Raw genomic sequence first — 42,807 nt, 5'->3', positions numbered from 1 at the left:
CTCCCGCGGTGGCGTGCAGCGCGCGCGTCAGCTGGCCCGGCAGTTCCGTTCCTATCTTCGCGGCAAGGCCACTGAGGCGGTGGCTGACCCAGAGCATCCGCGCTGGCTCGGTTGTCTGCTGGCCTTCGCCTACCCGGACCGCATCGCCCGTCAGCGCCGCGCCGGCGGGGCCGAGTACCGCCTGGCCAATGGCCGCGCGGCGCTGTTTGCCGAGGCCGATGCGCTGATGAAGCACGAGTGGCTGGTGATCGCCGATCTGGGCAGTCGTCAGGGCCAGCGCGAGGAGCGCATCTATCTGGCCGCCGATCTGGAGCCTGCGCTGTTCGACGGGCCGCTGGCCGAGCAGGTCCGTGAACTGGATGTGCTCGACTGGGACGAACGCGAGGGCGTGCTGCGCGCCGAGCGCCAGCGCAAGGTCGGCGAACTGGTGCTCGATAGCCGCGCCTTGCCGCAGCTGGACGAGGCCGCACGCGGCCGCGCGTTGCTCGCTCTGGTCAGGCGCAAGGGCCTGGAACTGCTGGCGTGGACGCCGGAGCTGCGCCAGTGGCAGGCCCGCATCGCGCTGTTGCGGCGGCTCGATCTGGAGCAGAAGGGCGAGAGCGAGTGGCCGGATCTCTCCGATGCGGCGCTGCGTGATTCACTGGAGGAGTGGTTGCTGCCGTTTCTGGGCAAGGTCAGCCGGCTCAGTCACTTTGCCAGTCTCGATCTGCCGGCCATGCTCGCGGCCCTGTTGCCCTGGCCGCTGCCACAACGCCTCGATGAGCTGGCGCCGAAGGCCCTCAACGTGCCGTCCGGCTCGCGCATTGCCATCGATTACAGCGAACAGCCGCCGGTGCTGGCGGTGCGCCTGCAGGAACTGTTCGGTCTGGCCGAGACGCCGCGTATTGCCGGTGGCCGGCAGAGCGTGCTGCTGCACCTGCTGTCGCCGGCGCGCCGGCCGGTGCAGGTGACTCAGGATCTGGCCAGCTTCTGGGCCAATACCTATACCGAGGTGAAGAAGGACCTCAAGGGCCGCTACCCCAAACACTACTGGCCGGATGACCCACTGATCGCCGAGCCCACGGCACGGGCCAAGCCGCGCAAGTAGCGCCTTTCTCAGTCCGGCGCGTGGCGGCGCTGGATCTGGCGGATGCGCTCGCGGGTTTCCTCGTTGGCGCCGGGGCCGGCGCTCAGGCCGATGTCGGCCAGCTCCAGCGGATTGCCCTGCTGATCCTGAAAACTCAGCGGTGCCAGCGGTGTGCGGGTATGGCGGTTGACCAGCACCACGGGCGGCCCCTCGGCCTGCGGGTACCAGCGGTCACCCCATTGCAGCAGGCTGACGATGATGGCCTGAACCTCGCGCCCCTTGGCGGTCAGGTGGTAGTCGACGCTGCTGCCCTGACTACGCTTCTCCAGAATGTCGTGCTCCATCAGCAGCTTCAGGCGTTTGGACAGAATGCTCTTGGACATGCCCAGGTGGCGCTGAAAGTCGTCGAACTTGCGGGTGCCCCATAGCGCTTCGCGAATGATCAGCACATTCCACCAGTCGCCCAGCACATCCAGAGCCCGGGCAATCGAGCAATTGCGGTCCTCAAAACTCACTCTTTCCATGCGGCGCTCCTGACGATCGGTCAATGGCACGACTTTAACAGGGGTTGACAGGTTCTATTACAGAACCTATCGTCAATTTCAGGTTTTATAATGAAACCAGTAGTCGTCAACGTCAAATCCGAGGAGCGATCAACATGAGCCCAATTCTGCCCATTAGTCTGGCGGCCGTTATCGCCGCCAGCGTCGTGCTTCCCGCTCAGGCGGCTCAGCCAGACTGCCTGACCAACGAGATCGAGTCAGAACTGATCGACAGCCGCCTGGCCCTGGGAGCCGGTCTCTGCCATCTCGATGCCATGACGTCCAGCCCGGATCAGGCGCTGGCGCATGCCCAGTACGCCTACAGCTGGTTTGTCCGCGCCGAGCAGGAACAGGCCGGTAGCGCGGCTGAGCCGTTGCAGCTCGTCCGTCAGCGCCTGCAGGCCCTTGAGCGTCAGGGGCGTGCCCCTGCACTGACAGCCCAGAACAGTCACTGAACCCCCCGCGCCGGCCGGTCTGTTGCTGATCGGGCCGTCGGCCGCGAGTCATACCCCCTGTCAAGAAAGGAAAAACCATGAGTCGCGAACAAAACATGTCCTGTATCGAGGTTGGCGAGCCGCAGCACTGGATGAACTACCGGTTTGCCCATCCCTTGCTGCCGCGCCCGGCCAAGGGCAAGCACTTTCTCAAGGATGAGCTGGGGCTGAGCGGGATGGAAATCTCCATCAATTCGCTGCCTGCCGGGATCGCGATGCCGTTCTGGCACAGCCATCGCCTCAACGAGGAGGTGTATGTCTTCCTCAGTGGCGAGGGAGAGTTCTGTGTAGATGAACGCATTGTTCCGGTGGGGCCGGGTTCCGTGGTGCGGGTTGCTCCCGAGGGTCAGCGCTGCTGGCGCAACACCGGCAAGGAGCCGTTGAACTATCTGGTGATCCAGGCCCGGGCCGGGAGTATGGACGGTGCCACCATCGAGGATGGGGTGCCGACGCCGGGCAATCCCTGGATGTGACGGGAGCTCAGAGACTGAGGTCTTCGCCGGCCGCGCGCAGGGTCTCGTAGGCGCGGTCGAGATCATCGCGCAACTGCCGGCTGTTGGGTGCGGCCCTGGAAATGATCAGCTTGATCGGCAGCCGGTGCAGGGTGATGAACGGCAGTGGCGGCTGGTTGCGGGTCTGCAGTTCGCGCTCCACCGGGCTCTGGTAGTCGATGAGGAACTCGCCGCGGCGCAGTTCCAGCATGGCCAGGGCCGAGGCGTGGCTGCTGGTCTGGGTCGGTTTGATGCCCAGCTGCGGATCTTTCAGCCAGTCGGATACGGGCGGGCGGTAGGTATAGCCCGTCAGCAGGATGACCCGTTTGTCGCGCAGGTCTTCGGGCAGTGCGGGGGCCGGCGTGTCGCTGCGGTGGTAGAGATTGAGATTGACCTCGGCGACCTGATAGCGGCTTTCCAGGGTCAGCCCCTTGAGCTGCGGCACGCCCGGTGCACCCGGCCACAGATGCATGCTGCCATCGGCCAGGCCTGCGTAGAGGCGGGCACTCGGTGCGGTACGGAAGTCAGCAGGGTAGCCAGCCTGCTTGAGCAGGCGCTGGGTCAGACGGATGATGCTGCCATCCGGCAGGCCTTCGGCATTGGTGAAGCTGTAGGGCGGAAACTCAAGATAGCGCACAGCTACGGTTTCGCGTTGCGGCACCCCGGCCAGGCTTAGTGAGCTGACCAGCAGCAGGCACAGGGCGGCCATGCTCGGCAGGCGCCGGGGCAGGCGCGGGCTGTGCAGCACGGCGTGGGCAAAGGCAGGGTTTGGCGGCATCGTTTCCCGGCGGCTTATGGCCGTCTTGTTTTCGGGCTGTTTTTCAGGTGCTTGTTTCGAGCATGGGCAATGCTCCCGCCGCTGTCCAGTCGCGAGCCTGAACTATGCTTGGGCCATGCCCGGCGCCTGCGCGTCGGCAGTAAGTCGAGGGCGATGCGATGGACGAGCCGGTAATTGCACAAAAAGCACCCTATGCCGTGGCGGTAGAAGCCGGGCAGGATTATTTCTGGTGTCGCTGCGGGCGCAGTGCCAAGCAGCCGTTCTGCGATGGTGCGCACAAGGGCAGCGGGCTGACGCCGCTGAAATTCCACGCTGAGCAGAGCAAAACCCTGTATTTCTGTGGCTGCAAACACAGTCAGACGCCGCCGCTGTGCGATGGCAGTCACCAGCAGTTGTGAGTTGAGTCCGGGGGGAGTCATGCCGCACAAGGTTTTTCACAGCAAGGTATTCGATCGCAAGGTGGTACTGGTTACCGGCGGTTGCGCGGGGATTGGCCGTGCTCTGGTGATGCGTTTTGCCCAGGCCGGAGCGCGTCTGGTGATACTTGATCTGCAACAGAGCGAGCTGGATTTTCTGGTGCAGCACCTGCGCGATCAGTTCAATGCCGAGGCGCTGGGGCTGGCCTGCGACGTAGCCGATGCCGCGGCGGTCAATCAGGCGGTGGCGCTGGCCAGTGAACGTTTCGGCGGCATCGACGTGCTGATCAACAATGCCGGCATCACCCATCGCAGTACTTTTTCCGAGACCGATCTGGCGGTGTTCCAGCGGGTCATGGCGGTCAACTATTTCGGTGCCCTGCATTGCACCCTGGCGGCCTTCGACAGCCTGGTCAACCGTCATGGTCAGGTGATCGTGCTGAGCTCCCTGTCGGGCTTTGCTCCGCTGCTGTACCGCAGCGCCTACAACGCCAGCAAGCATGCGCTGCATGGCTTGTTCGAGACCCTGCGCTACGAGCTCAAGGGCTCGGGGGTGAATGTGATGCTGGTCTGTCCCGGCTTCACCGCCACCGACCTGCGCAAGAACGCGCTGGTCGGCGACGCGGCCGCAGCACGGCCGCCGCTGGCCATGGGCCGGGTGGCTTCGGCACAGGATGTGGCCGAGGAAATCTACCTGGCGGCGATCAAGCGCAAGCGTCTTCTGGTGCTGTCCAACGTAAACTGGCGGGCCCGCCTGCTGGCGCGTTACTTCCCCCGCCTGTTCGAGCGGGCGCTGCTGCCGCGGATGTCCGGGCTCAAGCCGGAGCGCAACAGAACCTGAACAGCCTGCTAGTGGTCGCGTGGCTCAAGTTGCGGGCGTTGTTCCAGCAGCATGAAGTAACGGAACACCACCACGCTGACGAATAGTTGCAGCAGGCCGCTCAGGCTGCCGCTGATTACATCGGCGGCCGGCTCGGCGCTGAAGCGCTCGGCCAGCCAGGCACCCAGCAGCCACAGCGGAATCAGCGCGCTGAAGATGCAGCCGGCCAGCGGCAGAAACTGCCCGCGAACCAGGCGGATGCTGCCGCGCATGGCGTCCAACGGCGACTGGCCGCGCAGCACCAGCAGGTACTCGGCAAAGGCCAGCAGGACGATGAGGATCATCCCCGGCAGCAGCATCAGGCTCATCCCCAGCATGATCAGTACGGAACTCAGTGCCGTGAGCAGGGCGAAGCCCGGCCACAGCTGCAGGGCGCGCCCGAACAGCTCCGCGGCGGTTACCTCGCGACCCTGACTGCGGGCCTCGAGAAAGAGGATCAGCATGCTGGTGTAGAGCGGGTAGAACAGCACCCCGAAGAGCAATTGCAGAGCGCCTTCGGGCCAGTGGCCGAACTGGTCGCGCAAGGCCAGCTCGCTGAGGCGTTCAAGCAGCAGCAGCGGCAGGCAGAGCTGAGCGATACGCAGGAAATTGTGGCTGTAGAAATAGGCCGCTTCGCGCAGCACTCGCAGGGCATTCATGGGCAGGCCATCAGCAATGGGCATGCTGTAACTCTAACAGGCCGTTGAAAAACTATCTGCGTTGCCCGCGCTGCGTTAAAAACAGGCTCAAAATGCTCATTTACCACTCGTAAACTGCGCTTTTTCGCCTGTTTTTGCCTTGCGCTGGCGGCCTCGCCAACGTTTTTCAACGGCCTGTTGGCGTCGCGTCGATCGGCTCCATGCGGGGACGGTCAACAAAGCCTGCATGGCCGGCGCATCCGGCGCATAATCGCCGCCTCCCTGACGCGATCCGGACATCAAACGCCCCGTGAAGACCATTGCCCTGTTCGCCGATGTGCAGAACCTCTACTACACCGTCCGCCAGGCCCATGGTTGCCACTTCAACTACAGCGCCCTGTGGCAGGAAGTGGCGGCGCGCGGGCAGATCGTCGAGGCCTATGCCTATGCCATCGATCGTGGCGATGCCAAGCAGCAGGGCTTTCAGCAGATCCTGCGCAACCTCGGTTTCACCGTGAAGCTCAAGCCCTATATCCAGCGCAGCGACGGCTCGGCCAAGGGCGACTGGGATGTCGGCATTACCCTGGATGTGATCGAAGTGGCGGCGCGGGTCGACGAGATTGTCCTGGCTTCCGGCGATGGCGATTTCGATCAGTTGTTGGAGCGGGCCCGGCTGCGCTTCGGCACCCGCTCACTGGTCTACGGCGTCCCTGGCCTTACTGCTCAGGCGCTGCTGCGCGCGGCCGATGACTACCGGCCCATTGAAGGCACACTGCTGTTGCGTTGAACTGCAGCAGACCCAACGACCGGCTCAGGGTTTGAGGTACCAGCCCCAGGGCTCGTCGCTCAGGTACTCGGTAACCTGCTTGACCTCCAGGTAGTTCTCCAGCCCCCAGCGCCCGAGTTCGCGACCGATACCACTTTGCTTCATGCCGCCCCAGGGGGCCTGGGTGAAGGTCGGTTGCGAGCAGTTGATCCAGAGAATGCCGGCCCGTAGCTGATTGGCCACGCGGGCAGCCCGCTGCGGATCTTTGGACATGACCGCAGCCGCCAGACCGAAGGGACTGTCGTTGGCCAGTCGCACGGCCTCCTCCTCGCGCTTGAAACGGCGCACGCAGAGCACCGGGCCGAAGATTTCCTCGCGCCACAGGCGGCTGTCCAGTGGTGGGTCGAGGAAGATGGTCGGCTCCAGAAAGTAGCCCTGCGGCAGGTCGCGCGGACGATGGCCGCCGGTCAGCAGTTGCGCGTGCTGGCGGCCCTCGCGGATGAAGTCCAATACCTTGGCATGCTGCCCGGCACTGACCAGCGGGCCGAGTAACACTCCGGGCTGCAGGCCGTTGCCGATGGTGATGCGGCGGGCTTCGCTGACCAGTCGCTCGAGCAGGGTGTCGGCCAGACTGTCCTCCACCAGCAGGCGTGAAGTGGCGCTGCACACCTGTCCCTGGTTCCAGAATATGCCGAACAGGATCCACTCCACGGCAGCGTCGATATCGCTGTCGGCGAATACGATGAAGGGCGACTTTCCGCCCAGCTCCAGGCTGACGTTCTTGATGTCCTGAGCGGCTGCCGACATGATCCGGCTGCCGGTAGGTACACTGCCGGTGAATGCCAGTTTGTCCACCTGCGGGTGCTGCGCGAGGGGCGCGCCAGCCTCGCTGCCCAGTCCGCTGAGTACGTTCAGCACACCCGGCGGTAGTCCGATCTGCTCGGCGCAGGCGGCCAGCTCCAGAGCGCTCAGCGGAGTCAGTTCGGACGGTTTGAGCACGCAGGTGGCGCCGGCCGCCAATGCCGGAGCGACTTTCCAGGCAGCCATCAGCAGGGGGTAGTTCCACGGAATGATCTGTCCGGCCACGCCCACCGGTTCGTGACGGATGCGGCAGCGAAAGCGCGGGTCGGGCAGTTCCAGCGGGCTGTCCTGACGGGGATCCAGTTCTCGCGCCAGTCCGGCGTAGTAGCGGAAACAGCCGATGGCGTCGGCCACATCCCACTGCGCTTCGGGCAGCGGCTTGCCGTTGTCGCGTACCTCCAGCACGGCCAGCTCATCCTGGCGCTGTTCCAGCGCATCAGCCAGCCGCTCCAGCCACACGGCGCGCTCGGCGCCGCTGCTGTGTCCCCAGTCGCCGTCGAAGGCGCGACGCGCTGCACGCACGGCATGGTCGACATCTTCTTCGGTGGCTGCCGCAACCCGGGTGAAACGCTGTCCGTTGCTGGGGTCGATCACGTCGAGGTAATTGCCCAGATCCGGGCTGACCCACTGACCATTGATGTAAAGCTGATCACGCATGGGGCTTATCTCCTTGCGGAAGGCGGCGGTTTTCCAGGGCACGAGCGGTGAACAGCATGGCCATCGAGGCGACCAGAATCACCGTGGAGATGGCATTGATCTCGGGGGTGATGCCCCGTCGGATCGAGGAGAAGATGTAGATCGGCAAGGTGGTTTCCGATCCGGCGACGAAGAACGCCACGATGAAATCGTCAAAACTGAAGGTGAACGCCAGCAGAAAGCCCGCGAGGATGGCCGGGGCGATCTGCGGCAGCACTACTCGGCGGAAGGTCTCCAGTGGCGGAGCGTAAAGGTCGGCGGAGGCCTCCAGCAGTCGGGTGTCGAGGGCTTCGACGCGGGTGCGGACGATCACCATCACCAGTGCCATGGTGAACAGCGAGTGTGCCGCCACCACGCTGAAGAAACCCATGCGCAGCTTGGGCAGCTCGCCGGGCAGCATCGCCAGCAGGGGGTTGATCAGACCGAACAAACTGATGAAGGCGATCAGCGTAGCAATGCCGATGACAATGCCCGGGACGATGATCGCGCAGTAGGTCAGTGCATCGAACAGCAGGCGCAGGCGCGGCCCGACCCGTTGCAGGCCGAACACGGCCATAGTGCCGAACAGGGTGGCCAGCAGGGCCGAGCACAATGCGATCAGCGCACTGTTGCCCAGTGCTTCCAGCAGAAAGCGATTCGCCACCACGCGCTCGAACCACTGCACCGAGCAGCACTGAAAGCTCAGCGCACTGCGCCCGGCGTTGAAACTGAACAGGATGATCAAAGCAATCGGTGCATACAGAAACAGATAGAGGAAACTCGCATAGCCGCGCAGCCACATCACAGCACCCCCTGTTTCAACGCGTTACCGTAGCGCCGTACCAAGCGCAGATAGAGCGCGATGATGGCCAGCATCATCGCTACCAGGGTCATGGCCACGGCACTGCCGAACGGCCAGTTCTGCGACTGCAGGAACAGGTCCACCAGTGCATTGCCTACGAAGAACACCTTGCCGCCGCCCAGCAGCGCCGGGATCAGGAACTCGCCCATGAGCAGGATGAACACCAGCATGCAGCCGGTGATGATGCCGGGGGCCGAGAGCGGCAGGGTGATTCGTCTCAGGGTCTCGAAGGTACTGGCGCCGAGGTCGGAGGATGCCTCCAGCAGGCGCTTGTCGAGTTTTTCCAGGCTGACGTAGATGGGGAACACCATCAGTGGCAGGTAGCCGTAGACGATGCCGATCAGGACCGCGCCAGGGGTATTGAGCAGGCGGATATTGTCCAGCCCGAGGCTGGCCAGCAGCGCGGGCAGGCCCTTGCCGCCAAGGATATAGATCCAGGCGTAGGTGCGGATCAGAAAGCTGGTCCAGAACGGCACGATCACCAGCGTCAGCAGCAGCGAGCGGTTGCGCTGTGTGCGCACCGCCAGGAAATAGGCCAGTGGGTAGGCGGCGAGCAGGCAGGCGAGGGTGCCCAGCGGGGCCAGCCACAGGGTGTTGGCGAAGGCCTGCCAGCGTGCGCCGAGGTTGGCGTAGTTGGCCAGCGTCAGGGCGGCACTGTAGCCACCACTGTGGCCACGCTCGCCCAGGCTGAATACCAGAATCACCAGTAGAGGCATCAGCAGGAGCAGGCAGAACCACAGCGTTGAGGGCAGGAGGAGGAGCAGGGTCACCCGCCGGCTCAGACTGACAGGTGTCGTGGCGCGAGCAGCGCAGTGCGGCGGCGCAGAGGGGGCGTCGGCTTGGAGTGCAAGCTGCATGGGGGGAACCTTGTCCGGCATCGGTGGAAGGCCGGCGGCATACGCCGCCGGCGTGGGCTCAGGCGGCTTTGAAGCGTGCCATCAGCTCGGCACGCTCGGGGCTTGTGAGGGTGGCGGCGGCGCCAAACTCGAGGCTGCTGAGCAGCTCGGCGGCCGGGTACATGATCGGGTCTTCGAGCACGCTCTTGGGCAGCAGGGCATCGACGCGCTTGTCGCCGCTGGGGTAGCCATGGGCTTCCACCTCGCGCTTGTTTACCTGAGGGTCGAGCAGGAAGTTGATAAAGGCGTAGGCCGCGTCGCGGTGTTCGGCATCCTTGGGAATGGCGAAGAAATCACTCCACAGTTCGCCGCCTTCTCGGCCCAGCGCGAACTGCAGATTCGGCAGGTCACGGTGCAGTTGCGAGCCGTCGCCGGTCCAGCACATGGACATCCAGGCATCGCCGCTGCGCATCGGCGGCTGGTAGTCGGAGCTGATGGCGAACAGATGCGGCTTGACCTCCAGCAGCAGTTTTTCGGCGTCAGCCAGTTCCTTGGGATCCAGCGAATTGAAGCTGTAACCGAAGTACTTGAGCGCGTTACCGATGGCAGTGAGCTGATAGTCGTGGACCATCACGCGGCCGCTGGCTTCACCCTTGGCCAGGTCCCAGAAGGCTTTCCAGCTGTCCGGACGGGACTTGATCTGTTCGCTGTCGTAGACGAAGCCGGTGGTGCCCCAGTTCTTCGGAACGGCATACAGTTTGCCGTCGACGATGCCCTGCGCCATGAAGCGCTTCTCGTAGCTGTCGAGGTTGAAGTTGGGCAGGCGGGCCAGGTCCAGCGGCTCGATCAGACCGAGTTTGACGTAGGTGCTGATGGTGTAGTTGGTCGGGACGAACACATCCCAGCCACTGCCGCCGGCCTGCAGCTTGGCCAGCATTTCTTCGTTGGATCCGAACACGTTCATCTGCACCTGGGCGCCGGTGGCGTCGGCGAAGGCCGTGAAGTTGTTCGGGTTGTGGTAGTTCGGCCAAGTGGCCAGGACCACGCGGTCGCCGATGGCGCCTTTCTCTCCGGCGTAGGCGCGGCTGCTCATCAGCAGTCCCGGCACTTGCGAGGCCAGCACGGCGCTGGCCAGGCCGAGGCCGGTTTTGCCGAGAAAGTCGCGGCGGGTGATGGAACCGTTCTGCCAGCTGCGCAGGTGGTTGAGGAAGGTCTTGCGGTCCATGAGCTGCTCCTGCTTCGGGGGTGTCGGGTTCAGGCGCCGAGCGCCAGGCTGTGTACTGGGTCCCAGGCCACGCGCACGGCGCAGCCATGGCCAAAGGCTCCGCCTTCTGTCTGCGGAACGCGGGCGCAGATCACGCCAAGCGCCTGGGTCTGTACGCGGTATTCGATCTGGTGGCCGAGGAAAATGCGGTCAACAACCTGGCCGGTCAGGCAGAAGGGGCGTTCGGCCTGGCAGTTTGCGGCGCTGATGCTCACTTGCTCTGGTCGCACCGCGATGCTGGCGGCGCAGCCTGGGTTCAGTTCACCGGCATGCTGGCCGCAGCGCGCGGCCAGTTCCAGACCGGCCTCGGTGCGCAGGACGATCTGCGTGCCGTCACGGCGGTCGATATGGCCGTCGATCAGGTTGGCTTCACCAATGAAATCGGCGATGAAACGGTTGGCCGGCTGTTCGTAAAGTTCCTGCGGGCTGGCGTTCTGCAGGATGCGGCCGTTCTGCATCACGCTGATGCTGTCGCTCATTGACAGCGCCTCTTCCTGATCGTGGGTCACCAGCACGAAGGTGATGCCAACCTCGCGCTGCAGGCGCAGCAGCTCGGACTGCATCTCCTTGCGCAGCTTGCGGTCGAGGGCTGACAGCGGCTCGTCGAGCAGCAGCACAGTGGGCTGGTTGACCAGGGCGCGCGCCAGGGCGACACGCTGTTGCTGGCCGCCGGAAAGTTCGTGCGGCTTGCGCTGGCCGAAGCCGGACAGGCGCACCATCTCCAGCGCCTGCTCGGCCATCCGGCGTTCCTGAGCGCGCTCCGGACGTGGCTGACGGTAGCGCAGGCCATAGGCGACGTTGTCCAGCACGCTCAGGTGCGGAAACAGCGCATAGCTCTGGAACACCATGTTCACCGGCCGCTGATGGGCCGGTACGCCCGCCATGTCCCGGCCGCCCACCAGCACGCTGCCACGGGTGGGCTGCTCGAAGCCGGCGATCATCCGCAGGCTGGTGGTCTTGCCACAGCCGGAACCGCCGAGAAAACTGTGAAAGGAGCCCCGGCGCACGCTGAAGCTGACGCCGTCGACCGCGCAGACCGATCCATAGTGTTTGCTGACATCACGGAATTCGATGTCGTGGAGAATCTCGCTCACCGGGGCCTCGCCTGAGTCGTATAGGGACAAGGCGACGCTAACAACCCCCCTCCCGGGGCGTATATATCCCTTCGGGGATAGGCCTCAGGCGCGGGCTTGCTGCAGGTCCGGGAGGTCTGTGGTGCCGGCGCGTCCGGCCAGTTCCTGAACGAACAGACCCAGCAACTCGGCCTGACTGCCGATGTCCAGGCGGGCGTAGAGATTCTTGCGGTGGATCTTCACGGTGCCCGGGCTGATGCCCAGTTGCTCGGCCACCGAGGCGCTCGAGTGACCGCGCAACAGCAGCCGGGCGATTTCCTGCTCGCGTGGCGTGAGCACGCCGGCGCCGAACTCCTCGAAGGCTGCCCGCAGAGGCTGATCCCGGTCACTGGCCGGGCGCGGCTGGCGGCTGCGTTGCTGTTGCCAGGCTTCGAACACCACCTGCTCCACCGCCGGGGCGGCGGCATCCAGCCACTGCAACTCGTCACGGCTGAAGGCCGGGCTGCTCTGTCGGCGCATCAACGAGAGTACGGCGGTAGCGCCGTCGGGCAGGGCAATGAAAAAGGCGATTTCTTCGGTCAGGCCGGTGCGCTGGTAGTAATTGAGGAAGTATTCGCCCAGGTAGAAATGGTCCGGCGCCAGTTGCCGCAGACGGTAGAGACCGGGCGCTGTCCCCGGGTGCAGGCCAGGTAAATGGGGTCGAGCAGATAGGGGCCGGCCTGGTAATCGTCCACATAGATGGCGCGCCGCTCAGGTGAAAAGGTGTCGAACAGCGCCAGGGGGCGGTGGTCGCCTTCGTAGGCGAACAGCACGAAGTGATCCACGGGGCAGAGCGACTCCAGCCACTGGCAGAGTCCGCGCAGGCGGGGGCGGCCGTTGGGAATGGCGAACAGTTGGCTCAGGGCCATGGTCCAGCCTTTCAGTTCCTTGGCGCGCATGTGCGGCTCTCCGATCATTGTGTGCGAGATACTGAACGGTAAAGCAGGGTCCATGCCAAGAGGTGACAGCGCTCTGGCACGGGAGTGCTCGTAGAACGACTGCCTCGCACTGGTGCACGACTGTCACCGATATCCCCAGTGGGAGGCATAACGGAACAGTTTTGGCGCCTGACTGTTCCTGTTCAGGCCTACGACGTCAGTGCAGACTGATCCACCGTGCCGAGTAACCGTCATGACCTCCCGTGCTTCGACCTGGCTGCTTCTGGGTGCCTTTGCCGCCCTGTATCTGATCTGGGGCTCGACCTACCTGGTGATCCGCATCGGCGTCGAATCCTGGCCGCCGCTGCTGATGGCCGGTCTGCGCTTCGTCATTCCTGCACTGCTGTTGCTGCCGTTGCTGCGGCTGCGCGGTGCGCCCTGGCCGACCCGCCGGCAGTGGCTGTACACCGGTGTGCTGGGCGTGTTGCTGCTGAGCATCGGTAACGGCGCGGTGACCGTGGCTGAAGATCTGGGCGTGGCCTCCGGGGTGGCGGCGCTGGCGATTGCCACGGTGCCGCTGTTCACCCTGCTGTTTGGCCTGCTCTGGGGGCAGCGTCCGCGTGCGCTGGAGTGGACCGGGATTGCTCTGGGTCTGCTCGGCATTGCCCTGCTCAATCTGGGTGACAACCTGCAGGCCAGCCCGCTGGGCGCCGCGCTGCTGCTGTCGGCCGCAGCCAGCTGGGCGTTCGGTTCGATGTGGAGCAAGCAGCTCGACCTGCCCCAGGGCTTCATGCTGGTGGCCTGTCAGATGCTCGGCGGCGGCGTGGTGCTGCTGGCCGCCAGCGCGCTGACTGGCGAGCGTCTGGAGCAGGCGCCGAGTCTGGCCGGCTGGGGTGCGTTGCTGTACCTGATCGTGTTCGGCTCGCTGATCGCCTTCAGCGCCTACCTCTATCTGCTCAAGACCGTGCGCCCGGCGGCGGCCACCAGCTATGCCTACGTCAACCCGGTGGTGGCGGTGCTGCTGGGTATCGTCTTTGCCGGCGAACAGATCAATGCGGCCGAATGGCTGGCCATGGCGGTGATTCTCGCCGCCGTGTTGCTCATCGGTCTGCCGCAGTGGCGGGCGCAAAAGCGGGCGGCAGAGTAAACTAGCGGGTCTTTGAGCCTGACCCGGTATTGCCCCATGTCCTTTGCTGCCCTTGGCCTGATCGAGCCGCTGCTCGTCACCCTCAACGCCCTTGATTACCAGACGCCGACGCCGGTGCAGAAAGAGGCGATTCCGGCGGTGCTCAAGGGTCGTGACCTGCTCGCCGCGGCGCAGACCGGCACCGGCAAGACCGCCGGTTTTGCCTTGCCGCTGCTGCAAAAACTGACTATGGAAGGCGCTCAGGTAGCGAGCAACTCGGTACGGGCGCTGGTGCTGGTGCCGACCCGCGAGCTGGCCGAGCAGGTGCAGCAGAGTCTGCTGGCCTATGGGCAGAACCTGCCGCTGCGCTGCTACGCGGTGTACGGCGGGGTGAGCATCAACCCGCAGATGATGAAACTGCGCAAGGGCATCGACATCCTGGTGGCCACGCCCGGTCGTCTGCTGGACCTGTACCGGCAGAACGCCGTGCGTTTCGAACAGCTGCAGGCGCTGGTGCTGGATGAGGCCGACCGCATGCTCGACCTGGGCTTTGCCCGCGAGCTGGACGAGCTGTTCTGCGCCCTGCCGAAAAAGCGCCAGACCCTGTTGTTTTCCGCCACCTTCTCCGACGCTATCCGCGCCATGGCCAAGGAGCTGCTGCGCAACCCGCTGTCGATCGAGGTTAGCCCGCGCAATGCCGCGGCCAAGAGCGTCAAGCAGTGGCTGATTCCGGCGGACAAGAAGCGCAAGGCCGAGCTGTTCCTGCACCTGCTGGGGCAGCAGCGCTGGGGGCAGGTGCTGGTGTTCGCCAAGACGCGCAAGGGGGTTGATGCGCTGGTCGAGGAGCTGCTGGCGCAGGGCGTCAGCGCCGATGCGATTCACGGCGACAAGCCGCAACCCAGCCGTCTGCGCGCGCTGGAGCGGTTCAAGGCCGGTGAGGTGCAGATTCTGGTGGCCACCGATGTCGCCGCCCGCGGTCTGGATATCCACGACCTGCCGCAGGTGGTCAACTTCGACCTGCCCATCGTGGCCGAGGACTATGTGCACCGCATCGGCCGTACCGGGCGTGCGGGGGCGACCGGTGAGGCGATCTCGCTGGTATGTGCCGACGAGGTGGATCAGCTTGCCGCCATCGAGACCCTGATCGGTCAGGTGCTGCAGCGCCGGGACGAGCCGGACTTCATCCCCGATCACCGAGTGCCGCTGACGGCTCCGGGGGGCGCCATTCTGAAAAAGCCGAAGAAGCCCAAGCAGAAGCTGGTTCCCGGCAGCGGTGCGTCGGCGGGTGGCAAGGGCAATATTCACCTGGGCCGCTGGTTCGAGGGCGATGACGATAAGCCCAAGGTCAAGGCGGTGCGGCAGGTGCCCAAGCTGGGCGGTGGTGGGGCCAAGGCGGGGAGTAAGCTCGGTGGCAAACCGGCGGGGAAAAAGCCGCGCTGAGGTTTTTAGGCAAAATGCCTGCTCTGGCAGAAGTTTTTGTTCGCTGGAACCCAGAGCGGGAGGCTGCTCACTGCCGAAGTAGCCGGACAGCATGGGTTTCGCCCTGCTGGGCGAGTTCCTTTTGGCATGGCCCCAAAAGGAACCAAAAGGTCTAGCCCCGTCATCCGGCCCTGCGCTGCGCTCCGGGTGCCTTCGTTCCGTCATTGCTCCGAGGGGCCTCGGCGAAGGGCCATCCCTGGCCCATCGCCGCTTGCGCCGCTCCCTGCGGCTTACCCCTCTACACAACGACTGCTCTCAGCCGGACGAAAGGGGCACCTAGTGCTGCCTGAGAGTCCGAATCAGGCAGTTCAAAGCCATGTCTTCGCCGCGAGGTTACAAGCGCGCCAAACGCCCCTTGCCAGAAGGGCGAACGGAATCGTTGCGCAGAGGGATGAGCGGCCCGGATGGCCGCGAAAGGCGTAAAGGTCCATGGATGGGCCTTGTACGCCGACCCTCGGAGCAATGATGGAGGGAGCGAACCCCGGCGCAGCCGGGGCCGTATGGAGGGGCAAGCGTTTTGCCTTCTTTTGCCGCGACTGGCAAAAGAAGGTCGCCCGGGTGGGCGAAACCCATGCTGTCCGACCACTTCGGCAATAGGCTGAACGTATTGGTTGTTTTGTTGTGTCATTGAAACAAAACGGGCGCCCCAAGGCGCCCGTTTTGTATACAGCTCCGGTATTCAGCCCGGCTGCTGAGTCCGCAGCTTCTCGCTGCGCCCGCGCAGCCACTCCAGCGTCAGCAGCATGACGATGGAAAAACCGATTAGCAGCGTCGCCGCTGCCGCAATGGTCGGCGACAGGTTTTCGCGGATGCCGCTGAACATCTGCCGCGGCAGGGTGGCCTGCTCGGGGCCGGCGAGGAAAAGGGTCACCACCACTTCATCGAACGAGGTGGCAAAGGCGAACAGCGCGCCGGAAATCACCCCGGGGGCGATCAGCGGCAGGGTCACCTTGCGGAACGCCAGCAGTGGCGAGGCACCCATGCTGGCGGCGGCGCGCACCAGGTTGTAGTTGAAACCCTGCAGGGTGGCCGACACGGTGATGATCACGAAGGGCACGCCCAGCACGGCGTGCACCAGGATCAGCGAGATGTAGCTGTTGCCCAGCCCCAGCGGGGCGAAGAACAGGTAGCTGGCGACACCGACAATGACCACCGGGGCGACCATTGGCGAGATCAGCAGACTCATCACCAGCGCCTTGCCGCGGAACTCGCCGCGGGTCAGGCCGATGGCCGCCAGGGTGCCGAAAACCATGGCCAGCAGGGTCGCTGCCGGGGCGACGATCATGCTGTTGGTGAGCGAGCGCATCCACTCGGCAGAGGTGAAGAAATCGGCGTACCAGCGCATGGACAGGCCCTGCAGCGGGTAGACCAGAAAGCTGCCGGAGTTAAACGACAGCGGCACGATCACCAGGATCGGCAGGACCAGGAACAGCAGGACCAGGGCACACAGGCTGCGGTGGGTCCAGAACCAGAGTTTCTCGATCGGGGATTTGTACGGACTGAGCATGTCGATGTTCTCCTGATCAACCCAGACGCAGACGGCTGGCGCCGACCAGCCAGCTGTACACCACGTACAGCAGCATGGTGGCGAGCAGCAGCAGGCCGCCGAGGGCGGTGGCCATGCCCCAGTTGATGGTGCTGTTGGTGTAGAAGGCGACGAAGTAGCTGATCATCTGATCGTTCGGGCTGCCCAGCAGGGCCGGGGTGATGTAGTAGCCGATCGACAGGATGAACACCAGCAGGCAGCCGGCGCCGACACCGGCCACGGTCTGCGGGAAGTACACGCGCCAGAAACTGGCGAACGGGTGGCAGCCGAGCGAGATGGCGGCGCGCATGTAAGTCGGCGATATGCCCTTCATCACGCTGTAGATCGGCAGGATCATGAACGGCAGCATGATGTGCACCATGGAGATGTACACACCGGTGCGGTTGAACACCAGCTGCAGCGGCTGGTCGATGATGCCCAGCGCCATCAGCGTGCTGTTGATCAGGCCGCCGGACTGCAGCAGCACGATCCACGCCGCCACCCGCACCAGAATCGAGGTCCAGAACGGCAGCAGCACCAGAATCATCAGCAGGTTGCTGGTGCGGGTCGGCAGGTTGGCCAGCAGGTAGGCCAGCGGGTAGGCCAGCACCAGGCAGAGCAGGGTGATCACCAGCCCCATCCAGAAGGTGCGGGCGAAGATATCCAGGTAGATCGACTGATCCGGGGTGGCGGCCGCCAGCTCGCCGAGATCGTCGATGCGGTGGTCGAGTGCCGCCAGCAGGTAGTAGCTGGTGAAGGCGCTGCTGTTGCGGCGGATCACCTGCCAGTAGGCGGGGTCACCCCAGCGCTCGTCGAGGTTCTCCAGGGCATCCTTGTAGGAAGCCGGTTCCTGCTTGAACGGCAGGGCGCGTCCGGTCTTGGCCATCAGGCTGCGGTAGCCGGCCAGTTCCATATTCATGCGCTTGGACAGGTCGCCGATGGTCTGCTGCTTGCGCGCTTCGGCCAGATCCACGGCCAGCGCCTTGTACACCGGCTCGGCGGGCAGGCCGCGGCCGTCCCAGCTGGCGATGGCTTCCACGGTGCGCGGCAGGCTGCGTACCACTTCCGGGTTTTCCACGCTCTTGTACAGCAGCAGGGCGATCGGCAGGACGAAGACGACAAAGAGGAACAGCAGCAGCGGCAGGATCAGGCCCTGGGCCTTGAGCCGGTTGATGCGTTCGGCACGCGCCAGCTTCTGCTTCAGCGTCAGTCCGGCGAATTCAGTGAGGGAAACGGTAGTGGCCATCGCGGGCTCCAGAGACACCGGGATAAAACACCCTCGCCCAAGACAGGCGAGGGATGAGAGGGGCTCGGGGCGCCCCTCTCGCAAACCTCTCCGTCAGGAGAGGGCACCACTGTTGAAACTTACTTGGCCGCCCAGGCGTTGAAGCGCTGTTCCAGCTGCTCGCCGTAGTCGGCCCAGAAGGTCACGTCCATGGCCACCTGGTTGGCAATGTTTTCCTTGGTGGTCGGCATGTCCTTGCCCAGCGCCGGGTCCAGCAGCATCACGGCTTTCTTGTTGGCCGGGCCGTAGGCGATGTTGGACGAGTAGACCTTCTGCTGCTGCGGTTGCAGGGTGAAGGCGATGAACTCCTTGGCCAGATCGGCATCCTTGGCACCCTTCGGAATGGCCCAGGAGTCGAAGTCGTAGATGCCGCCGTTCCACACGATCTGCAGGTTGCTTTCCTTCTGCACCGCGGCGATGCGGCCGTTGTAGGCCGAGCTCATGACCACGTCACCGGAGGCGAGGAACTGCGGCGGCTGGGCACCGGCTTCCCACCACTGGATGTGCGGTTTGATCTCGTCGAGTTTCTTGAATGCGCGGTCCTGGCCTTCCTTGGTGGCGAGTACGCCGTAGACGTCTTTCGGCGCCACGCCGTCGGCCATCAGGGCGAATTCCAGAGTGTACTTGGCGCCCTTGCGCAGGCCGCGCTTGCCCGGGAACTTGTTCACGTCCCAGAAATCACTCCAGCCCTGCGGGGCGGTTTTCAGCTTGTCGGCGTTGTAGGCCATGACCGTGGAGTACACGAAGAAACCGATGCCGCACGGCTGGATGGTGCCTTCCACGTAGTCCTTGGGATTGCCGAGGATGGCCGGGTCGATCTCCTCGAACATGCCTTCATCGCAACCACGGGCCAGTTCCGGCGACTCCACTTCGACCAGGTGCCAGGACACGCTGTTGGTGTCGACCATGGCTTTGACCTTGGCCATTTCGCCGTTGTACTCACCGGCGATGATCTTGCCTTTACCGGTGGCTTCCCACGGCTGGTAGAACCCCTTGGTCTGGGCATCCTTGTTGGCGCCGCCGAAGGAAATCACGGTGAGGTCGGCGGCCATGGCCGAGGATGCAGCGGCGAGGCCCAGGGCCAGGCCGGCGAGACTAAAGGTACTGCGGGTTGCGGTGCTCATTGTTGTTGTCTCCACGGTGCAGGGTATGGGGTTTGGCTGTTGTAACGCGTAGCGGGACTACCTCATTCCGCCAGCAGCGGATCGAGGGCGCGGACGTGCTCGACATGCCAGCCCAGCGGCACGACATCGCCCACGCTCAGGGCGGGGTCGAGTTCGGCGATGGGCTGTTTGACGAAGAAGTTCGGGTTGCCGCAGACCTCCATGCGGATGCGCACGTGGTCGCCCAGGTAGATGAACTCGGCGACCCGGCCGCTGAAGCGGTTGGCGCAGTGCTCGCTGGCGGCATTCAGGCGCACACGCTCGGGGCGGATCGACAGGCTGACCGGCTCGCCGCTGGCGCCGACCTTGACCGCCAGGGCCTGGACGTTTTCGCCGCGGGCCAGCTTGACGCTGCAGCGCTCACCGTCGCGGCTGACCAGGGTGCCCGGCAGGCGGTTGTTCTCGCCGATGAAGTGGGCAACGAAGGTGTTGCTCGGTGCCTCGTAGAGGTCACGCGGCGGGGCGATCTGCTGGATCTCGCCCTGATGGAACACGGCCACGCGGTCGGACATGGTCAGGGCTTCGCCCTGGTCGTGGGTCACATAGACCACGGTGACGCCGAGGCGCTCGTGGATGTGCTTGATCTCCATCTGCATGTGTTCGCGCAGCTGCTTGTCCAGCGCGCCGAGCGGTTCGTCCATCAGTACCAGCTGCGGTTCGAACACCAGGGCGCGGGCCAGGGCCACGCGCTGCTGCTGACCCCCGGAAAGCTGGCCGGGGTAGCGGTGGCGGAACTTGTCCAGCTGGACCATGGCCAGCGAGCGCTTGACCCGCTCGGCGATGTCGGTCTTGTTCATGCCGCGCACGGTGAGCGGGAAGGCCATGTTCTCGGCCACCGTCATGTGCGGGAACAGCGCGTAGTTCTGGAACACCATGCCGATGTTGCGCTTGTGCGGCGGCACGTTGTTGATGGCCTTGCCGTCGAGGAGGATTTCCCCGGCGGTGGGGGTTTCAAAACCGGCCAGCATCATCAGGCTGGTGGTCTTGCCGGAGCCGGACGGGCCGAGCAGGGTGAGGAACTCGCCCTTGCGGATATCCAGGTTGAGATCTTTGACGATCAGCGCTTCGCCGTCGTAGCTCTTCTGCACGCCGCGGAAACTGACCAGGATGTCGTTTGCCTGAGAATCGCTCATCACCGCACCTTTTGTTTTTGTCTTGCCGATGAGCAAAGATTAGGTGCGCGGGGGCGTTCAACACATCGGGCGTGCGGACAACTTGCGGTAGGGCGGCAGGCCGATTTTTTGTAGGGATTGCCCTACAAGATGTCGGTCAGACCAGCTTGTGTTCCATGGCGTACTTGACCAGTTCGGCCACCGAGTGAGCGCCCATCTTTTCCATCAGGCGTGCCTTGTGCGTGCTCACGGTCTTGCTGCTGATGGCCAGATGCTGGGCGATCTCGTTGACGCCCTCGCCCTGCACCAGACGCTCGAACACGGAAAACTCGCGCTCGGAGAGCAGGGCGTGGGGCGGCCGCGAATCGGTCAGACCGACCTCGAAGACCATGCGGTCGGCCAGCTCCGGGTCGATGTAGCGGCCGCCGCTGGCGACCTTGCGGATGGCGGTGAGCAGCAGTGCCGGGTCGCTGTCCTTGGTGGCGTAGCCGGCGGCGCCGACCTTCAGCGCGCGGGCGGCCATCTGCGCCTCGTCGTGCATCGACAGCATCAGCATCGCCGGTGGCTGAAGCAGGGCGCGGATACGCGGGATGGCTTCCAGGCCATTCACGCCGGGCATGGAAATATCCAGCAGCACCACGTCGCAGGGCGTTTGGCGCAGCACGTCCATCAGCTGTTCGCCGTTACCGGCTTCACCCACCACCAGCATGTCTCTGGCCATGCCGATCAGTTGCTTGATGCCCTCGCGGACAATTGTGTGGTCTTCGGCCACCAGCACTCGAATCACTCTTCTGTCTCCTCATCCAGGGCCACATAGACACACAGGGTAGTGCCTGCACCGGGGTGGCTGTCGAGGCTTAGCGTGCCGCCGAGCATCAGCACGCGCTCGCGCATGCCGACCAGACCAAAGGAGCCGTGCACCGCAGCCGGGTCGAAACCGCGGCCGTCATCGCTGACGCGCAGACACAGCTGCTGGCCCTGCACGCGCAGGCTGATCTCCACGCTGTGGGCCTGAGCGTGGCGCAGAATATTGGTCAGCGCTTCCTGCAGCACGCGGAACAGGCCGATGGCCTTGGCGTCCGACAGGGCCGGCAACTGCTCGGGCACTTCCACCAGACAGGGGATCTGGCTGCGCGCCTCGAAGCGCCGCGCCTGCCATTCGATGGCCGAGGCGATGCCGGCATCGAGGATCGGCGGGCGCAGGGCGGTGGCCACGTCGCGTACCAGCTGGAACAGACTGGCGATAAGTTTCTTCATGCTGTCCAGGCGTGCCTGCAGGCCGGGGTCGAGGTGGGCGTAGGCCAGTTCGCACATCGAGGTTTCCAGTTTCAGTACGGTGAGCACCTGGCCCAGCTCGTCGTGGACCTCGCGGGCGATGCGTGCCTTTTCTTCCTCGCGCACGCTCTCCAGATGCGCCGACAGCTCGCGCAGCTGGGCGCGGGATTCGCCCAGGGCCAGCTCGATGGCCTTGTTGGCGCTGATGTCCCAGACGATGCCGTCCCACACCACGCGGCCGTCCTCGAAGCGCCGGGCGGTGGCCTTGATGTCGACCCAGCGCTGTTCGCCGCTTTGGGTCAGCAGGCGGCCCTGCCACTGCCAGTCGCGGTCGGCGGCCAGCGCGGCATCCTGAATGGCGCGGTAGTCGGCCTGGTCGTCCGGGTGGGCCAGGCTGCGGATGCCGCGGTCGGCATGGGAGAGGAATTCGGCGGAATAGCCCAGCAGACCCTGACTGGCTTCGCTCATGTAGGCGAACAGCACCGGGGCGCCCGGCGCCGCCCGTTCCAGACGGAAGACCAGACCGGGCACGTTGCCGGCGATGCCCTTCAGGCGTGCTTCGCTCTCCTCCAGTGCGGCATGGGCTCGGCGCCGTTCGGTGACGTCGCTGAGGAATACCAGCAGGTATTCGCTCTCGCCGAAGCGCAGGAAACTGATCGACACATCCACCGGCAGCAGGCTGCCGTCGGCGCGCACGCACTGGGTTTCGAAGCTCAGCGCGCCTTCCTCCGGCTGGCGTGCCCGGCGCCACAGGCCGAGCCAGCGGTCCATGTGCAGGCCGGGCTCGAAGTCGGCCAGCGGCCGGTCGACCACCGCGCCGGCCGGATAGCCGAGCATCTGTTCGGCGGCCGCGTTGGCATAGCGCACGCGGCTGTCCCAGTTGACCCAGAGAATGCCCACGGTGCTCTGGTCGATGGCGAACTGGGCGCGCCTGAGGGCCTCTTCCGCCGCCTGCTGCTGGCTGAGTTGCAGGCGGGCATCGAGCAGGCGTTTTTCCAGCGCGCTGCGCTGGCGCAGCAGCCAGGTGAGGATCGCTGCACAGGCCAGCAGCAGCGCCAGCAACACCAGGCTGATGTTCTGCCACAGGCCCGGCGACTCGCTCAGGCGCGGATACTGAATCCGCAGCCAGCGGTCGTGCAGCTGGTTGAGCTGACGGGGCGGCAGGCTGCGCAGCGCCGTGTCGATCAGCTCGGCCAGCTCCGGCTGGTCGCGGCGGCTGGCCACGCGCAGGAGCAGGGGAAAGCCGATATCGCCGACCACCGCCAGTTCGCTGAATTCCTGCAGGCGCGACAGCCGGCTGAGCTGAGCCTCATCGGCCACCGCAAACTCGCTGGTCTGGTTGATGACCTGCTGCAAGGCGGCTTGTTCATCCGCGCTGGGCCGCAGGTCGAGGTTGCTGAAATTGCTGCGCAGGTAGGCCAGCACCGGGCTGCCGCTGGCCACGCTAACCGGGCTGCCGGCCTCCAGCGCATCCAGCTCCACGGTGCCGGCCTGGCGGCGCTCGCCGACCACCAGATGCGGTACGCGCAGGTACGGGTCGGAGTACTGCCACAGGCGCAGGCCGGCCGGCGTCTGCAGCAGGCCGGGGGCCAGGTCGATGGCGCCGGCCTTGAGCGCGGCCTGTAGTTCGTCCTGGCTGGCATAGTGCTGCCACTGCCAGCTGACGCCCAGAGCCTGGCCCAGCCACTCCATCAGCTCCACGTTGGCGCCGGACAGGCGCTGCTGCCGGCGGTCGAACTGGGCGTAGGGTGATTGCAAGACGATGCCAACGCGCAGCGGTCCGTGGGCTTCCAGCCAGAGGCGCTGGGCCGTTGTCAGCGTCAGCGGCGCGGGCGCGTCGGCCCATGCCGGAAGCGCCAGCAGGCAGAGCAAAAGGGTGACTAGGCGCAGCAGCACGGGGGTGACCTTGTAGTCGCAATGGTTCTGAGCATATCCGAGGTGCTGCTGGCGGGCGATGCGACCATGGTCCCGCTGGGCTCGGCCGGCACCGGTCGACAGCCTGTAAAGCCTTGCCGTACGCGGCGTTGGCGATTTTGCACAGGTCGCGAATCTAGCAGCACAATGACGCAAAAACGCTCTTAGCAAGCGCCCGGCATGCCGTTACACTGCGCCCCGCCCGTTGCCCGCAACGGTCCCGGCCCGCTTGGCGTGCCGGCAGCGCTGCCCCTGCCAGAGTGGGGCTTCGCGGCTGAGGATTGCCTCAGTCAGTCGCTATCCTGACCAACCCAAGAGGACAGCCCGGTGGTCAAGAAAGCTGCGTCATTTGCCGCATTGGGCGGCCTCGTCTATTCCACCGATGGCGGCCGGCATTGCCCGGACTGCAACCAGCCGGTGGATGCCTGCATCTGCAAACAGACTGTCATTCCCCAGGGCGATGGCATCGCCCGCGTGCGCCGCGAAACCAAAGGCCGCGGCGGCAAGACCGTCACCACCATCACCGGCGTGCCCCTGCCCGAAACCGAGCTGAAGGAGCTGGCCAGCGCGCTGAAGAAGCGCTGCGGCTGTGGCGGCGGGCTCAAGGACGGGGTCATCGAGATCCAGGGCGACATGGTCGACCTGCTGCTCGAAGAACTCGCCAAGCGCGGCTTTAAAGCCAAGAAGTCCGGCGGCTGAATCTGTTTTCGTGCGTTTCCGTGAAGGCTGAAGCCGACGCGGTGACGCCTGTCATCTTTACTTTTCATTCTGAGGGCTGCCGTGGGCAGCCCGCCCGACAAGGAGCACGCCATGTCCCGTCGCACCCGCAAAAACGATGGCAGCCAGTGGACCGTTGCCGATAGCCGCAGTGTGTATGGCATTCGCCATTGGGGTGCCGGCTATTTCGCTATCAACGAAGCCGGGCATGTGGAGGTCAAGCCCAATCGCGCGGCTAAGGGCGCCATTGATCTCGCCGAGCTGGTTGGTGAGCTGCGTCAGAGTGGTCTGTCGCTGCCATTGCTGCTGCGTTTCCCGGATATTCTGCAGGACCGTGTGCGTCAGCTTACCGGCGCCTTCGACGCGAGTATCGAACGGCTGGGTTATCAGAATCGTTACACCGCGCTGTATCCGATCAAGGTCAATCAGCAGGAGGCGGTGGTGGAGAACATCATCGCCACGCAGAACGTTTCCATCGGTCTGGAGGCTGGCTCCAAGCCAGAGCTGATGGCCGTGCTGGCGCTGGCCCCGCGCGGCGGCACCATCGTCTGCAACGGCTACAAGGACCGCGAGTTCATCCGCCTGGCGCTGATGGGGCAGAAGCTCGGTCACAACGTATTCATCGTGATCGAGAAGGAGTCCGAGGTACGTCTGGTGATCGAGGAGGCGGCCGCACTCAAGGTGCTACCGCAGGTCGGTCTGCGTGTGCGTCTGTCCTCGCTGGCTTCCAGCAAGTGGGCCGATACCGGTGGCGAGAAGTCCAAGTTTGGCCTCTCTGCCGCGCAGATCCTCGCCGTGGTGCAGCGCTTCAAGGACGCCGGGCTGGAGCAGGGCATCCGCTTGCTGCATTTTCACATGGGCTCGCAGATCGCCAACATCGCCGACTACCGCAAGGGTTTCCGCGAGGCCATCCGCTACTACGGCGAGCTGCGCGCGCTGGGCCTGCCGGTCGATCACGTCGATGTCGGTGGCGGCCTGGGCGTGGACTACGACGGCACCCATTCGCGCAACGCCAGCTCGATCAACTACGACATGGAGGATTACGCCTCCACCGTGGTCGACATGCTCAAGGAGTTCTGCGACCGCCAGTCCCTGCCGCACCCGCACATCTTCTCCGAGAGCGGCCGGGCCATGACCGCGCACCACGCGGTGCTGGTGATGCAGGTGACCGATGTGGAGCGGCACAACGACCAGGCGCCGAAGATCGACTCGGCCACCGAGCAACCCGAGGTTCTGCAGCACCTGATCGAACTGCTGGGCGATACCGACCCGGAGATGGTCGCCGAGATCTACTGGCGCGCCACCCACTTCATCGAGGAAGCCGCCGCGCAGTACTCGGCCGGCAAGCTGGACCTCGCGCAGAAAGCCCTGGCCGAGCAGTGCTACTTCGCCCTTTGCCGCAAGCTGCACGAGCAGCTGCGCGCCAGCCAGCGCTCGCACCGTCAGGTTCTGGATGAGTTGAACGACAAGCTGGCCGACAAGTACATCTGCAACTTCTCGGTGTTCCAGAGCCTGCCGGACACCTGGGCTATCGGCCAGATCCTGCCGATCCTGCCGCTGCAGCGCCTGGAGGAGGAGCCGCAGCGCCGAGCTGTGCTGCAGGACCTGACCTGCGACTCCGACGGCAAGATCAAGCAGTATGTTGACCAGCAGAGCATCGAGACCAGCCTGCCGGTGCACGAGGTGCGCGAGGGCGAGGACTACCTGCTGGGTGTGTTCCTGGTCGGCGCCTACCAGGAAATCCTCGGCGACATGCACAACCTGTTCGGCGACACCGATTCGGTGAACGTTTATCAGCATGCCGATGGCCGTGTGGAACATGGCGGTATCGAAACCCATGACACCATCGAGGACATGCTGCGCTACGTGCACCTGGAAGCAGCGGAGCTGATGCCGCTGTACCGCGACAAGGTGGCCCGTGCTCACCTGTCGGCGGCTGAGCGTACGCAGTTCATTGATGCCCTGCGACTGGGACTGACCCGCTCCTCCTATCTCGCCGAGTAGTCCCTACCCGGCCGCCTCGGCGGCCGGTAGTTGATGCTCGATGCGATTGCGTCCGTTTTCTTTGGCCTGATAGAGCAACTGGTCGGCGCGACGGATTGCCTGATCCAGGCTTTCGTCTGTTTTTAGCAGCACCAGACCTCCGCTGAGGGTTACCTGCTGGCGTTCGGCAAACCTTGCCCGCTGGGCCTCTTGGCGCATACGTTCGGCCACGTTGGCGGCAGAGCTGGCGTCGTCCAGGAGCATCAGAACCACAAACTCCTCGCCGCCCCAACGGCAGATAAGGTCGAACGGGCGGGCCGACTTCAGCATGTATTGGGCGGCCTGGCGCAGCACCTGATCGCCAACGGCATGGCCGAAGGTGTCGTTGACCACTTTGAAGTGGTCAATGTCCATCAGTAGCAGAGCTACATGGCCCTGCTGGCGAGCGTTTAGAGCCAGAATGCTGGCTGCTTTGTCGTAAAAGCCTCGACGGTTGAGGGTGTTGGTCAGTGGGTCGGTTTGCATCAGACGTGTAACGCGGCGCAGAGCAAAGAAAAGACGCCAGGCCACGCCATAAAGCAGCAGTGCCAGACCTATCAGCAGCCAGGTGGCGCTGCTTTGTCGGGCGGCTAGCCAGTACAGCTGGCTTTCACTGATGTGATGCAGCAGCCACAGCTGACCGCCGAGCATCGGCTTGCCCAGCCAATGTACTCCTGCAGAACTGTCCCAGCTGGCTTGTGCGCTGGGAGGCAGGGCGTATTGCTCATGAAGACTGAATGCTCCCTGGCGAACCACAATCTTGCCGTGTTCATCGACCAGCAGGGTTTCGCCGTGGGTGACGCCGCTGCTGGTCAGGCGCCGGAGCAGCTCGATGCCCAGGTCCAGGGACACCACGCCGAGCATCCTGTTCTGTTCATAGATCGGTGCTGAGAGGGTGATCATCAAGTCTTTTCCGCCGGCATCCTCGTAGAGACTGGAGATGATCTGCCGGCGTTGTGGGTTGTGTTCGGCGAGGGCGTCTTGCCAGAACGGCTTAAGCAGAAAGGCTCTCTCGAAGTGAAACTCGTCGAGCGATGGTTTTGGCGCCAGATACATGAAATCGCTGGCTGAGGTGTAGTACACCCAGCTGATTTGCGGATTGTGTTTCAGGATCGGAGCGAACAGAGCGTCCAGGCCGAGGGCGGCGTTTAACTCTCGGTGTGTGTTGTTATTGAGTGGTAGGGGGCCGAGACCTGTAACGCTGCCGCTCAGTTCACTGGCTCCCTGTTCATCTTCACGGCCGGAGAGTGCCCAGCGCTGGCCACCAGCCAGCGGGCGCAGGGCGCGCAGCGCCGGCAATACTGGGGGATTGTCGCGGTAGCGTTGCAGCAGCAGTTGCTGCATGGCATCGACCTGGGCACTGAGCAGGGTCAGGTAGTTCTGGGTCAGTTCATGACGAGCTTGAAAGGTCTGCTCGATGTCTGCACGCAGGCCATTGAGGTTCGCGTGGTAGCGATAGGCGCCCAGGCCGAGGGCGAGCATGAGCGCCGGCAGCATCAGGATCAGGCGGGTGCGGCTAGTCACGAGCATGGCGAATCCGCAGGCAAAGACAGCATGATTTCCAAGCAGTATGGCAGCCCGCGTGTACCTTGCCTGTGGCGCTGTATTAATCCTGTGACCGGCTCAGAGCGCGCAGGCGTTCGACCCCCACCGGCTCTTCGGTCAGCAGCGGCACCAGGGCATAGCGCCGGGCATGCTGGCTGGCCACCGAGTGGATTTCCTTCAGTTCGTTGTGCGCGCGCTGGCGCAGCAATGCCGAGCGGGGGCGGGCGGCGGCCAGGCTGTTGTTGATCACCCAGGCCCAGGGCTCGATGCCGGCGCGGCGCAGGTCGTTCTGCAGACCGGCTGCCTCCAGCACCGGGGTGGTTTCAGCCAGCGTTACCAGCAGTACCTTGGTCTGCTGCGGGTCCTGCAGCTGCATCATCGGTGTGCTGAAGCGCAGATGGCTGTCGCTCATCTGCCGGGCAATCTCGCGGTGATAGGCGCCGGTGGCATCGAGCAGCAGCAGGGTATGGCCGGTGGGCGCGGTGTCCATTACCACAAACTGGCGGCCAGCTTCGCGGATGGCGCGGGAGAAGGCCTGGAACACGGCGATCTCCTCGGTACAGGGCGAGCGCAGGTCTTCGGCCAGCAGAGCGCGGCCGGCTTCGTCCAGTTTGGCGCCCTTGCTGGCCATGACCTGAGCCCGGTAGGCCTCGGTGGCCGCATGCGGGTCGATGCGGCTGACCCGCAGGTTCTCCAGCGAACCGTTGAGGGTTTCGCTCAGGTGGGCTGCCGGGTCGGTGGTGGTCAGGTGCACGGGCAGGCCACGGCTGGCCAGCTCCACCGCCACGGCCGCGGCCAGGGTGGTTTTGCCCACGCCGCCCTTGCCCATCAGCATCACCAGTCCATGGCCGTTGGCGGCAATCTCGTCGACCAGCTCGGCCAGACTAGGAGCCTGCAGCGCCGGTTCGGCTGGCAGTGTCTGGCTCGTGCCCGGGCTGGTGCTGTCGAGCAGCTGGCGCAGGGCGTCGAGACCGACCAGATCGAAGGCCTTGAGCGGGATCTGCTCGCACGGCAAGTCACGCAGTGGTTCGGGCATGGCGGCGATGGCCGCCTGTTCGCGGCGCTGCACGGCCGCGGCCAGCGGGTCGTCTGCGGTCTCTGTGGCCGGCAGCACGCCATTGATCACCAGATGCTGCTGGCCGAGGCCGATGGCGGCCAGCTCCTCGTGGGTGCGCGCCACTTCGCGCAGGGTCGCCGCCTGGGCCCGGGCCACCAGAATCAGGCGGGTACGCTGCGGGTCGGCCAGCGCCGCCACCGCGGCGGCGTACTGCTCGCGCTGCTTGTCCAGCCCGGCCAGCGGCCCGAGACAGGAGGCATCGCCCTGACCAGCCTGAAGAAAATCGTTCCACGCTCCCGGCAGTTGCAGCAGGCGGATGGTGTGTCCGGTGGGGGCGGTGTCGAAGAGGATGTGGTCGTAGTCGCGGGTCAGTTCGGAGTCCACCAGCAGGGCCGTGAACTCGTCAAAGGCGGCGATCTCGGTGGTGCAGGCGCCGGACAGCTGCTCTTCCATGCTGCGCACCACCTCGTCGGCCAGCACGCCGCGCGCCGGGCCGATGATGCGTTCGCGGTAGGCCTGGGCGGCACCCGGCGGATCGATTTCCAGCGCCGACAGGCGGGGTACCGCCGGCACCGGGGTGATCTGGTTGCCGATGCGGATGCCGAAGACCTGGCCGACATTGGAGGCCGGGTCGGTGCTCACCAGCAGCACACGTTTGCCTCTGGCGGCGAGGGTCAGGGCGCTGGCGCAGGCGATCGAGGTCTTGCCCACTCCGCCCTTGCCGGTGAAGAACAGGAAACGCGGTGCGGCGTGGAGAAACTGCATGGCCAGCTCCTGCTTAGTGGGTGTTCAGGGTGCGCTCGTACCAGCCCTGGCTGCGGTTGACCAGATGCACCAGCCAGAGCATCAGCGGCACCTCGATCAGCACGCCGACCACCGTGGCCAGTGCGGCCCCCGAGTTGAAACCATAGAGCACGATGGCCACCGCCACCGCCAGCTCGAAGAAGTTGGACGCGCCGATCAGCGCCGCCGGCCCGGCGATGGCGTGGCGCACCCGCAGGCGCCGGCACAGCCAGTAGCCGATCGCGGCGATCAGCAGGGTCTGCAGCAGCAACGGCACCGCCAGCAGGGCAATCACCAGCGGCTGGGCGATGATCGCCTGACCCTGAAAGGAGAACAGCAGCACCAGGGTGCTCAGCAGGGCGAGGGTGGCCAGCGGGGCGATCTTCGCCAGTGCCGCGTCGAAAGACGCCTGGCCCCGGCGCAGCAGGTGGGCGCGCAGCCACTGGGCGATGGCCAGGGGAATGACGATGTACATCAGCACCGACAGCAGCAGGGTGTCCCAGGGCACCGGGATCGATGACACGCCCAGCAACAGGGCGACGATGGGGGCGAAGGCCAACACCATCACCAGATCATTGAGCGCCACCTGGGTCAGGGTGAAGTTGGCATCGCCGCGGCACAGGTGGCTCCAGACGAACACCATGGCCGTGCAGGGCGCCGCCCCGAGCAGGATCATGCCGGCCACGTAGCTGTCGATCTGCTCGGCCGGCAGCCAGTCGGCGAACAGGTGGCGGACGAACAGCCAGGCGAAGAACGCCATGGTGAAGGGCTTGATGGCCCAGTTGACCACCAGGGTCACGCCCATGCCGGCCTTCTCACGCCACACCTCGTGCAGGGAAGAGAAGTCGATCTTCATCAGCATGGGGATGATCATCACCCAGATCAGCAGGCCCACCGGCAGGTTGACCTGAGCGATCTGCAGCGCGCCGACGGTCTGCGCCGCCTGCGGCAGGTACAGGCCCAGCAGGGTGCCGGCGATGATGCACAGCAGCACCCACAGGCTCAGGTAGCGCTCGAAGAACCCCAGTGGGCTGGCGTTGGACATCCGGCTTGCTCCGTCATTGTTTTGAAATATCTGTTTTACAGAATATGCCTCATTAAATATATTCGGCAAAACGTATTTATTGCGGCAGGTCAATCCATGAAGCGTCCGTTGCGCGTGCTCTTTCTCTGTGTCGCCAATTCGGCCCGTTCGCTGATGGCCGAGGCGCTGCTGCGGCATGCCGGTGGCGAGCAGTATCAGGTGTTCAGCGCCGGCAGCCGGCCGGGCTCGCCCGATTCGCGGGCGCTGGCGGCGCTGGAACAGGTGGGCATCGCCACGGCGGCCCTGCGCAGCAAGGGTATCGACGAGTTCGCCGGCGAGCACTTCGATTATGTGATCACCCTGTGTGACAAGCAGGCGCTGGAGTGCGCGGCATTGCCCCAAGCCGACGAAGTGCTGGCCTGGCACTTCGAGGACCCGGCGGCCAGCTCGCAGCCCGCGGCCTTCCGTCAGACCCTGCAGGCCATCCACGAGCGCATCAAGCTGTTCGTGCTGATCAACAGCAAGGAAGAGAAGGCGCTGGCCGACAGCCTGACTCCGCTGAGCCTGTTCAAGAGTCTGGCCGATGAGACCCGCGCGCGCCTGTGCCTGCTGATCGCCGCCGAGGGTGAGTTGTGCGTGTGCGAGCTGACCACGGCGCTTGAGCAGAGTCAGCCGAAGATTTCCCGGCACCTGGCGCAGCTGCGCGCCGCCGGGTTGCTGGAAGACCGCCGGCGTGGCCAGTGGGTGTATTACCGGCTGCACACGCTGCTGCCCGAGTGGGCACGGCAGATCGTGCAGCAGGCCGGGCAGGCCGATGCGGCTGCCGTGGCCGCCGACGCCGCGCGCCTGAACAACATGGGTAACCGCCCCGACCGTCAGGCGCAGTGCGCCTGATGATGTGAACCGATAAACGAGTGGAGTTCGATATGACGATCAAAGTGGGTATCAACGGTTTTGGCCGCATCGGCCGTCTCGCCCTGCGCGCCGCCTGGGACTGGCCGGAGCTGGAGTTCGTGCAGATCAACGACCCGGCCGGCGATGCCGCCACCCACGCCCACCTGCTGAACTTCGACTCGGTGCATGGCCGCTGGCAGCACGAGGCGGGCAGTGAGGGCGACTGCATCCTTATCGGCGGCAAGTCGATCAGGGTCACCGCCAACAAGGCCATCGCCGACACCGACTGGAGCGGCTGCGATCTGGTGATCGAGGCCAGCGGCAAGATGAAGACCGTTGCGGTGCTGCAGGCTTACCTGGAGCAGGGCGTCAAGCGCGTGGTGGTCAGCGCTCCGGTCAAGGAAGCCGGCGCCCTCAACGTGGTCATGGGCGTCAACCAGCAGCTGTTCGACCCGGCCGTGCACCGCATCGTCACCGCCGCCTCCTGCACCACCAACTGCCTGGCGCCGGTGGTCAAGGTGATCCACGAGAGCCTCGGCATCCGCCACGGCTCGATCACCACCATCCATGACCTGACCAACACCCAGAGCATCCTCGATCAGCCGCACAAGGACCTGCGCCGCGCGCGTGCCTCGGGCATGAGCCTGATCCCGACCACCACCGGCTCGGCCACCGCCATCGCGGAAATCTTCCCCGAGCTGCGCGGCCGCCTGAACGGTCATGCCGTGCGCGTGCCGCTGGCCAACGCCTCGCTGACCGACTGCGTGTTCGAGGTCGAGCGCGCCACCACGGCCCAGGAGGTCAATGCTCTGCTCAAGGCCGCCGCCGAAGGCCCGCTCAAGGGCATTCTCGGTTACGAGGAGCGCCCGCTGGTGTCCATCGATTACCGCACCGATCCGCGCTCGTCGATCATCGACGCGCAGTCGACCCTGGTGGTCAACGGCACCCAGGTGAAGCTCTACGCCTGGTACGACAACGAGTGGGGCTACGCCAACCGCACCGTCGAGCTGGCCCGCCTGGTCGGCCGTGCCTGAGTGAGCTGACATCATGCGTGCGCTTGCCAGCCTTTCCGCCGAAGTCCGTCAGTACCTGCTGGTCACCGGCAACTACTGGGCCTTCACCCTGACCGACGGCGCGCTGCGCATGCTGGTGGTGCTGCACTTTCACAGCCTCGGCTACTCGCCGTTGCAGGTGGCGCTGCTGTTCCTGTTCTACGAGCTGTTTGGCGTGGTCACCAACCTGTTCGGCGGCTACCTCGGCGCGCGCATCGGCCTGAACCGCACCATGAACCTCGGGCTGGCGCTGCAGGTGGCGGCGCTGCTGATGCTGACGGTGCCGTCGCCCTGGCTCAGCGTGCCCTGGGTGATGGCGGCGCAGGCGCTGTCCGGCATCGCCAAGGACCTCAACAAGATGAGCGCCAAGAGCGCGATCAAGTTGCTGGTGCCGGGCGAGGCGCAGGGCCAGCTGTACCGCTGGGTGGCGCTGCTGACCGGGTCGAAGAATGCACTCAAGGGCGTGGGTTTCTTCTTGGGCGGTGCCCTCTTGGCGCTGCTGGGGTTTGCCGGCGCGGTGCTGGCCATGGCGCTGGTGCTGGGGCTGATCTGGCTGGCCAGCCTGTGTCTGCTGCGCAATGACCTGGGCAAGGCCCGCGCCAAGCCGAAGTTCCGCGATCTGCTGTCCAAGAGCCGCGCGATCAACCTGCTGTCGGCGGCGCGGCTGTTCCTGTTTGGCGCCCGCGACGTGTGGTTCGTGGTGGCGTTGCCGGTGTTCCTGGCCACCCAGTTCGGCTGGGATTTCTGGCAGGTGGGCGGCTTTCTCGCCCTGTGGATCATCGGCTACGGCCTGATCCAGACGCAGGCACCAAGGGTCACCGGCAAGGCCTCCGGGCGTCTGCCCGATGGCCGCGCGGCCTTTGTCTGGGCGCTGGTGCTGGCCGGTCTGCCGGCGCTGATCGCGCTTGGCCTGAGTACTGGCGGTCCGGCGCAGGTCTGGGTGCTGGGCGGGTTGTTGCTGTTCGGCGCGCTGTTCGCGGTGAACTCTTCTCTGCACAGCTACCTGATCGTCAGCTACGCCAAGGAGGACGGCGTGTCGCTGGACGTGGGCTTCTACTACATGTCCAACGCCCTCGGCCGGCTACTCGGCACGCTGCTGTCAGGCTGGCTGTTTCAGACCTGGGGGCTGGAGGTCTGCCTGTGGGTATCCAGCGCCTTCGTGCTGGTGGCGGCGCTGGTTTCGCTGGGTTTGCCCCGGCACGGCCCGCAGGCTCAGTAGTGATACCACTTGAGCTGCAGCATCACTTCGTTTTCCGGGCCGGTGAGGTGGCTGAACTCGCGCAGGGCCGACAGGCGCAGGCCGAGGTTCTGCCCGAGCTGCCACTGCTGGTTGAGTGACAGGCGGCGGCGTACTTCGCCATTGAGGAAGTAATCGCCGGCTCCTTCGACGCTCGACGTGCCCAGCGCGTTGTGCCAGAGCAGACCGGTGTTGAAGCCGCCGGCGGTGGCCAGGTAGGGCGCGAAATCGCTGTTGTGTTCGACCCGCCCGGTGGCCATGGCGAAGGCCAGGGTGCTGTCGGTCAGTTGCCAGCTGGCACCGGCACCGCCATTGAGGTGCGCCACCAGGGTTTCGTCGCCGTCCTTGCCCGGCACCCGCTCGAAGCCGCCGGCCACCTGCCAGCTCAGCGGCTGCAGCAGTTGGTTGCGCGGGGTCAGCGAGCGGATGGTGGCGAAATCCAGTTCCTGCAGCTGCCAGTGGTTGTTCTCGTACTGGCGCAGCTTGAGGCCGAGAATCTCGATCTGCGCGCCGAGGGGGAAACCGGCCAGGTTGTCGTTGAGGTCGTGATAGGCCATGCGCAGGCCGTATTCGGCAAAGGCGCGGTCGTCGCGGCTGCCCACACCCAGTTGCCAGGTGCGCGAGTCGTGGCCGTCTTCCGGCAGCTCCGGGCGCTGCACATCGAGCGTGGTGGGCGGATTCTGGTTGATCGCCCGCAGCAGCTGGTAGCTGCGCTGGGCGGCGGCCGGGTCGCGCTCCTGGCCATTGGCCTGATAGCGCAGCAGGCGGTAGGCGCCGTCCTGCACCAGCGCGCGGCGCTCGGCCGGCAACACCTGGAATTCGGCAGACTGCAGGGGCCGGGTGTCGGCGGCCAGGGTTTTGACCCACTGCAGCTCGTCGTCATTCAGCGGTTTGGCGCGCTCTAGCAACTCACGTTCGCGTGAGGGGCGGTAGTCGATGCGCTCGACCAGGCCGGCATCCTTGATCGCCCGCACGGTGTCCACCGGAATGGCGGTGATCGGGAAGTCGTCGGTCAGCTCCAGGCCCGGGCGGGCGATTTCTAGCAGCTCGAGCAGGCGGTAGGAGCAGTTCTCGTCGAAGAAGTAGTAATCGAACTGGATCTGCTTGAGTTCCCAGACGTGCTCTACCATGCGCCCGGTTTCCTCGGGCGTCAGGTTCAGGCGGTATTCCCACAGGTCGCGGTTTTCCAGACGGCTGTATTCGCTGAGCTTCTCACGGTAGGGCAACAGGGCGAACAGCCCCGGGTAGCCGCCCATCAGACCTTTCCAGGCATAGAGGATGCTGTTGTCGCTGCCTTCGATGAAGGCGCCGAAGTTCAGCGCGTAGCTGAGCAGAGCGGTGCCGTTCTGGTCGATGTCGGCCTGGTCGATGCGCAGCAGGGTGTGGCCGAACATCGACGACGGGCTGTTCAGGTAGGCCGCCGGGAAGATCAGTACGCTACTGTGCGGGGCAATGTCGCGGTACCAGGTGGTGAATTCGCCGCAGGCCGGTTGCGGCAGATCGTTCAGCTGCAGCTGGTCGCGCAGCCAGCGCGTGCGTGCCGGGAACACGCACTGGGGGTGTTTGTCGCCGAGGTCGGCGGGGCGGTAGAGCGCTGTGAGGGTGGCACTCAGCTCGGCGGACGGATCGTGCGGGCCGTCGGGCGAGAGAAAGAAATCGTCGTCATCCACATAGCTGCGCCAGCCGCCGAGCTTGCCGGTTTCGTAATGCCCGATGGCCAGCCAGTAAGGGTCATTGGCCAGCTGTTGCAGACGGGCGGGCGAGGGGCTGGCGGCCAGAGCAGGCAGGCTCAGGCACAGCGCCAGACTCAGGCCAAGAACAGGCCGGGAGGCGAAGCGTTTGCGCATGGGGAGGGATTCGATGGTGCAAGTGGGGCAGGAAAGGGGAGGCCCGTCCGGGTGGACGGGCCTCGGCGCATCAGGCTTCGCTGGCGTACTGGGCCAGACGGGCATCCTGCTTCATCACCGCCAGGGTGGCAGCGTGAACTTCGGCGTCGGTGGCGTTGGCCGAGGTGAAGATGTCGCTGAAGTGCTCGTGGGTCACTTGGGCAAAGTGAGCGCGGTCTTCCGGCTTCACGCCCAGGGCCACGGCGTAGGTGGTCAGGGCTTCGCCTTCACCCTTGGCCATGTCTTCGGACAGCTCGTCCATGATCGAGCCCAGTACCAGCATCGGCTTGCCGCCGTAGGTCAGGGTGCCGTTGGTGGAGCAGCCGTTGGTGCCGGAGGTCATGCCGAAAGTGGCGTTGCCCGAGGTGCCGTTGGTGGTCGAGGCCACGAAGTGCGAGGCCATGCCACGCTGCCCCTTGAACAGCATGTTGCCCCAGCCACAGCTCGGGCCACCCGGGGCTTCGGCGAAGGCGGCAGCGGAGGTGAGGGCGAGCAGGGAACCGATCAGAATCCGTTTCATGGGTAATCTCTCTTTTATGGTTGGAACGCAGACGTCATGCCTTGCGGTGCACTCAGCATTTTCGTTCTGCCGGCGGGTGTCAAGCGGCGGCCTTTTGCCAGCGGCGCAGGCTCACAGGATTTGATGCAAGTCAGTGCGCGCTGGCGACCATGAGCCACACTGCAGGCATCTGTTGAAGGAGCCTTGCAATGACCGCTTTCGATCCGCGTAGCACCCTCGAACAACTGGCTGCCAACTACCGCGGCCGCGCCGAAGCCATCCGCCGCGATCTGGGCCGCAGCCATTCCCAGGATTTTGCCGAGCAGGCCAGCGAGCGGCAGAACGACGAGGTACTGGAGGCGCTGCTGGCCGAAGCCGAGGTGGCGCTGCGTCAGGTCGAGCATGCCCGTGAGCGTCTGGCGGCCGGCCATTACGGTGAGTGCGTGCGCTGCGGTGAAACCATCGAGGCGGCTCGTCTGGCTGCGCTGCCGATGGCCGAGTGCTGCCTGAAGTGCGCTGACTGACAGACGCCGGCAGAGAGCACAGCCACCCCGTCAGGTTTTCCTGGCTGCGGGAGCTCGGCCGGTTGTCTGCCTTGCCAGTGCGCCGGGGGCGCCGCAGAATGCAGGCATCCCCGCGGCCCTGAGCCGCCCGCCTGCAAGGATTGACGATGGCCGCTACCGCCGTTGCCGCTCTCAAGCTTCAGCCTGAAGAGCTTACCCGCCCGTACTCCCCCGACCAGTTCAACTTTGCCAGCACCGACGAGCTGGAGCCGTTCCGCGGCGTGCTTGGCCAGGAGCGCGCCGTCGAGGCGCTGCAATTCGGTGTGGCCATGCCGCGCCCCGGCTACAACGTTTACGTCATGGGCGAGCCGGGCACCGGGCGCTTCTCCTTCGTCAAACGCTACCTGCAGGCTGAGGCCAAGCGTCTGGCCACGCCGGCGGACTGGGTTTACGTCAACCACTTCGACGACCCGCGCGAGCCGCGTGCGCTGCAGTTGCCGCCCGGCGAAGGCGCGCAGCTGATTGCCGATATCAACCAGTTGATCGACAACCTGCTGAGTACCTTTCCGGCAGCCTTTGAGCATCCGACCTTCCAGCAGAAGAAGAACGCCATCGACCGCGCGTTCAATCAGCGCTACGACAAGGCTCTGGACATCATCGAGAAGGCTTCGCTGGAGAAGGACGTGGCGCTGTATCGCGACAGCGCCAATGTCGCCTTCACTCCGATGAAGGACGGCAAGGCGCTGGACGAGGCCGAGTTCGCCCAGTTGCCCGAGGCCGAGCGCGAGCGCTTCCATCGCGATATTTCGGCGCTGGAAGAGCAGCTCAATGAAGAGCTGGCCAGCCTGCCGCAATGGAAACGCGAGTCGAGCAACCAGCTGCGCCAGCTCAATGAGGAAACCATCACCCAGGCACTGCTGCCACTGCTGGCGCCGTTGTCGGCCAAGTATGCGGAGAACGCCAGCGTGGTCGCCTACCTGCAGGCCATGCAGGTCAATTTGCTGAAGACCGTGGTCGACCAGATGGTCGAGGACAACCGCAGCGATGCCCAGCGCCGCCGCGCCCTGGAAGAGGATTACAGCCCCAGCCTGGTGGTGGGCCACCATGCCCAGGGCGGCGCGCCGGTGGTGTTCGAGTCGCACCCCACCTACGACAACCTGTTTGGCCGCATCGAGTACAACACCGATCAGGGCGCGCTCTACACCAGCTACCGCCAGCTGCGTCCGGGTGCGCTGCACCGGGCCAATGGCGGCTACCTGATCGTCGAGGCCGACAAGCTGCTCAGCGAGCCCTTCGTCTGGGATGCGCTCAAGCGTGCCCTGCATTCGCGCCAGCTGAAGATGGAGTCGCCGCTGGGCGATCTCGGCCGGCTGGCCACCGTCACGCTCACCCCGCAGGTGCTGCCGCTGCAGCTGAAGGTGGTCATCGTCGGCTCGCGCGAGCTGTATTACACCCTGCAGGACCTCGATCCGGACTTCCAGGAAATGTTCCGTGTGCTGGTCGATTTCGACGAGGAAATCGCCCTCTCCGACGAGAGCCTGGAGCAGTTTGCCCAGTTGCTGAAGACCCGCACCAGCGAGGAAGGCATGGCCCCGCTGACTGGTGCGGCGGTGGCGCGCCTGGCCACCTACAGTGCGCGGCTGGCTGAACACCAGGGGCGCCTGTCGGCGCGCATCGGTGATCTGTTTCAGCTGGTCAGCGAGGCCGATTTCATCCGCCATCTGGCCGGTGATGCGCTGACCGATGTCGGCCATATCGAGCGGGCGCTCAAGGCCAAGGCCGACCGGACCGGGCGGGTCTCGGCACGCATCCTCGATGACATGCTGGCCGGCATCATCCTGATCGATACCCGGGGCGCAGCGGTCGGCAAGTGCAACGGCCTGACCGTGCTGGAAGTCGGCGACTCGGCCTTCGGTGTACCGGCGCGCATTTCTGCCACGGTCTATCCGGGCGGCAGCGGCATCGTCGACATCGAACGCGAGGTCAATCTCGGCCAGCCGATCCACTCCAAGGGTGTGATGATTCTCACCGGCTACCTAGGCAGCCGCTACGCCCAAGAGTTCCCGCTGGAGATTTCCGCGAGCATCGCGCTGGAACAGTCCTACGGCTATGTCGACGGCGATAGTGCCTCGCTCGGCGAGGTCTGCACCTTGATCTCGGCGCTGTCACGCACGCCGCTCAAGCAGTGCTTTGCCATCACCGGATCGATCAACCAGTTTGGCGAGGTGCAGGCGGTCGGTGGGGTCAATGAGAAGATCGAGGGCTTCTTCCGGCTGTGCGAGGCTCGCGGTCTGACCGGCGAGCAGGGGGTGATCATCCCGCGCGCCAACGTCACCAACCTGATGCTCGACGAACGCGTGCTGCAGGCCGTGCGTGGCGGGCAGTTCCATGTCTACGCGGTGAGCCAGGTCGACGAGGCGCTGTCGCTGCTGGTCGGCACCGATGCCGGCACGCCGGACGAGCAGGGCGTGTTCCCCGAGGGTTCGGTGAATGCCCAGGTGGTTGCCCGCCTGCGCGAAATCGCCGAGCTGGGCATGGAGGATGACGACAAGGGCAAAGACAAGGACAAGTCGGACGCGTCCTGACCGCTGGTCAGTCACTGAGCGAAGTGCTGCCGGCCGCGCCAAACCTGCCTGAGCGGCGCTTGCCCCCGTACTGTCCACAAAGATATCCACAGCTGGCGTGGATAAGCGCCGGGCTTCTACGGCGCCGCCTGCGGGTGTAGTCTCAAGGCAGACCCCTTGAGGATTGCCGCCATGGCGCGTGACCTCTGCCTGATTCGTCATTTCATGGGAATCGTCACCCGCATCGAATGCGAGGTGCGCCCGCTGGCCGACGGACGCGGCCTGTGGACGCTGCTCTGTGCGGCCGGCATGAATGCCGCCCAGCCGTCGACGATCAAGGCGCAAGGCCCATTCCACGGGCCTTTGCAGGCGGAAGGGGTGCTTGCGGCGATTGCCAGCAACCTGATCGATCAGGGCTATCGGGTCTGCCCCTCACCTGCCATCTGGCGCCTGCACCTGCAGGCTGAATTGCGCCGGCAACAGGCCGAGCACGGCCGTCATCTGGGCGACTGTCAGTTCCGCCCAGAGACCTGACGGTCAGCTTTGCTGCTGTTTTGATCAGGGCGCTGCAGGCCACGGCCGAGGCGCTCCGGGGCATTCGCTGCAGAGCCTCTCCACAGAGTTATCCACAATTGCCGGGGATAAGCGCCGACGCCTCTGGCAGGCTTGTCTGAGCGCTTTGCGCGGGTATACTCGCGCCAGTTTTGGCTCATCGGGGGACCCCATGGAACGCTTTATCGAAAACGCCATGTACGCATCACGCTGGTTGCTGGCGCCCATCTATTTCGGCCTGTCGCTGGCGCTGCTGGCGCTGGTGCTGAAGTTCTTTCAGGAAGTCATACACATTCTGCCGAATGTGTTTGCCATGGCCGAGGCCAACCTGATTCTGGTGCTGCTGTCGCTGATCGACATGGCGCTGGTGGGCGGCCTGCTGGTAATGGTGATGATCTCCGGCTACGAAAACTTCGTGTCGCAGCTGGATATCGAGGAGGGCAAGGAGAAGCTCAGCTGGCTGGGCAAGATGGACTCCGGCTCGCTGAAGATGAAAGTGGCAGCCTCCATCGTGGCGATTTCCTCGATTCACCTGCTCAAGGTGTTCATGGATGCCAAGAACATCGATCCCGAGTACCTGAAGTGGTACGTGATCATCCACATGACCTTTGTGGTGTCGGCTTTCGCTATGGGTTACCTGGACAAGCTGACCAAGCACGATCACTGATCCTGTGCGCTGTTACCCACCGCCCGGCCTTCGCAAGATCGCCGGGCGGTTTTGTTTAGGTGGCAGCCTTTGGAAATTTATCTGTACAGAATCCTATATTTGTACAATATTCGTACATGTAGATGCCCTGTATAGGTGAATGCCATGAAACTCGTCGAATTGCGTGAGCAGGCCTTGAACAGCGAGGTCGCAGAGCTGGCCCTGATCTCCCTGGAGGGCGGCACCTACGTGCTAGAGGCCACGGTGGGTGAGCGCCAGTTGCCGGTGAAAGATGATCAGGGGCGGGTGTTGCACCTGCGTTCGGTGGAGCATGCCCGTGATCTGCTCAAGGACATGCCGCCAGTGCCGTTCTATCTGGTGCATGCCGAGGTGCATGACCAGATGTGCGGGATGGCGCCGGCGGCCAGTGAGCCGCTGCGGGTGGCCATGTCGCTGAGCTCGGCCTGGTAGCCCTGTGCCCGACTCTGCTGTACAGCGCCTGGCGCTGGTTCTGGGAGATCAGCTCAGTTTCGGACTGCCTTCGCTTGAGGCTCTCGACCCAGCCACGGATGCCGTGCTGCTGGCCGAGGTGGCGGCCGAGACCGACTATGTGCCCCATCACCCGCAGAAGATCGCGCTGATTTTCAGCGCCATGCGCCACTTCGCCGAGGCGCTGCGTCAGCGGGGCTTTCGCGTGCACTACGTGTCGCTGGAAGACCCGGGCAACAGTGGCTCTCTACCGGGTGAGCTGCAGCGGTGGTCTGAGCGGCTGGCGGCGCGTGAGGTGCATGTCACCGAATGCGGCGAGTGGCGCCTGGAGCAGGCGCTGAAATCCTCCGGTCTGCCGATTCACTGGCATGCTGATACGCGCTTTCTCTGTCGTCGTGACGAGTTTGCCGCCTGGGCTGCGGGTAAGCGTCAGTTGCGCATGGAGTTCTTCTACCGGCAGATGCGCCAGCGCAGCGGGCTGCTGATGAATGGCGATGGCACTCCGGTGGGTGGCGCATGGAATTTCGATGCCGATAACCGCCAGGCACTGCCTGCCGGTTTCAATGCCCCTTCGCCGAGGCAGTTTGCCCACGATGCGATCACCCGTGAGGTGCTGGAGCTGGTCGGCCGGCGCTTTGCTCATCATTACGGCAGCCTGGAGGCGTTCGACTATCCGGTGACCCATGCCGAGGCCGAGGCGCTCTGGCAGCACTTTATCGAGCAGGCGCTGCCGTCCTTTGGCGACTATCAGGACGCCATGGCCACGGGGCAGCCCTTTCTCTTTCATGCGCGCATCAGTGCGGCGCTGAACATCGGCCTGCTTGATCTGCGCCGGCTCTGCGCGGACGTGGAGGCGGCGTACTGGGCCGGGCGTGTGCCGCTGAATGCCGCCGAGGGTTTCATCCGCCAGCTGATCGGCTGGCGCGAATATGTGCGGGGTATCTACTGGCTGCATATGCCGGAATACGCCACGCGCAACGCCTTCGGCAACACGCGGGCCCTGCCTGAGTTCTACTGGACCGGGCAGACGCGGATGAAATGCATGAGCCAGGCCATCGGCCAGACCCTGGAATACGCCTATGCCCATCACATCCAGCGGCTGATGGTGACGGGCAACTTTGCTCTGCTGGCCGGCATCGCCCCGCAGCAGGTGTGTGACTGGTACCTGGCGGTGTACCTCGATGCCTTTGACTGGGTCGAGCTGCCCAATACCCTGGGCATGGTGATGCATGCCGATGGCGGCTACCTTGGCTCCAAGCCTTACTGCGCCAGCGGTCAGTACATCAAGCGCATGTCGGATTACTGCCGCGGTTGTGCCTACAAGGTCACCGAGAGTACCGGTGAGCAGGCCTGTCCGTTCAATGCCCTGTACTGGCATTTTCTCATGCGCCACCGCGACCGCCTGGGGGGCAATCAGCGCCTGGCCATGGTCTACCGGAATCTCGATCGCCAGCCAGAAGCCAGGAAGCAGGCGCTCTGGCAGCGTGGCGAGGCACTGCTGGCGCGGCTGGATGCGGGGGAGTCTCTGTGAGAAGGAAGGCTGATCTGCCGAGCAAGGTCTGTGTGGTCTGCGGCCTGCCCTTTGCCTGGCGGCGAAAGTGGGCGCGATGTTGGGCTGAGGTGCGCTATTGCTCGGAGCGCTGCCGGCGTCAGCGCTAAGGGACTGTGTTAGTCTTGCCGGCCTTTTTTGTCCTACCCAGGGAGCCGGCCATGTCCGAACTGAACCTTTCCACCGACGAAGCCCGCGTGAGCTATGGCATCGGCCGCCAGCTGGGCGACCAACTGCGTGACAACCCGCCGCCGGGCGCCAGCCTCGAAGCCATCGTGGCCGGTCTGCGCGATGCCTTCAACAACGTGCCGAGCCAGGTTTCCTCCGAGCAGCTGAACGCCAGCTTCCGCGTCATCCGTGAAATCATGCAG

The 42,807-nt window shown here is 64.8% G+C and carries 40 protein-coding genes and 1 pseudogene (1 of these 41 cut by a window edge); 21 read left to right on the top strand and 20 right to left on the bottom strand.

The window, feature by feature from the left end; genetic code table 11:
- A partial coding sequence (locus CK486_RS11015; protein WP_305885204.1) for an ATP-dependent helicase C-terminal domain-containing protein occupies positions 1–1,087 on the top strand: 1,087 nt, incomplete at its 5' end.
- A gap of 8 nt (positions 1,088–1,095) precedes the next feature.
- On the opposite strand, the gene CK486_RS11010 is transcribed toward CK486_RS11015, so the two are convergent.
- Positions 1,096–1,590 (bottom strand): helix-turn-helix domain-containing protein, encoded by a 495-nt coding sequence (locus CK486_RS11010; protein ID WP_095940336.1) that lies wholly within the window; start codon positions 1,588–1,590, stop codon positions 1,096–1,098.
- A 134-nt stretch (positions 1,591–1,724) separates the two neighbouring features.
- Here CK486_RS11010 and CK486_RS11005 point away from each other — a divergent pair, with 134 nt between their 5' ends.
- Positions 1,725–2,063: a hypothetical protein gene (locus CK486_RS11005; RefSeq protein ID WP_095940335.1), complete on the top strand. Its 339-nt coding sequence runs from the start codon at positions 1,725–1,727 to the stop codon at positions 2,061–2,063.
- Between the two features lie 77 nt (positions 2,064–2,140).
- On the top strand, positions 2,141–2,575 hold the full coding sequence (locus CK486_RS11000; protein ID WP_095940334.1) for a cupin domain-containing protein: 435 nt from the start codon (positions 2,141–2,143) through the stop codon (positions 2,573–2,575).
- Positions 2,576–2,582: 7 nt separating this feature from the next.
- Here the strand turns inward: CK486_RS11000 and CK486_RS10995 are convergent, their stop codons facing one another.
- On the bottom strand, positions 2,583–3,371 hold the full coding sequence (locus CK486_RS10995) for an ABC transporter substrate-binding protein (RefSeq protein WP_095940333.1): 789 nt from the start codon (positions 3,369–3,371) through the stop codon (positions 2,583–2,585).
- 158 nt (positions 3,372–3,529) lie between these two features.
- Between CK486_RS10995 and CK486_RS10990 the strand changes: the two genes are divergently transcribed.
- Both CK486_RS10990 and CK486_RS10985 read left to right on the top strand, forming a co-directional pair.
- The gene (locus CK486_RS10990) at positions 3,530–3,769 is read left to right on the top strand and encodes a CDGSH iron-sulfur domain-containing protein (RefSeq protein ID WP_095940332.1); all 240 of its coding nucleotides are present in this window, start codon (positions 3,530–3,532) and stop codon (positions 3,767–3,769) included.
- A gap of 19 nt (positions 3,770–3,788) precedes the next feature.
- Positions 3,789–4,628 carry an SDR family oxidoreductase gene (locus CK486_RS10985; protein ID WP_095940331.1) on the top strand — a complete coding sequence of 280 codons (840 nt, stop codon included), beginning with the start codon at positions 3,789–3,791 and terminating at the stop codon, positions 4,626–4,628.
- Positions 4,629–4,636: 8 nt separating this feature from the next.
- Here CK486_RS10985 and CK486_RS10980 read toward each other — a convergent pair whose 3' ends face one another.
- Positions 4,637–5,329 carry a YciC family protein gene (locus tag CK486_RS10980; RefSeq protein ID WP_256574406.1) on the bottom strand — a complete coding sequence of 231 codons (693 nt, stop codon included), beginning with the start codon at positions 5,327–5,329 and terminating at the stop codon, positions 4,637–4,639.
- 265 nt (positions 5,330–5,594) lie between these two features.
- Here CK486_RS10980 and CK486_RS10975 point away from each other — a divergent pair, with 265 nt between their 5' ends.
- The gene (locus CK486_RS10975) at positions 5,595–6,071 is read left to right on the top strand and encodes an NYN domain-containing protein (protein ID WP_095940330.1); all 477 of its coding nucleotides are present in this window, start codon (positions 5,595–5,597) and stop codon (positions 6,069–6,071) included.
- A 24-nt stretch (positions 6,072–6,095) separates the two neighbouring features.
- Here CK486_RS10975 and CK486_RS10970 read toward each other — a convergent pair whose 3' ends face one another.
- From CK486_RS10970 to CK486_RS10945, 6 genes and pseudogenes are all read right to left on the bottom strand, one after another.
- The gene (locus CK486_RS10970; RefSeq protein ID WP_095940329.1) at positions 6,096–7,568 is read right to left on the bottom strand and encodes an aldehyde dehydrogenase family protein; all 1,473 of its coding nucleotides are present in this window, start codon (positions 7,566–7,568) and stop codon (positions 6,096–6,098) included.
- On the bottom strand, positions 7,561–8,388 hold the full coding sequence (locus tag CK486_RS10965; RefSeq protein ID WP_095940328.1) for an ABC transporter permease: 828 nt from the start codon (positions 8,386–8,388) through the stop codon (positions 7,561–7,563). Before CK486_RS10965 ends, CK486_RS10970 begins: the two co-directional genes overlap by 8 nt.
- Positions 8,388–9,305, bottom strand: coding sequence for an ABC transporter permease (locus CK486_RS10960; protein ID WP_095940327.1), 918 nt, complete (start codon positions 9,303–9,305; stop codon positions 8,388–8,390). Before CK486_RS10960 ends, CK486_RS10965 begins: the two co-directional genes overlap by 1 nt.
- A gap of 58 nt (positions 9,306–9,363) precedes the next feature.
- Positions 9,364–10,509, bottom strand: a complete 1,146-nt coding sequence (locus tag CK486_RS10955; RefSeq protein WP_095940326.1) for a PotD/PotF family extracellular solute-binding protein — start codon at positions 10,507–10,509, stop codon at positions 9,364–9,366.
- Positions 10,510–10,538: 29 nt separating this feature from the next.
- Positions 10,539–11,642, bottom strand: coding sequence for an ABC transporter ATP-binding protein (locus tag CK486_RS10950; RefSeq protein WP_095940325.1), 1,104 nt, complete (start codon positions 11,640–11,642; stop codon positions 10,539–10,541).
- 84 nt (positions 11,643–11,726) lie between these two features.
- Positions 11,727–12,559, bottom strand: a pseudogene (locus CK486_RS10945) (LuxR C-terminal-related transcriptional regulator).
- A 232-nt stretch (positions 12,560–12,791) separates the two neighbouring features.
- Between CK486_RS10945 and yedA the strand changes: the two are divergent.
- Both yedA and CK486_RS10935 read left to right on the top strand, forming a co-directional pair.
- Positions 12,792–13,685, top strand: coding sequence for a drug/metabolite exporter YedA (gene yedA / locus CK486_RS10940; protein ID WP_095940324.1), 894 nt, complete (start codon positions 12,792–12,794; stop codon positions 13,683–13,685).
- Positions 13,686–13,721: 36 nt separating this feature from the next.
- Complete coding sequence (locus CK486_RS10935; protein ID WP_095940323.1) at positions 13,722–15,104, top strand: DEAD/DEAH box helicase; 1,383 nt, start codon at positions 13,722–13,724, stop codon at positions 15,102–15,104.
- A gap of 718 nt (positions 15,105–15,822) precedes the next feature.
- Here the strand turns inward: CK486_RS10935 and CK486_RS10930 are convergent.
- From CK486_RS10930 to CK486_RS10905, 6 genes are all read right to left on the bottom strand, one after another.
- Complete coding sequence (locus tag CK486_RS10930; protein WP_095940322.1) at positions 15,823–16,650, bottom strand: ABC transporter permease; 828 nt, start codon at positions 16,648–16,650, stop codon at positions 15,823–15,825.
- 16 nt (positions 16,651–16,666) lie between these two features.
- A complete protein-coding gene (locus tag CK486_RS10925; RefSeq protein ID WP_095940321.1) occupies positions 16,667–17,914 on the bottom strand; it encodes an ABC transporter permease in 1,248 nt (415 codons plus the stop codon).
- A 119-nt stretch (positions 17,915–18,033) separates the two neighbouring features.
- Positions 18,034–19,077: a polyamine ABC transporter substrate-binding protein gene (locus tag CK486_RS10920; protein ID WP_095940320.1), complete on the bottom strand. Its 1,044-nt coding sequence runs from the start codon at positions 19,075–19,077 to the stop codon at positions 18,034–18,036.
- A gap of 62 nt (positions 19,078–19,139) precedes the next feature.
- Complete coding sequence (locus tag CK486_RS10915; protein ID WP_095940319.1) at positions 19,140–20,249, bottom strand: ABC transporter ATP-binding protein; 1,110 nt, start codon at positions 20,247–20,249, stop codon at positions 19,140–19,142.
- A gap of 136 nt (positions 20,250–20,385) precedes the next feature.
- Complete coding sequence (locus tag CK486_RS10910; RefSeq protein WP_095940318.1) at positions 20,386–21,015, bottom strand: response regulator transcription factor; 630 nt, start codon at positions 21,013–21,015, stop codon at positions 20,386–20,388.
- Complete coding sequence (locus CK486_RS10905; RefSeq protein WP_256574405.1) at positions 21,012–23,399, bottom strand: PAS domain S-box protein; 2,388 nt, start codon at positions 23,397–23,399, stop codon at positions 21,012–21,014. Before CK486_RS10905 ends, CK486_RS10910 begins: the two co-directional genes overlap by 4 nt.
- Positions 23,400–23,744: 345 nt before the next feature.
- Here CK486_RS10905 and CK486_RS10900 point away from each other — a divergent pair, with 345 nt between their 5' ends.
- Together CK486_RS10900 and speA are read left to right on the top strand one after the other, a co-directional pair.
- Positions 23,745–24,116, top strand: a complete 372-nt coding sequence (locus CK486_RS10900; RefSeq protein WP_095940317.1) for a translation initiation factor Sui1 — start codon at positions 23,745–23,747, stop codon at positions 24,114–24,116.
- 111 nt (positions 24,117–24,227) lie between these two features.
- Positions 24,228–26,138 (top strand): arginine decarboxylase, encoded by a 1,911-nt coding sequence (speA, locus tag CK486_RS10895; RefSeq protein ID WP_095940316.1) that lies wholly within the window; start codon positions 24,228–24,230, stop codon positions 26,136–26,138.
- A gap of 3 nt (positions 26,139–26,141) precedes the next feature.
- On the opposite strand, the gene CK486_RS10890 is transcribed toward speA, so the two are convergent.
- The 3 genes from CK486_RS10890 to arsB all read right to left on the bottom strand — a co-directional run bounded on the left by CK486_RS10890 (position 26,142) and on the right by arsB (position 30,586).
- Positions 26,142–27,686, bottom strand: a complete 1,545-nt coding sequence (locus CK486_RS10890) for a sensor domain-containing diguanylate cyclase (RefSeq protein ID WP_095940315.1) — start codon at positions 27,684–27,686, stop codon at positions 26,142–26,144.
- A 76-nt stretch (positions 27,687–27,762) separates the two neighbouring features.
- Positions 27,763–29,523: an arsenical pump-driving ATPase gene (gene arsA, locus CK486_RS10885; protein WP_095940314.1), complete on the bottom strand. Its 1,761-nt coding sequence runs from the start codon at positions 29,521–29,523 to the stop codon at positions 27,763–27,765.
- A gap of 13 nt (positions 29,524–29,536) precedes the next feature.
- Positions 29,537–30,586 carry an ACR3 family arsenite efflux transporter gene (gene arsB, locus CK486_RS10880; protein WP_095940313.1) on the bottom strand — a complete coding sequence of 350 codons (1,050 nt, stop codon included), beginning with the start codon at positions 30,584–30,586 and terminating at the stop codon, positions 29,537–29,539.
- A 96-nt stretch (positions 30,587–30,682) separates the two neighbouring features.
- Between arsB and CK486_RS18405 the strand changes: the two genes are divergently transcribed.
- Genes CK486_RS18405 through arsJ form a run of 3 tightly spaced genes read left to right on the top strand, consistent with a single transcriptional unit; the run spans position 30,683 to position 33,730 of the window.
- On the top strand, positions 30,683–31,459 hold the full coding sequence (locus CK486_RS18405; protein WP_095940312.1) for a metalloregulator ArsR/SmtB family transcription factor: 777 nt from the start codon (positions 30,683–30,685) through the stop codon (positions 31,457–31,459).
- Between the two features lie 32 nt (positions 31,460–31,491).
- Positions 31,492–32,493: an ArsJ-associated glyceraldehyde-3-phosphate dehydrogenase gene (locus CK486_RS10870; RefSeq protein ID WP_095940311.1), complete on the top strand. Its 1,002-nt coding sequence runs from the start codon at positions 31,492–31,494 to the stop codon at positions 32,491–32,493.
- 13 nt (positions 32,494–32,506) lie between these two features.
- Complete coding sequence (gene arsJ / locus CK486_RS10865; protein ID WP_095940310.1) at positions 32,507–33,730, top strand: organoarsenical effux MFS transporter ArsJ; 1,224 nt, start codon at positions 32,507–32,509, stop codon at positions 33,728–33,730.
- Here the strand turns inward: arsJ and CK486_RS10860 are convergent.
- On the bottom strand, positions 33,724–35,595 hold the full coding sequence (locus tag CK486_RS10860) for a DUF4105 domain-containing protein (protein ID WP_095940309.1): 1,872 nt from the start codon (positions 35,593–35,595) through the stop codon (positions 33,724–33,726). The two genes, arsJ and CK486_RS10860, sit on opposite strands and share 7 nt — an antisense overlap.
- Positions 35,596–35,665: 70 nt before the next feature.
- The gene (locus tag CK486_RS10855) at positions 35,666–36,154 is read right to left on the bottom strand and encodes a DUF3015 domain-containing protein (protein ID WP_095940308.1); all 489 of its coding nucleotides are present in this window, start codon (positions 36,152–36,154) and stop codon (positions 35,666–35,668) included.
- A gap of 188 nt (positions 36,155–36,342) precedes the next feature.
- Between CK486_RS10855 and CK486_RS10850 the strand changes: the two genes are divergently transcribed.
- The 8 genes from CK486_RS10850 to CK486_RS10815 all read left to right on the top strand — a co-directional run.
- Complete coding sequence (locus tag CK486_RS10850) at positions 36,343–36,657, top strand: TraR/DksA C4-type zinc finger protein (protein WP_095940307.1); 315 nt, start codon at positions 36,343–36,345, stop codon at positions 36,655–36,657.
- Positions 36,658–36,803: 146 nt separating this feature from the next.
- Positions 36,804–39,221 (top strand): Lon protease family protein, encoded by a 2,418-nt coding sequence (locus tag CK486_RS10845; protein WP_095940306.1) that lies wholly within the window; start codon positions 36,804–36,806, stop codon positions 39,219–39,221.
- A gap of 171 nt (positions 39,222–39,392) precedes the next feature.
- Positions 39,393–39,734: a hypothetical protein gene (locus CK486_RS10840; RefSeq protein ID WP_095940305.1), complete on the top strand. Its 342-nt coding sequence runs from the start codon at positions 39,393–39,395 to the stop codon at positions 39,732–39,734.
- Positions 39,735–39,924: 190 nt separating this feature from the next.
- Positions 39,925–40,419, top strand: coding sequence for a TIGR00645 family protein (locus tag CK486_RS10835; protein ID WP_095940304.1), 495 nt, complete (start codon positions 39,925–39,927; stop codon positions 40,417–40,419).
- A 144-nt stretch (positions 40,420–40,563) separates the two neighbouring features.
- Complete coding sequence (locus CK486_RS10830) at positions 40,564–40,869, top strand: DUF6482 family protein (RefSeq protein ID WP_095940303.1); 306 nt, start codon at positions 40,564–40,566, stop codon at positions 40,867–40,869.
- Between the two features lie 4 nt (positions 40,870–40,873).
- On the top strand, positions 40,874–42,418 hold the full coding sequence (locus CK486_RS10825; RefSeq protein ID WP_095940302.1) for a cryptochrome/photolyase family protein: 1,545 nt from the start codon (positions 40,874–40,876) through the stop codon (positions 42,416–42,418).
- Positions 42,415–42,546, top strand: a complete 132-nt coding sequence (locus CK486_RS10820) for a DUF2256 domain-containing protein (RefSeq protein ID WP_095940301.1) — start codon at positions 42,415–42,417, stop codon at positions 42,544–42,546. The genes CK486_RS10825 and CK486_RS10820 overlap by 4 nt, the downstream gene beginning before the upstream one ends.
- A gap of 51 nt (positions 42,547–42,597) precedes the next feature.
- Positions 42,598–42,807 carry the 5' end (the start) of an FKBP-type peptidyl-prolyl cis-trans isomerase gene (locus CK486_RS10815; protein ID WP_095940300.1) on the top strand. Its footprint extends 408 nt past the window's final position, so only the first 210 of its 618 coding nucleotides appear in the window; the start codon lies at positions 42,598–42,600; its stop codon lies off the right edge, out of view.

Origin of the sequence: Pseudomonas sp. HAR-UPW-AIA-41 (genome assembly GCF_002304225.1) — a bacterium.
GTDB lineage: Bacteria > Pseudomonadota > Gammaproteobacteria > Pseudomonadales > Pseudomonadaceae > Aquipseudomonas.
The sequence above is the reverse complement of the archived record's forward strand: the minus strand, read 5'-3'. Positions and strand labels throughout refer to the sequence as shown.

What these genes read in the sequence shown, in the direction of transcription:
- CK486_RS11010 (WP_095940336.1), bottom strand. Translation starts at nt 1,590, where the DNA reads ATGGAAAGAGTGAGTTTTGAGGACCGCAATTGCTCGATTGCCCGGGCT.
- CK486_RS11005 (WP_095940335.1), top strand. Translation starts at nt 1,725, where the DNA reads ATGAGCCCAATTCTGCCCATTAGTCTGGCGGCCGTTATCGCCGCCAGC.
- CK486_RS11000 (WP_095940334.1), top strand. Translation starts at nt 2,141, where the DNA reads ATGAGTCGCGAACAAAACATGTCCTGTATCGAGGTTGGCGAGCCGCAG.
- CK486_RS10995 (WP_095940333.1), bottom strand. Translation starts at nt 3,371, where the DNA reads ATGCCGCCAAACCCTGCCTTTGCCCACGCCGTGCTGCACAGCCCGCGC.
- CK486_RS10990 (WP_095940332.1), top strand. Translation starts at nt 3,530, where the DNA reads ATGGACGAGCCGGTAATTGCACAAAAAGCACCCTATGCCGTGGCGGTA.
- CK486_RS10985 (WP_095940331.1), top strand. Translation starts at nt 3,789, where the DNA reads ATGCCGCACAAGGTTTTTCACAGCAAGGTATTCGATCGCAAGGTGGTA.
- CK486_RS10980 (WP_256574406.1), bottom strand. Translation starts at nt 5,329, where the DNA reads ATGCCCATTGCTGATGGCCTGCCCATGAATGCCCTGCGAGTGCTGCGC.
- CK486_RS10970 (WP_095940329.1), bottom strand. Translation starts at nt 7,568, where the DNA reads ATGCGTGATCAGCTTTACATCAATGGTCAGTGGGTCAGCCCGGATCTG.
- CK486_RS10965 (WP_095940328.1), bottom strand. Translation starts at nt 8,388, where the DNA reads ATGTGGCTGCGCGGCTATGCGAGTTTCCTCTATCTGTTTCTGTATGCA.
- CK486_RS10960 (WP_095940327.1), bottom strand. Translation starts at nt 9,305, where the DNA reads ATGCAGCTTGCACTCCAAGCCGACGCCCCCTCTGCGCCGCCGCACTGC.
- CK486_RS10955 (WP_095940326.1), bottom strand. Translation starts at nt 10,509, where the DNA reads ATGGACCGCAAGACCTTCCTCAACCACCTGCGCAGCTGGCAGAACGGT.
- yedA (WP_095940324.1), top strand. Translation starts at nt 12,792, where the DNA reads ATGACCTCCCGTGCTTCGACCTGGCTGCTTCTGGGTGCCTTTGCCGCC.
- CK486_RS10935 (WP_095940323.1), top strand. Translation starts at nt 13,722, where the DNA reads ATGTCCTTTGCTGCCCTTGGCCTGATCGAGCCGCTGCTCGTCACCCTC.
- CK486_RS10930 (WP_095940322.1), bottom strand. Translation starts at nt 16,650, where the DNA reads ATGCTCAGTCCGTACAAATCCCCGATCGAGAAACTCTGGTTCTGGACC.
- CK486_RS10925 (WP_095940321.1), bottom strand. Translation starts at nt 17,914, where the DNA reads ATGGCCACTACCGTTTCCCTCACTGAATTCGCCGGACTGACGCTGAAG.
- CK486_RS10920 (WP_095940320.1), bottom strand. Translation starts at nt 19,077, where the DNA reads ATGAGCACCGCAACCCGCAGTACCTTTAGTCTCGCCGGCCTGGCCCTG.
- CK486_RS10915 (WP_095940319.1), bottom strand. Translation starts at nt 20,249, where the DNA reads ATGAGCGATTCTCAGGCAAACGACATCCTGGTCAGTTTCCGCGGCGTG.
- speA (WP_095940316.1), top strand. Translation starts at nt 24,228, where the DNA reads ATGTCCCGTCGCACCCGCAAAAACGATGGCAGCCAGTGGACCGTTGCC.
- CK486_RS10890 (WP_095940315.1), bottom strand. Translation starts at nt 27,686, where the DNA reads ATGCTCGTGACTAGCCGCACCCGCCTGATCCTGATGCTGCCGGCGCTC.
- arsA (WP_095940314.1), bottom strand. Translation starts at nt 29,523, where the DNA reads ATGCAGTTTCTCCACGCCGCACCGCGTTTCCTGTTCTTCACCGGCAAG.
- arsB (WP_095940313.1), bottom strand. Translation starts at nt 30,586, where the DNA reads ATGTCCAACGCCAGCCCACTGGGGTTCTTCGAGCGCTACCTGAGCCTG.
- CK486_RS18405 (WP_095940312.1), top strand. Translation starts at nt 30,683, where the DNA reads ATGAAGCGTCCGTTGCGCGTGCTCTTTCTCTGTGTCGCCAATTCGGCC.
- CK486_RS10870 (WP_095940311.1), top strand. Translation starts at nt 31,492, where the DNA reads ATGACGATCAAAGTGGGTATCAACGGTTTTGGCCGCATCGGCCGTCTC.
- arsJ (WP_095940310.1), top strand. Translation starts at nt 32,507, where the DNA reads ATGCGTGCGCTTGCCAGCCTTTCCGCCGAAGTCCGTCAGTACCTGCTG.
- CK486_RS10860 (WP_095940309.1), bottom strand. Translation starts at nt 35,595, where the DNA reads ATGCGCAAACGCTTCGCCTCCCGGCCTGTTCTTGGCCTGAGTCTGGCG.
- CK486_RS10855 (WP_095940308.1), bottom strand. Translation starts at nt 36,154, where the DNA reads ATGAAACGGATTCTGATCGGTTCCCTGCTCGCCCTCACCTCCGCTGCC.
- CK486_RS10850 (WP_095940307.1), top strand. Translation starts at nt 36,343, where the DNA reads ATGACCGCTTTCGATCCGCGTAGCACCCTCGAACAACTGGCTGCCAAC.
- CK486_RS10845 (WP_095940306.1), top strand. Translation starts at nt 36,804, where the DNA reads ATGGCCGCTACCGCCGTTGCCGCTCTCAAGCTTCAGCCTGAAGAGCTT.
- CK486_RS10840 (WP_095940305.1), top strand. Translation starts at nt 39,393, where the DNA reads ATGGCGCGTGACCTCTGCCTGATTCGTCATTTCATGGGAATCGTCACC.
- CK486_RS10835 (WP_095940304.1), top strand. Translation starts at nt 39,925, where the DNA reads ATGGAACGCTTTATCGAAAACGCCATGTACGCATCACGCTGGTTGCTG.
- CK486_RS10830 (WP_095940303.1), top strand. Translation starts at nt 40,564, where the DNA reads ATGAAACTCGTCGAATTGCGTGAGCAGGCCTTGAACAGCGAGGTCGCA.